This is a genomic window from Streptomyces silvisoli (assembly GCF_029269905.1).
Classification (GTDB): Bacteria; Actinomycetota; Actinomycetes; order Streptomycetales; family Streptomycetaceae; genus Streptantibioticus_A; species Streptantibioticus_A silvisoli_A.
On sequence record NZ_JARJBC010000034.1, the window covers coordinates 1 to 53,677 of the forward strand.

The window sequence follows — 53,677 nt, forward strand, 5'->3', positions numbered from 1 at the left end:
GAACCGATCACCGAACCCCACCGGCTCACCCACCTCGACGTCCACCGACGCGACCGCCTCGGCGGCATCCTGCACGAGTACCAACATACGGCGTGACCAGCGCGGACGCGGTTCTTGGCACCTACAAGGTTCTCGCCGACGCCGGCATTCAAGTCGTCCTCAGCGGCATCCGAATGCCGAGAATGAACTCGATTATGGAGAGGTGGGTGCAGACACTCCGCCACGAACTCCTCGAGCGGACTCTCATCTGGAACGAGCACCATCTCCGCCACGCACTCCACGAGTTCGAGCAGCACCACAATGCCCACCGGCCCCACCAGGCCATGAACCAGGCAGCACCGCTACGCGCTGTCCCCGAACCCATCACCGACCCTGGACGAATCACCCGCCTCGACATACGCCGACACGATCGCCTGGGAGGAGTCATCCACGAGTATCAACACGCTGCTTGAGCTGCGTGGATGAGGTTTCCGGCAGGCGCAGTATCCGAATCCTGGGCGCCACCGCACACCCAACGGCGGAGTGGATCGTGCAGCTCGGGCGCAACCTCCTCATGGACCTGGAGGACGCGGGCAGCAGGGCCAGGTTCCTGATCCGGGACCGCGACTCCAAGTTCACCGCCGCCTTCGACGCCCTACTCACCGACGCCGGACTCGAGGTCATCACCACTGGCATCCAGATACCCCGGATGAACTCCATCATGGAGCGTTGGATACAGACTTGCCGGCACGAGCTCCTCGACCGCACCTTGATCTGGAACCAGAGCCACCTACTCCACGCGCTCCGTGAGTTCGAGACCTTCTACAACGAGCACCGACCGCACCGAACGCTGAAGCAGGCCGCGCCCCTTCGCCCACTACCCGAACCGGTCAACCTGCCAGCGCACATCACACAGCTGGAAGTCCGCCGACGAGACCGACTCAGCGGAATCCTCCGTGAGTACCAACATGCCGCTTGACCAGGCCGGATGATTATTCGGCACCCGCACAGTTCGAGCTGCACCACAACGCTCACCGACCCCAGCAAGCGATGAACCAGGCAGCACCACTGCGCGCGGTCCCCGACCGATCACCGATGTCGGGCGAATCATCCGTCTCGGCATACGCCGCCGAGACCAGCTCGGTCGAGTGATCCACGAGTACCAACATGCCGCTTGAACTGCGTGGATGAGGTTTTCGGCAGGCGCAGGGTCACTCGCCTTCGCTGACCCGGAACACGGTGTTGCTTTCGCCTACGCGATGAACCGCGTCATCGGCGGCGACGATGTGCGTGCGGCCTCGCTGGCCGAGGCAGTGCGCCGATCTCTGGCGTAATGATCTGGGGCCGCGCGCGTTGTGATCATTCGGGAAGCCATGAACCGCTTCACTTATAAGCGGCGACAAAACGTACGGGTTCGGCAAGTACTTCTGTAGCGGCTGTCAGGTCCGCCAGTCGGGCCGACAGCGTCGCCTCCGCCAGGCGCGGCGGCAGCGCGTCCCCGAACTTGAGCCCCCGCACCGCCCGTTCGTCGACAGCGGGAAGGCAGAGCCGGTCCGGAGCCTCGCTCAGGGCGTTCTTCCAGGTCGGCGGCGTAAGGTCTTCGCGCAGGCGGATCCAATGGTCGTTGATGCGCTGAGCCGGTACGGCGATCCCCTCCAGCGTGGCGGCCAGCGTCGCGTTCGCCCGGTGGCCTGCCCAGGTCCACCAGCGGAGTTGTCCCGATTCGTCGCGCACGATCAACGTACCGCCCGGGTGGACCTTCTCCAGGAAGACCTCACGCGCCTCCTTGAGCGCCGTAGTGGCACGTTGGGTCAGGGCGACGGGCGGATCCGTGCCGAGCAACACCTCGCGCACGGCGCGGGTGACCTCGAAGGAGGTGCCCTGCCCGAAGCCCGTGCCGCTCCACTTGGCCTTTCCTCCGCCGTCGGCCGGCTCGACGAAACAGCGTTTGCGGCGCCAGTCGATGTAGGTGACCTGCCAGCTGCGGCCGGCGAGGAGGAGTCTGCGGGCGCCGGCAACCCTCTCGGTGAGCAGCGCGGGGTCGGTGCGGCCGATCTCGGTGCGGCCGTGGAGGACGGTGAACTGCGGGGGTGCGGTGAAGACGGCGGTGAGGCTCATGAAGTGGCGGTGGCCGAAGCGCCGTTCAGCTTCGGGCCCGATGAACAGCATGCCGCCTTCCTGATCGAGGTATCCCTCCTCGACCAGGTGGCGGACGATCGGCTCGGCCGGTCCTCCGAACGGTCCGAGGCCATTCCACCACTCCTGCCAGAGCCGGTCTCCTACGCGGTGTTCCTGTAGGCAGAGGGCGAGCAGCTGCTGGGCGACGATGTGCCGGGGTTCGGGCGGCGCGGTGACCGGTTCGACCCAGCCTCGTGACCACTGGAGCAACAGTCCTGCGGCGGCAAGGAGTCCGCCCTGGTCGAGGGTGAGGAAGAGGCAGTTGCGGGTCGTGCCGGGGCGGCGTCCGGTGCGGCCCAGGCGCTGCAGGAAGGAGGCCACCGAGATGGGCGCGTCGATCTGGATGACCCGGTCTAGGTCGCCGACGTCGATGCCCAGTTCCAGCGTGCTGGTGGCGATGATGACGCAGTCGCGGGCCTCGGCGAACGCGGTCTCCGCGCGCCTGCGTTCGTCGAGGGAGAGGGAGGCATGCGAGAGGAACGCGGTCACGCCCTTCGCCCGCAGCTTGGCGCCCAACTCCTCGACCAAGCGCCGCGATTCGCAGAAGACGAGCCGCTTCTCGCCCCGGTGGAGGGCGCTGATGACGGTGGCCGCATTGTCGAGCGAGCCGACGTAGTCGACCTGGATGTCACCGGGTGGTACGGAAGCCGGTGTCGGCTGTGCCCCGGCCAGGTGGGGCGCGATCACGCGTCCGGGGCGCCGACCTGCCCCGGATCCCTGGAGCCAGGTGAGCAGGGCTTCGGGGTTGCCGACGGTCGCGGAGAGGCCGACGCGCTGCAGGGAGCGGCCCACGACGCGCTGCAGGCGCTCCAGTACGGCGAGCAGGTGCCAGCCGCGGTCGTCTCCGGCGAAGGCGTGGACCTCGTCGACGACCACGGCCCGCAGGCCGGAGAAGAAGGACGCGTGGTCGACGTTGACGCTGACCAGCATGGCTTCCAGCGATTCTGGAGTGGTGAGCAGCACGTCGGGCCGGGACGCGAGGATGCGCCGCCGAGCGCCGGCCGGTGTGTCGCCGTGCCACAGGGCCGCGGTCCGGCCGAGCCAGGCGGTGTAGGTCTCCACGCGCGGCAGCAGGTTGTTCAGCAGCGCCTTGAGCGGACACACGTACAGCACCGATGTGCCGGACCAGCCCTGAGCGTGCATCCGGGACAGCAGCGGGAAGCAGGCGGCTTCGGTCTTGCCGCCGGCCGTCGGGGCCAGCAGCAGCGCGTCGTCTCCCCCCGTGAGCGGGGCGACGGCGGCCTTCTGGAGCGGACGCAGGTCCTTCCAGCCCAGGGTGTTGACGATGTGGTGGATCAGCGCCGGTTCCAGGCCGTCGGGGGTGGTCACGGCAGGTCCAGCTCGACGTCATCCGCCCGGTCGGCGGCTGCGTTGCGTTCGGTGTCCGTCAACTCGCCCGCCGAAACGGTGAGCTGGTAGTGCTTGCGCGGGTCGAAGTCCTCGAAATCGTCGACGCGGTCGAGGACGTCGGCGACGAGCTTGCGGAGGAAGACGCGGGGGGCGATGCCGACGTTGCCGCCCAGACCTCCTGTGACGGCGGTGGCGAGTTCGCCGACGTAGGCGTCGTCGACCCGGGCGGTGACCCGCTCGGGGTGGCGGGCCGCACCCCGGTAGAGATCCCGCACCCTCCGGCCGAGTTCCCCCAGGCGCGGCAGATCGAAGCCGGGCAGCCGGAGCTGGACGGCGCGGGGCGAGTCGAAGCGGGCGTCTGTGGTGAAGTCGGTGGCGAGCCGCTGGGCCAGGGGCGGGAGCCGCTGGACGCCCTGCTGGCCGTCGTAGAACGCCGGGGTCCCGGTAATGACGAGGAAGAGGCCGGGGAAGCGTCCGGCGTCGATCTCGTCGAGGAGCTGGCGCAGTGCGTTGAGGCCCTTCTCCCGGACGTCGCCGCGGACGCGTTGCAGGGTCTCCGTCTCGTCGAGGACGAGGAGCAGCCCCGGGTGGCCGCAGTCGCGCAACACAGTCAGCAGACCTTGGAGGAAGCCGAGCGCGGCGAAGTGATCCAGGTCTCCGCGTACTCCGGCGGCCCGGCGGGCGGAGGCCGCCACGGACTTCTGGCCGCCGAGCCAGGCGATCAGGGCTTCCGCGGTGGCGCCGTCCCCGTCGGTGACGGCACTGCGGTAGCCGCGCAGGGCGGCGGCGAACGCGGGGGTGGTGCGGGCGACGTCGGCGAGCCGGCGTTCCATCAGCGTGTCCACGGCCGCTGCGAGGGCCACGTCGTCGTCCTCGTCGATCTCCGAGCCGTCGAGGACCTCCTCCTCCAGGGTGTAGAACCACGAGTCGACGACGGCCCTCAGTGCGCTGGGCTGGTGGGTGGCGGTGGCCAGGCGTTCAGTGAGCCGGCGGTAGACGGTCTCCAGTCGGTGCAGCGGTGTCTCGGTCTCGGAGATCTGCACCTCTGCCGTGGCGAGTCCGGCGCGTTTGGCCCGCTCGGCCAGCCAGCGGGCGAAGAAGGTCTTGCCGGAGCCGTAGTCGCCGCGGACGGCGTGGAAGGAAGCACCGCCGCGGGTGACGGTGGCCAGGTCGTCGTCCAGAGCGGCTTCGAACCGGTCCAGTCCAACCGCGAACAGGTCGAGCCCGGACTGCGGGACGGTGCCGCGCCGCAGGGCGTCGATGACCTCGCGGCGCCGGACCGCGCTCACGGAGGCGAGGTCGGTCATGCCTTCTCCTCCCCCGGCTGTCCGTCTTCCTCCGTCTCCAGGGCGTTCTGCTTCGGCAGAAACTGCTCGCGCAGGAGCGGCACGTCGAGCTTGACCGCGTGCCCGCCGTCGATGAACCCGAGGACGGGGTACCCCTCGACGTTCAGCAGCCGCTGCACCGTGGCGACGAAGCCCTCGATGTTGCGGCGGACCCGCCCGGTCGCGGAGATCGCCGCGGCGAGAGCGGCCGGGGACATCGTCCCACCCGCCGAGACGAGCGCGTCGACGACTGCGGCCACCACCTTCGCCTCGGGCGCCTTGCGGACGTACTCCTTCTGGGCCGCGTATACCTCGCTGCTCACCACCGTGGAGCCGAGCGACTCCGTCACCGGCGGTGCGGCCTCCGCCCGGGCGGACGGTCGCGCGTCGACGGTCGGCGCGCTTCCGGCGCTTCCGGCGGGTTCGGCGGGTTCGGCAGGTCGTGCGGGGGAGGGCGTCACCGGATGACCGGCGGGCACGGCGGCGGGCTGCGGGACCTCCCGGGTGACGTGCGTCCGCCACCAGCCCGGCGTGGACAGCTCGCGCGGCAGCGGCACCCAGTCCTTCGGGGCCTCCTCCCCGGGGGGCAGCAGGACGAGCACCGGGACGGTGACTTCGGCCAGGGAGGCTCCGCCGTGGTATCCGGCCCGCCGCCCGGTGTAGCGGATGTCCTCGCGCCACGGCAGGATCACTGCGCCCCCGCCCTCTCTCACTCTCGGGCCGTCGACGGCGATCTCACCCTTCCCCGCCGCGTCACCAGTGCGCCAGCGGGCGGACTCCGCTCCGTCGGCCGCTGCCGTCGGGGCGTCGGCGCGGCTGCGGCGCTCCAGGACGTGGCCGTGGTCGGAGACCAGGACGACTGGGCGGCCGTAGCTGCGGGCGGCGGCGAGAAGTTCGCGCAGGTGTGTGACGTCGGCGAGGGACCAGGTGGTGCCGCGGCCCTGCCGACCGTTGTCCAGTGCCTCGTCGATGGTGTTGAGGACCACGCCGACCACAGCGTCGGAGGCGAGAGCGGTCATGAGGTCGTGGGAGAGCGCGTGGCCCGCCTCGCCGCCGATGGCGGCCTTGTGGAAGAGGACCGCGGTCCTGCGCCGCCGTTTCCAGAAGGCGGTGAAGCCGCTCGTCTCGGTCGACTGGCCGCCGTCGGCCGCCTCGCCCGCCAGCAGGGAGGCACGGCTGACGCGGGTGACGGAGGGCAGCATGGAGACGGCGGCGAGCCGCGCCGGGACCTGTCCGGGCTCCGGGCGAGGCACGATCTCGCGCCAGCCGTCGCGTTCGGCCTCCTCACCGAGTTGGGCGGCGACCGCGCTGCTCATGCCGTCGAGGACGAGGACGAGCGGGGCGGCCTGGCCGGTCAGCGGGCGTACGACGGTGTCCAGCACGTTCTCGACGACGAGGCAGCCGTCGGGGTGCTGGGCGGTGGCGTGCGCGGCCCAAACGGCGAGCCGCCGGGCGAACTCCTGGTCGAGGCGCTGCCTGCGCTCACGTGCCTGCTCGTAGAGGGCGCGCAGGTCCCGGCCGGTCTCCAGATCGCCGCCGGGGTCGCCGGCCCACAGCACGGTGAGCGCCCGGTCCACCCAGCCCCAGTCGGAGACGTGCGCCCTTACGGCCGCGGCCACGCTGGTGACGGCGGGCTCGGGGCCGCTGAGCCAGCGCGCCACCCGTACGGCCGTCTCGGCGGCCTGGACTTGGTCGGCGCGGAGGCCGGCCAGGGTGTGACCGAGCAGGTCGGCCAGCGCGGCCTCCCCGGCGGCCGGGGAACGGCGTGCCTCCGCGACGGTGCGGCGCAGTTGCGCGGTGAAGCTGGAGGGAAGGAAGCGGCTGGCGGTGAGTCCGGGGGTCAGGCCCGCCTTGTCGGCCAGTTCGTCGGCCCTCTCCAGTACGGCGTCGACGCGCAGGCGGGCGTCCTGGCTGGTGCGGGCGTCGGCGATCCAGCGGGTGAGGGTTCCCTCCACGGCATCGGTGAACACGGCGAGTTCCGACCGTCGGGGCATGACCTGCCCGAACAGTCCGCCGAGGGCGAGCACGGTGTCGGGCTGGGCGGCGGGGTCCCGCAGTGCGGCGCCGAGCAGTCCGAGCGGCAGGGCGTCGTGGCCGAGTCCGGCCTCGGCGAGGGACAGCAGGACGGGTACGGCCGGTCCGGCAACCTCCGCGAGCCACTTCTTCAGTTCCGCGCGCTCGGTGGCGCCCAGTTCGGCGAACCGCGTGGGTCCGGCGGGCGTGCGCGACCAGGCGAGCAGCGTGTCGGCGTCAAGGGTGACCTGCCCGTCCTGGCCGGAGGAGCCGTGAAATGCGCGTAGGCCGAGCCGTTCGGCTGTCAGGGCGCGCAGGGCCGCGTCCCGGGTCAGCACTCCGCCGACGCGCGGCCAGCCGCCTTCGGCGGGCTCCGCCTCGACCAGGGCTTCCAGCAGCCAGGGTTCGCGGTACATGCGGGGGTCCAGGGTGGTGGCGGCGAAGCGCTGGAGGACGACCTCAGCATTCTCGACGGTGAGGGTCTTGCGACGTACGGCTCTGCCGCGCACGTCCCAGCCGAGCTGCTCGTCGTCGACGCCCGTGGTCACCACGAGCACGTCGGAGGGAGCGGCCGCGCTCCTGTGCTCGTGCAGGGCGGCGACGACACCGAGGACGGAGGCTTCGTCCCGCACGTGGACGCGCCGCGCCTCGCCGTCCAGGGTGACGGTGAACCGGGGCGGGGCGCCGGGCGCGTACCGGCCGTGGACGAGCACGAGGCTGCGCTCGCGCAGGTCCTCGGCGTTCGCGGCGAGCAGGGCCTCGACGGTACGGCGGCCCACCCGGGGCTGGGCCGGGGCCATCAGCCGGCGGTCCCTTCGGCGCCCGGTTCCGCCGCGGTGCCGGCGGAACCGTCGGACCCGGACCCGGTGTCGGTGACCGGCTGCCAGGAGAGCTGGATGCGGGTGCCGGGGTGGTCGGCGAGGTAGGCGCGGATCTCGGCGTCGATCTCGGCGACCGTGGTGGCCAGCGACACCTCCAGCCGGGTGGGTTCGATGAGGTGGACGGCGCGCCGGCGACCGGACTGCGTCGGGACGGCAACCTCGGCACCGCCCCCGCCGCGGGAGGCGTCGTCCGGCGTGGAGGGCCGGCCCGGTGCGGGCGTCGAGGGGACGGAAGGCGTGCCGTGGTTGGTGAGGCTGACGTCCTCGGCGGTCGGCCCCGGCGCGTCGGGCGTGACCGGGGCTGCGGGCGGAGTGGCCGGCTGGGCGGGCTGCGCGAGGCGGGTAGCCTCGCGCATCAGGGCCATGACGGTGTCCGGGAGCCGGTCGAGGACGGGCACCAGCGAGACGGTCTGCTCGTGCTCGCGGGCGGTGCGCCGCACCTCGTCCAGGAACCGGGTCGCCCGCTCGCCGAGGCCATCCTGGCGTACGGCGAGGGTGCGGCGCACGTCCTCCAGCAGGGACCACTGGGTGCCGCGCAGCGCGGCGGCGACCTCGGGAGCGTGCCGCAGGGCGCCCGCGATCTCCTCGTCGGTCACGTCGTACGCGGCGGCGGCCAACTCCCGCACGCAGGCGGCCGGTTCGGTGGTGCGCAGCAGGCGGGCGACGAGGTCGGCGGCGGCCTTGGTGGACTTCAGGCGGGGCGCGTCGGCGCCGGTCAGCCCGAGGTGGTGGGCGTGCTCCGTGAGCAGGGTGCGCACCTCGCCGAGGGCCACGCGGTGCTCCTCCGCGACCGCGCGCACGCCTTCGGCGAGCCGGGCGACGTTGCGGGCGAACAGGACCCGGGAGACGGCCCTGCCGAAGATCGTCCCGGCGCGGCCGAGCGCGGTGTGGAACTCGTCCTCGGTGGGCAGTTCCACGGCCATCAGCCCGTATCCGGGGCCGATCCGCTCCAGCTCCGGTGCCTTGGGCAGCGGCGAGGTCTGGTAGACCCAGGTGCGGTCGTCCAGCAGGGCGTACGTGGCGATGATCAGGTTGCTGACGTGGCGGTCGAGGCCGGTGTAGCCGAGCTCATCGATCCAGTCGCGGATTTCCTCCACGGACAGGTCCGGGCCGGCGTCGGGGGTCTCGGCTGCCTTCTTGTTGATGCGCAGGCGCCAGTCGGTCGTGACGTTCAGCGGCCCGTCGTGGACCTCGCCGAGCTGGAGGGCGTGCACGATCCGGCGGACGACGGGCAGGTGCTGGCTGTCGACCACGACGCGCCGGGAGCCGTCCTCCATCGCCCTCGTGATCCATTCGAGGGCGATCTTCAGCTCGCGGGTGGTGATGGCCTTGCGGGTGAGGCGCGGGTCGAAGTCGGGGTGCTTGGGGTGGCGGGCACTCAGGAGCCCGTCGGCGAGCAGGAAGAGGTTCTCCTCGAAGCCGACCGCCGGTTCGGGCCGGGTGCGGGTGAAGCCCGGCTGGAGCGAGATCAGGTGTTCGCCGTCGCGGACCTCGGCGCCCGCGGTGCCCGGGTCGGCCTTGTTGATGCCGTACAGCTGCAGCAGCGCGTCGGTGAGCTGGGTGGTCAGGCTGTCGCGGGACGCCTTGAGCTGGTTGCGGATCTGGACGCGCTCCTCGGCGGGGCGGGTCGCCGTGTGGTCGTCGAGCCGGTCGCGCTCCAGCAGGTAGTTGATCTTCAGCAGGCGGCCGAGGTTACGGGCCTTCTGCTCGGACAGGAAGTGCGGCAGCCAGACGATCGTCGGCGCCGTCTTCCCGGCGCGCTTCAGCCGCTCCACCCGCTGCGCGTCGTCCATCGGCGAGTGGTCATGGCTGTCGAAGGGGTAGTCGAAGACGAAGCGGATGTTGCCCTCGGTCTGCGGCTCGAACTCGGCGTCGGGCAGATGGGGGTCGCGGACGTTGCCGAACACGAACTCGACGGTGCGCTTGGTGCCGCGCCAGACGACGGGCCGCTCGCACACGAACGACTGCGTGTCGGGGATGCCCAGCGCGGCCCACAACTGGTCCTTGATCCACTGGCGGCGGTAGCCGTCCTGGTCGGCGACGCCCTGTACCTCCTCCAGCAGCGGCTCCACGTCCAGGTCGGACAGGTGCAGGTGGAAGACGGGGTCGGCGGGGTCACCCTCGCTGCGCAGCTCGCCGTCGAACCCCTCGGCCTGGAGCGCCTGGAGACGCTGGACGGCGACGGCACCCGCGTCACCCACCCGGGTCCTGATCGTGCCGTGGTTCAGCGCGGCGAGCCGGCCGCCGGTGAGCCGGGTCAGGGCGGGCACGTTGGGGGCGAGGGAGGCCAGCAGCAGCGTCTTGACGAGCCGGTCGTCGGTCCGGAAGCGCTTGTCGTCCTCGGAGCCGTACTTGTTCAGCAGGTGCTCGCGGACGCGGGCGTGGAAGCGGTGGGCGATCTCCGACTCCTTGCGGAGCTTCGCGGTGAACGCCTCACCGGTCCGCGCGGCGATCACGTCCCACAGGTCGCCTATCGGGATGAGCTGGCCGAGCCGCAGGTCGTCGCGGTGCCGCCGCAGCAGCTCCTGCACCAGCTTCAGACCGGTCCGCTCGCGCTGGAGCGCGCCGGAGAGGTCCACCAGCACGTTCAGCAGCGCCGGGGACAGCGGGTACAGGGTGCGGAAGTCGTCCCAGCTCGCCTCCGTGCGCCCCTGCGCGTCGAGCAGCACCTGCCGCACCTCGTCTCGCGACGACTCCACGAGCTTGAACGCGTCGTCGCGCGCCTGCTCCATACCCGGGCGCGGGGCGAGCACCCGGTGCTTGATGATCTCGACTAGGTTGCTGTCCTCCAGCTCCACGACGTCGATCCGGCCGGCGAGGTAGTCGACCTGCTGTTCCAGGTTCTGCACGTCGGCGCCGGCCACGTCGGAGCCGATCAGCTGGGACAGGTCGCGCTGGCGAGAGATGAACGACACGATCGGCACGGGCCGGCCACTGTCGCCGGACTCGATCAGCTTGACCAGCCGCTGCACCTGGTCGCGGACGAAGTCCTGGTCGCCCATGTGCGCCTGGAGCCACAGGATCAGCTCGTCGAGGAAGAGGACGACACCGTCGTAGTTCAGCGACTGGGCATGGCGGGAGATGACCGTCAGGCCGTTCTCCAGCGGGATGAAGGACTGCGCGTCGCCGCGGGCGGCCTGCGTGTAGCCAGCCATGGGCCCGGTCAGCAGCGCCGACACCAGCCGCTCCCGTTCCTCGCTGCCGGGCGGGGCGGCGAAGGCGCGATCCAGCTCGGCGGTGCTCCAGTCGCCGGTACCGGGCAGGTCGGTTCCGGCGTCGATGCCTGGCAGATCGTCCTCGTCATCCGCGCCGGACGCCGCGTCCCCGCCGGGAGCGGTGGCCGCCGCCCCGGCGCCGAGCCACTGGCGGAACTTGTCGTCGTCGGCGAGGAACTTCCGCTGCCGGTCCGCGTCGGCGAGCAGCGCGTCCGATCGGTAGACGGCGGGGGTCGGCGCGTCCTTGTGCAACTCCCGCACGGTGTGGACGTACCCGCCGAGCAGCGCCGAGTCGAGGTCGGTCGATCCGACCAGGTGGTACGGGATCATCAGGAACCGGCTGCCGCCCAGCCAGTCCCGGTGCTCGGCGACGACCTCCGTCAGCCCCGGTTTGTTCAGCGCACCCTCGTGGCCGTTCAGTACGGCGTGCAGCACGGTCAGGAAGTGGCTCTTACCGGCACCGAACGAGCCGTGCAGGTACGCGGCGTGCGAGTCGCCCGTGCGGACGGCCTTCGCGACGATACCGAGCGACGTGCGGAACGCCCTCTGCAGCTGCTCGGTGACGACGTACTCTGCCACCCGCTCGTCGGCCTCGTGAAAGCCCTGGGAGAGGTCGACCTTGAAATCGCCCGCGTGGACGTCCTCCTTGATGTCGATGACATCGCGGAGGAACAGCTCTGTGGTCGACATCAGGCGATCATTCCCTCACTGTGCTGGCGGCCGGCCCGGACAGCGCCCCCCTCTAGTTGGCGCGACGTCCATCTTGCCAGGTGGATAGGACAGCGGGGGGAGAGATCGTGACGCCTCCGGAAGGTGGTGTCACGGTGGGTGCCCGCCTGAAGGCGGATCGCCGGGGGCGCTCACGCGGGGTGTCCGCCGCGGGCCCCTCCACCGAGGTCCACCTCCGCCCACACCGTCTTCCTCGGCCAGGTGCGCTCGCTCACTCCCCAGCGGGAGGCCAGCGCCTCGACCAGGAACAGGCCCCGGCCCCCGTCGGCGTCGGCGGCCGCCGGGGCCAGGCACACGGGCAGGGCGGGATGCGTGTCGGACACCTCGACGCGTACGAGCGCGGCGACGGGCCGGTGGACCAGGGAGGAGAGCAGGGCGGCTCTCCCCTCGCCCCGCTCTACGCGTCGCCCAACTCCGGCTGTTCGGTCGTCTCCCGACGCTGTACGGCCTTCCGCCCTCGCGTCTTCCGTACCGGACGCCATTCCTTCATCTGCGCCTCGCTCACGCTGTGCATGCGCAGGTAGCGCTGGAACTCCGCCTCCAGGTCCTCGGCCGGCGAGCCCTCCCACTCGTCGTCGTAGGCGCTGTACCACTGGCGTACCCACGGCATGACCTCATGCAGTCCGGCGAGTAGTGGTACGAGCCGCTCGGCGCCCCATGCGTCGCTCTTCACCCGTGTGTCGATGAGCTGCGTGAGGGCCAGCGCCTGGTCCTTGTGGTCCCAGCCGGCCCAGCCGAGCATCAGCGTGGAGTCGCTGTCGGGGCCCGCCTCCGGGTAGGAGATGAACCGTTCCTTGGGCACGTCGAGCTTGCCCCGGTGGGTCCAGTAGGACTGCTTGAGGAAGTCGGAGGACTTGTACCGGGTCGGCGGGTCGATATCGAGCCGCGTGCCCGTACGGTCCTCCTCGCGCTGCTTCTCCCAGACCTTCTCCCACTCGCGGCGGGTGCGCAGGCCGGAGTCCTTGTAACGCATCGCGGCGAGGTAGGGCACGTGCTCGTCGGCGATGATCTCGTTGAGGACCTGTGGGAGGGGCAGGTCCGGCTTCTTCAGGTGGTCGGCCGCGTAGAGCGCGGCGACGGACGTGAAGTCGGGGTCCGAACCGAGCTGGTCGGCAAGGTTGTTGACGGTCAGCGTCCGGGGACGGCGCAGCCCGTCACTCACCTCGAACCACAACTCCTCGTCCTCGCAGCGGCCCAGCAGCCAGTTCCGCAGCGCGGCGCGTTCCTTCTTCTCCCACTGGTCGGTCGCCCAGCGGCGCTTGCACTCCGGGCGCTCGATGAGGGCGATGTCCTTGCGGCTGGTGATCAGGTCGATACGGGCCTGGACGATCTCGCGGTACCAGTCCGGCCAGTGGGCGGGGATCTCGGTGACGGGGGTCGAGCCGTGGCGCCGGAACCACTCTCTCACCGCCTCGTCACCCTCGGCTTGGGGCGCGATGACGAACTCGAACGCCCGCTCGCCGAGTCTAACGTCGGGGAGGTCGGCAAATCGGTCGGGAGGCGTCACAGTTCGAGCGACCTCGCGGTCGGTGAGCAGTCCGTAGAGACCGTAGACCTGCCAGTCCAGCTCCTCTTGCAGGGCGATCATGCGGCGACGGACCTTGCCGTGTTCGGCCGCTGCGTCATTCAGCACTTGTCGCGTGGGTACGACAGTCGCGGCCACGGCCGAAGGCTCGAACTCGGCAAGCTTCTGAGCCTGGGCGTCGAGGGCGCGGCCGAGGTGGAGCGGGAGCTTGGCCGGGAGCGGGAACTCTTGCAGCTTGGTGCCGGTGAACTCGTAGAAACGCTCCCATCCGGAGCTGGTGATACCACCGCCTTCACCCCGATTTCCCTTGTCGTGACTAACCTGCTTCAGCCAGAAACAAGCCGCCGAAGAATTGAGCACCCCCAACAACTCCAGATGCTCGTCCTCCCCGGCCCCCTCGGGTAGCTTGATCACGGGAGCGGACTGCTTGAACACCTTCCCGCCCCGGTCCAGCACGAAGTGGTTGTGCGTCGCCACGAACGCGAACGCAATGGACAGCGGGCTCCGGAAGCGGCGCGGGAAGAACATGCTGTGGTCGTACCAACGCAGCCCTCTCTGCTCCGGCGTCTCACCGAAGTCGACGCGTTGCCACAGCACAGTTCTGTTGGGCCACAGGAACTCGTGCTCACACTGATCCAGCTCGCGCGGCTCCCCGTCCGACGAGTAGGGGAAGAACGTCCGAGTCGGCGCTGTCAGGGCATAGTCCCGCAGCCCATCGCCCAGCACGACTGGGACACACCCGTTCGCCAGACCTCGGGTATGCGCAGCGGTGTACGGCAGATAGAAGGCGTCGTCCAGGCCCGTATGCGTGGTCCGGCCGCTCTCCAGCAGCACGTCCGACAACCTGCGGCGAATACGGTCGAAGTGCGCGAACAGCTCCGCCGCCCCACCGCCACTCACCGACCACGGATGCGCGGAGAAGGCAGCCGCTGCCGCGTCCTCCACCGAAACCCACTCCGACTCGCTCCCCGGCTTGCCCACCTGCTCGACGATCGCCCGCCACACGGCCCCCTGCGACGCGTCCTCCGGCTGCGCAGGCTCGCCCCGCACACCCAGCACCGCCCGCACCCTCCGCTCAGGACTGGGCACCCGGTTCCGCCCGACCAGAATCACCGTCGGCGTGCCGTGCCCCGGAATGAAGGCCCCCGAGGTGTCGATCACATGAGACAGCTCGACCCGGTTCCGGAAGACGACCTCGATCAGCTTCTTGCCGAACTCCCGCTTCATGAAGGAGTTCGCGGTGATCTGCCCCACGAACCCACCGCCGCCCAGCCGCCCGCCGGGCCCCTTCACCGCGAGCTCGAACATCCGCTGAGCGAACGGCACCGACAACGCGTACGTCCCCGCGCACGCGTCGTATGCCGCCCGGTAGTTCTCGTTCTCCTGCTTGTCTTTCACCGTGATGTACGGCGGGTTCCCCACCACCACGTGATACGACCCGCGCCCCAGAAGGTCCACCCGCTTCGCGTACTCCCACACGTCCTCCGTGGCGTACGCGTAGGTCTCCCCTTTCTCGCGCCCCACGACCGCCTCCGCGAACAGCGTGTCCAGGTCGGTCTGGATGCCCACCGCATCACGGCCGTGCAGCAGGGAGTCGCCCACGGCCACGTTGATGGGGAAAGGCGGCGCTTCCGCCAACCGCCGCGTGCCCGCAGCGCGCATCGCGGCAACCAGAAGGCGGAAGCGGGCGATGCTCGCGGCGAAGGGGTTTTTGTCGCAGCCGTGGACGGACTCCAGGACCCGGCGGACCAGCGTCCAGTCGTCCGTGCCGGGTTCCGCCTGGCGCCACTTGCCCAGCAGGCGGTGGAAGATGCCCAGCAGGAAGTGGCCGGAGCCGCACGCCGGGTCGATGGTGCGCAGGCCGCGGCGTTCGCGGCCGTCGGGGCCGGTCCAGACCGGGTTGAGGCCGAAGCCCTGGCCGTCGTCCACAACCGCCGGTTCCAGGGTCAGGTCGAGGATGAACTCCTCGACGAACTCCGGGGTTTGCAGCAGCGCGTACGTCTTGCGGGCATGCTCGCTGAGGTCCTGGTAGAGGTCGCCGAGGAAGCGGGTGTCCCACTCGGGGTCGGTGAAGTCGTAGCGGATCTCACCGTCCGCGCCCCAGCGGCGCCAGAACATCAGCAGTTCCGTCGCCGTCTCGTAGCCGGGGGTCAGACCCCACAGCGGGTTGTGCCGCTCGTCGAAGAGGCCGGCGGCGGTCTCGTTGGTGCTCGCCAGGTGGCGGAACGCCTCGATGAGCCAGTCGCGGTTGTTGTGCTGCGGGTAGGAGCGGAAGTGCGCCTCGTGCCGGGCCTCCGCCTCGGCGAGGCGTTCACCGGGGCCAGCGAGGTACGGCTCGTCGATGAGGCCGTTATCCTCGCAGAAGCGGACGAAGACGCAGCCCAGCACCCACGCCACCGCGGCCTGCGTGACGCGCTCGTCGCGCCAGGCCGGGTAGGACAGGGCGGTGCGCCGGGCCTCCTTGGCCTCGCGCCACTCGCGGTCCAGGCGGGTGCGGAACTCCTCCTCGGACTCGCTGCGGTCCCGCAGGTCGTCCTCCAGGTCGACGACCAGCTTCTTCAGGTCCTTGAGCAGGGCCGCCCGGTCCGTGCCCGTAGTCGTCACCGTCACTCTTCGCTTCCTTCTCCCTGCACCGCGTCAGCGCCCCACCGCGTCAGCCGCGGACCGGACCTCCCATCCTGCCGCACCCGTGCCCCCGTGCGGCGGCCCAGGGTCGTCGCGATCTGGGAAAAGCCGCCGCGGACCTCTTGATCGGCTCGTTAAAGTGATCGTCGTGACGGCCTCGACACCCTCCGCGACACAGCCGGCGCCTGCATTCGCGACGGCGAGCAGGAACCACTATCGCGCGGCCACGCTGGCCGCCGCCAAGGACCTGCGGATATCCGCCGACCATCTGGCCGGGTTGGCGGCGGAATGCGGCATCAAGGCCATCCTGGCCGACTTCCTGGGTTCCCGGCTCAACACGCGGAACCGGCTGGAGAACGCCGAAGTGGCCACCGTGAAGGGCACCCCGGGCAACCGGACGCGGAAGCCGCAGGAACACGGACACCTCCCCGAGCTGTGGGAACACCTCACCGCTGTCGCCCACCGCCGCCGGGGAGGCGGATCGGGCGCGCTGTTCACACAGCTCATCTGGAAGAACCCGTTCGCCGGCTGGGACATCGGTGACCGCTACTGCGACGGCACCACGATTACAGACGCCGCTCTCGACCGTCATCTGAAAGCCGCGTACGACCTCATCGCCGCGCACGAGCAGGCGAGCATCCTGGGGACGAGGTCCCACGCATGAGCCGTTCCCCCGTGCGGTTCGACACCGCCTGGCAGGCCGCCCTCGACCACGCCCAGCAGGCAGCGGCACAGTTCGGCATGGACGTCGTCGTCACCCGGGACGTGTTGGGCCGGGCCTGCCTCCTCATCGACGACCGGCGAAGCCCTCTCGCTCCCGATGACCCCGCCGTGGTGGCGCTCGCGGCCGCGTTCACCTCTGCCACGCGCCCTTTCACCGGGCTGGAACCCCTCCTCTTCGGCGACAAGCTCTTCGCGCCCGAGCTGTACTTCGACGCCGACGACCGCGTGGAGGTCACCCCCCGGCGGGCCACCGGAACCGGATCCGGCAGTGTGCATGTCCTGGAGCGGACCGTCATCGGCACCGACTGGGCACGGAGCACCCCCGCGCCCTCTGCCGGGGCCTCCCGCCGCCGGGACCGTAGGGTGGCGCTGTACGGCTTCAAGGGCGGGGTCGGGCGCACCACCGCCACTGCCGTCCTCGCCCGGTACCTGGCCGGAACGGGCCGCTGCGTGCTCGTGGTGGACCTCGACCTGGAGTCCCCGGGCGTGTCCAACCTGCTAGAGGACCCCGCCGGCATCCCCCTCCACGGCATCGTCGACCACCTGATAGAGGGCGGTGTCGGCAACGCCGACGACCTGGAGCTGGTGGCGCGCAGCTCCGCGCTGCCGTTCAGGGGCAACGGGGAGGTGTGGCTGGCGCCCGCGGGCGGCTCACCGCTGGAAGGGGAGCCGTACGACTACCTCGCCAAACTGAACCGCATCTACAGCGACCTCGCCGGGCTCAACCCCGGTGACGGCGACCGGCGTTTCGCCGCGCGACTTGAAGAGGCCATCGCCGCCTGCGAGGACCAGGTGACCGAGCTGTCGCGGCCACCGGACGTCGTCCTGCTGGACAGCAGGGCCGGCATGCACGACATCGCGGCGGTCACCCTGACCCATCTCAGCGGGCTCGCCCTGCTGTTCGCGGTGGACAACCCGTCCACCTGGGAGGGCTACAAGATGCTGTTCACGCAGTGGCAGCGGCGTCCGGCCCTGGCCCGGGAGCTGAGGGAGCGGCTGCGGATCGTGGCGGCCATGTTCCACTCCGCCGGGGACGCGAAACGGCTGCCCGCCCTGCGCGACCGCGCCCAGGAGCTGTTCGCCACGACGCTCTACGACCAGCTCGACACGGACGAGGACGGCACGGACGACGAGAGGGACGAGCTGTACCACCCTCCGCTGGAGGACGACGACGCGCCGCACGCGCCCATCCCCATCCTGTTCGGCAACGATCTGGTGGGGCTGGACCCCCTGCGCAGCCGGGACTGGCCCGAGCTGCCGTTCGTCGAGGCCGCGTACCGGACGTTCACGACTACGGTGGAGCGTCTGCTGCCGCCACCGCACCCCGCCCCGGAGCGTTCATGACCGCCGCACCGACCACGGACGAGTACCGCACCCTGATCACCAGGGCCCTCGGTGTCGCGCTCGACGCGGACACGGACAGCCCCGACCTGCGACGGCTGTTCACGCCGTCCAGCCACCGCCTCGCCCTCGATCCGGACGTGACCGTGGTCAGGGGAGCCCGTGGCACTGGCAAGACCTACTGGGCGAAGGCACTGACCGACCCCGAGCTGCGGGAGGTGGCCGCAAGGTCGTACATGATGCCGCGGCTGCGGCGGGTCAGGGTCACCACAGGGTTCACCACAGGAGGTGGCAGCGACACTCCGTACCCGAGCAAGCGCAAGATCGCCAGACTGCTGCGCGAGGTGGCCAGTCCTGAGGTCTTCGAGTTCTTCTGGTACTCGGTCGTCATGATGGCGCTCGGTGTACCGGAGATCGCGAGCATCCCCGACTGGGCCGACCGCATCCGATGGGCCGCGGAGAACGAGGACGCCTACGAGGACGCCCTGCGCAAGGCCGACCGGGAAGCCAGGGACAGCGGGGAGACGCGCGTGCTGCTCTTCGACGCCCTGGATCATCTCCACGCGGACCGGTCGACGGCCGACCGGCTGGTGTCGGCGCTGTTCCAGGTGGCACTGGAGCTGCGGCTGACCACGGGGGCGCTGCGCGCCAAGATCTTCGTACGCCCGGACATGTATGACAGCGCGCCCAAGAGGTTCCCGGACGCCTCCAAGCTCGGGGCGAACGCGGCCGACCTGGAATGGAGCCGGGAGAACCTCTACGGGCTTCTCTTCCACCGGCTGGGCAACGATCCAAGCGCCGAGGCGGAGAAGTTCCGGGCCCAGTACGGCGAGTGGCGGGTGGAGGGCGAGGGGCGGTTCATCGCGCCGGTCGACGTGATCGCCGACGAGAAGTGCCAGGAAAAGGTCTTCGTCTCGCTGGCCGGGCCGTACATGGGCACCGACCGGCGCAAGGGCCACACCTTCACCTGGGTTCCGAACCACCTCCAGGACGGCAAAGGACGGGTGAGCCCGAGGACCTGGCTGCTCGCCCTACGCTCGGCCGCGGCCCTGACGACGGAACGGTATGCCGGACACCCGTACCCGCTGCACTACGAGGCGATCCGGGAAAGTCTGCACGAGGCATCGCGGGTCCGAGTGGAAGAGCTGACTGAGGACATCGCCTGGGCCGCTGCCGCCATCGAGCAACTCGAGGGCGGGCAGGTGCCGATGGAGCCGTCACACGTCCGTCAGTGCTGGGAGCGGGGCGGGCTCGCCGAAACGCTGCGCCGGATGCGGGAGGACGACGGCGAGAGCAGCGGTCCCCGTGACGCCGGTGACCCACTCGCACTGATAGAGGAACTGGTGGATCTCGGCGTCCTTACCGAACGCACCAGCGGCGCCCTCGACCTCCCCGACGTGTACCGGCTGGCGTTCAACATCGGTCGCAAGGGCGGGGTGCCCCGCAAGTCCTGAGGCGTCGGCCGGCGCTGGCCGGCCGCCGCTCAGCCCGTGTCGGCCAACACTCGCAGCGAGTCCAGGAACTCCTTGTCCAGGTGCGCCCGTTCGCCGTCGCCGCCGATCACCTCCACCGTCCGGCCGTCCAGCTTCGGCTCCTGCGCACGTGTCTCGACCGTGCTCAGCAGCCACAGGCCGTGCGGGGCGTCGGCGGGGCGGCGGGCCGCGCTCTGGAGCCGGACCAGGAAGGCGTGACCGCCCTCGTCCCAATACCGGGCGACCAGGCCAGAGTCGTGGAGGAACAGCACGGTGCGCGGCGCGTCGGCGCGGGCCAGTACCGCCTCCTCCACGCGCTGCCAGACCACCCGGACGAAGGACGCCAACCCCGGCTTGATGTTGCCGGGAGTGGAAAGGCTGTCGGCGCGCAGGACCTTCTGCCAGTCCTGTCCCTTCTCTGCGGCCAGGGCGCGGAAGGCGGTGAGGAACACGGCCGACAGGTCCACGGCCTCGACTGGGAAAGCGGCCGCGACGGTCTCCGCCGCTCCAGCGAACGCGTTCGCCTTCACTGTGAGGGCGAGGAAACCGCCCCGCTCCGCAACGGCGGCAAGCCGCTCCCGAAGCGGGCCGTGCGGGTCCTCCCTGTCGGCCCGGGTGACGGGGGTGGGCGGCTGGTAACTGGTGAGGGCGCCGGTGGAGCTCCACGGGCCCCGCGACTCCGGTGCCCTGGGGACGAACTTCTCCGCCTCGTCGTCGTAGACGAGGTCGAAGCGCGCCCCTTCCAGGGCGTCCAGCAGTTCCACATGGGTGGGTTCCCGGGAACCCGACACCAGGTCCAGGCCCGGAAAACGTGCGCGCAGCCGCGCCACCAGCTCGGCGACGGTGATCCCCCGGTCCCGGCGGACGCCCGCGCCCGCCTGGGAGATGCGCAGCGCCCGCTCGAGGCTCAGGTCACGCGGATATAGCTCCAGCCGGGGCGTGGCCGCGACACCGGGGGCCGTCGCCGCGGCGAGGGACACCAGACGGGTGTCGGCGAGCGGGGCCAGACCGTCGGGCGCGGCCACGGAGCGCAGGACGCGCAGGACCTCACCGCGGCCGGGCAGCGGGTCCTGCCGTGCCAGTCGTTCGGCGGCCTGGCCGAGGAGCGCCGCGTAGTCCGCCAGCTCTCGCGGGCTTGGGTCGTCTGAGCCCGGCAGGGACTCAGCGGCGAGCAGGACGGTCTCACCGCGCCGGTGCACGTCGAACCGGGGTTCGTGCTGCCCGTCGGGATCCTCATCCGGTCGTTCGGTGGTCTCCGCGTCGGCCGCGGCCCGGACGCTCGCCAGGGCCCGGGCGAGCGTCCGCTCGGGCGTGTCCGACCCCGCGCCGTGGCGGGCGCGGAGTTCGGCCGCGGCCTCGGTGGCGGTCATCACCCGGCCGACGGACTGGATGATCTCGGTCAGCTCGGCGCGGACCGGCTCCAGCCAGTCCGTCTCCGCCCACCTCCTGATCTCGTTGCGGTGGTGCCGGGAGACGGAGGTCTGCTTGATGCCCAGGTGGTCGGCGATCCGGGCCTGCACGGGCCAGGCGCCGAGCGGGGAGAGTCCGCCGTCGTCCGGGGGCAGGCCCAGGGTGAGGCGTACGACGTCGGCGCGGTGGGAGCCTTTGCGGCCCGGCTCGGGGGCGAGGAGCGCCGCCATGTCGTCTATCGACAGGATGCGGGCCTCGCCGTCGCCGACGGCGGACTGCTTCGGGGCGGCGGCGTCCGGCGTCTGCCTGCGGGGTGCGTACGGCGCAGCCGGGCGCAGCGCGGTGGCCCACTGCCTGCGGCGCCGGTTGAGTTCCTTGCGGACGAGGTTTCCCGAGCCGCGCGCCTTGGAGATGGTGTACGGCTGGATGTCCAGCAGCTGGCCGACCGTTGTAGCGCCCAGTTGGCCAGCCACCGACACGGCACGCGGGGAGAGGCCGGCGGCGTCCAGCGGCGTCGTCAGGTCAGCCGCCGCGGCGGCGCGGTCGCGGGCCTTCTCCGGATCGTCGGACGAGGTGCCCACGGTGGAGGGGGTAGTGGCGGGGGCGGTCGCGTCGGCCGCGCGGAACACCTCCCGCCAGGCGTCCCACATCTGCCGCAGCGTGTCGAAGCGCTGCTCGGTGTCCCGGTGCAGCGCACGTTGGAAGAAGTCCGTGAGTCCCTCGCGCAGCGCGGGCTCGAACAGCTCAGTGGCAACGCGGAGTTCGGCGGACTCGTTCGTCAGCGGGTCGAGCTGCCCCTCACCCCACAGCGGGCGCTCCCCGCTCGCCATCTCGTGGAGGGTGACCGCGGCCGCGTACCGCTCGGCGTGGTCGTCGTAGTGAGCGCGGCGCATCGAGCCGAGGAACGGGTCGAGGTAGCCGCGCGTGCCGGCCTTCACGTCCCGGTCGGAGGCGTCCGTCAGGGAGAAGTCGAACAGCTTGAGCTGCCGGGTGCGGTCCTTGCGGCGCTGGATGCCGAAGTTATCCGGCTTGATGTCACGGTGGCGCACGCCCTGCGCGGCGAGCTGGTCCAGGGCGCGGAACAAGTCGTCCGCGAAGCGCTCCAGGTCGTGGTAGCTGAGCTTCCCCTTGCCGCGCAGCCGCTCGCCAAGCGACTGCTCACCGGCGTACTCCAGCTCCAGGACGGTCCGCCTACCGAGCTCCCGCAGCCCCTCGCCGCGCAGCTGGACGACGGAGCCGCCGCCGACCTTGCGCAGCGCCCGTTCCTCGGCGCGCAGCCGTCCCGCCTTCTCCTCGTCGAGGGCGACCTTGAAGACGTGCTCGTCGATCTGGGTGCGGCCGTCCTCGTCCTCGGTGGCCCGCTCCACGAGCAGGGCGCGGGCGGTGGCGCCGGTGCCGAGGACCCGGCGTACCGTCCACTCGGCGTCCAGCGCCTGCCCCGGCACCGCTTCGAGCGGGTCGACGCAGGCCGCCGCCGGTGAGTCGGGCAGGACACTGGCGCGTTCGGCTTCGTCCAGCAGGTCCAGGAACGCCTCGGCCGAGCCCAGGCGCTCGTCGACGTCGGCACGGGACGCCCGGAAGACCAGGTCGTCGAGGGCGTCGGGCAGACCGTCGGCCACCGCGAACAGGCGCAGGCCCCCGTCGCTGCGGAGCCGTTCGGCGAGGTCGCTGCGCTGGGTTGCCGGCGGGCGGCCGGTGAGGATCAGGTAGGCGAGCGCGCCGAGCCCGAAGATGTCCAGGTCGGCGGGGTCGGCGTACGGCTGGTCCGACTCGGGGGCGAGGTAGACGCGGGCCGCGTCCTCGATCAGGGCGACGTCGAGGGCGGAGCCGCCGATGGAGCGGAAGAACGTGGCGTTGCTGTCGAAGTCCCGCGCCGCGGTCTGCCAGTCGGTGATCCGCAACTCGGGAGCCGTACCGTCGGCGCGGAACGACACATAGACGGAGCGGGCCGCTAGCGCCCGGTGGTAGAGGGAGCGGTTGTGCGCGTAGCGGACCGCCTCGGCGAGCTGCCGGACCAGGTCCAGGCGGATCTCGGGCGTGAGTCTGCCGCCGTAGGTGTCCAGGTACTGGTCGAGGCGCAGATCGCCGTGCCGGTGGCGGAAGAGGATCGCCGGTCCGCCCTGGTGCTCGCGGAAGTCGAGCGCGTCGACGATCCCACGGTGGGTGATGCCCTGCAGCACCTGGTACTCGCGGCGCGCGGCGCGCTCGGTGGCCCTGCGGGCCGCCTCCGTCGCCATCTGGCTTACCAGATAGATGCGGACCCGGCCCTCCTCGTGGACAAGGCCGTCGTCCCGGGTGGCCAGGCGATCCTCCCAGGACGGCCCGGCGTCCAGCGGGTGCGGCTCCATCTTCCAGGCGTCGCCGAAGCGGAGGTGGGCCGCGGACTGGCGGATCCCGATCGCCTTGAGCAGCTGCGGCAGGGTGTGCCGGGAGAACTCCGGCGTGATGCGCCGGTCGGGACGGTCCGGGGGCAGGCCGAGGAAGTCCTGCCAGATCCGCTTCAGGCCGCTGCCGCCGTCGTCACGGCCGTAGACCTTGATCTGCTGGACCTCGTCCAGATGGCTTTCCAGGTCGGGCGACGACAGGAACACAGCGGGCTCGACGCGCGGGACCACCCGCTCGGACAGGCCCAGCTTGCGGGCCGCCCACTGGAGCTGGCTCTTCAGCTCCTTGGACTTCAGGTCGGTCAGGTGCAGCGGGTTGTTGATGGTCCGCATGCGGTCGGGTCCCTGGAAGTTCCAGGTCGACCCGGTGTTGCGGAGCTGCCCCGGATGCCCCTTGATCTCGATCAGGAAAAGGCCGGCGGGAACGGCGACCAGCAGATCGCACTCGTTGACGCGGCCGGACATCGCGGTGAAGGAGAAGGTGGCCCAGGCGCGGAACGGCTCGGCCTGCGGCATGAGCCCCCGCACATGGTCCAGCGCGTCCTGCTCCCACGGGTACGGCGAGGGACGCTCCTGGAACCACTGCCGGGCGGGGCGCGGCGGGCCCGGCTTGGGTACGCCGGGCCTCGGTGCCGACGCGCCTGACTGAGCTGTCACCGTCCGCCCTCCCCAGGCTTGCCTCACGGACCACGATGCAAAAGTGCCTGGTCGAGACTATCGTGCGCGGAACCGGCCGGAAGCAGACTGAGCGGGAGCGGGACTGGACCGGCTGCCGCCCGGCGCAAAAGAGTCGCCATCCGGAAGGTCCGATGCGGCTGGGTATCATCGACCCGGATACGCTATCTCCCCAAGAACCAGCCTCGATGCCCCGCTCGGGCTGCTGTGTGCCGCGGGTGGCCGACCAACGGCACAATCGAACGAAGCGGGACAGTTCCGTTGTTCCTTCAGGTCGGTTACATGTTGTGACCGATGACCACACCAGGGCCTTTCAGCGAACTCCCAGCGGGCGATCCGCAACTCCCTTGCAACAGAGGAGCTGGGAGAAGTAAATGTGCCGGTGGTGCAGTTCGCGAAGCCCCTGTCCGTGCGGGTGACCTTAGCAGCGTCACGCAGGCGTGCTTCTAGGCGCCGAGACTGGACAACGATGTCCTCGTCGTACATGTCGGTGAGCAGCGCGGTGGTGACGAGGACGCGGTCTTTCCCGTAACCGCACAGGGAAGCTAGTCGGGCTCGACAGCCCCCTTGTCGACAGCACGGGCGAGGAACGCTGTGCCGTCACCGTCACGCATTGCGCGGCCCAACTGGGCCGTTGGTGCGCTCCGTTCCTTAGAATCAAAACTGCCCCCAGCATGAGGCCGATGATGCCCCCGGCGGTGGCCCAGTGTTGTCGCGCAATTGGAAAACAGCTGCGATCAGGCTGCCGAGTACTGCCCCGACGAGACCGTAGCCGAGCCACCGGAACAAGCCACGCATCAGTATCTCCTCCTACTCCCAGTGGACGGTGTCGGCGTCCAGGGCTCCGTACCCGCCCTCCAGGTCCTGTTGACCCAGCGCCTGGGCTGGGGGCCCGGCCCTCGCTCTGCTTCGGCTGTCGTGGAAGCCGCCTGGCCAATCGCCACGTGGCTTCAGCCGAGGGCTGGTCGTGGCATTGAGGTGGGAGGTCAATGACGCACTGGCCTGGGGCCCTCAGGTGATGGGAGACGCGAGCGAGTCGGATAAGCCGCGTCTCCCGACAAGGTCAGTGGTCAGCCTTCCTTCTGTGGTTGGCGACGCTCCCCGGCGCACCTCGATACTCGCACTCGGGACACACTTCCCATATCCCCTGGGCCTCTGCCTCGTCGACGACGGAGATGCTCGAGTTGAAGCCGTGGTGCACTAGGAGCCGGACGACGGAGTTCCCGTAGCGCGTAGCCAGCACGGCTGCTTCTGCGATCTTGTCGTGGCCTTGCCGGAAGTAGGCGCCTTGGCCTGTTGACAGCCCACACCCGCACCAGCATCTGCCAGTTGCCGCCGGTTGGTTCTGCCCATTAGTGAAAGTCATAGCCCAAAGTTAGGCAGTCTCCTCGCAGGGTGATGCAAAGTTCATGGAACTGGGCTGGACTTCGGTTCTGTTGACGACCGGCGGCCCGTTCGGCCGGGGTACCGAAGCGGCTGGGCGACGTCGGGTCCGCCTGAACAACACCAGTTCTGCCGGTCCGACCGGCAGGCTAGGGTTCGTACGAGATGCGGGAGCTGAATCGCGCGATCTGAGAATCTGCCGTGGATGCCCCAGCTGGGCCGTCCGAGGCGGCCGGCAGCAGCCGCGAATGACTAACAACGACCAGGAGGGCGCGACAGTCGGACACCCTCCTGGAGAAGCCCCACGCGCCGGACGGCGGAGCCAAAACTGGCCTGCGACCGTGGACCAACTGTGGACTCCGTCCAGCCCCCTTGCATGACGCAAGACTTTGACCAGCAACGATGCTGGATCCCCAAACGCCCTCCGGAGCCGTGTGCACAGGTTCGAATCCTGCCGGGGACTCGAACCTACGGCCAACCACCAACTGGGCCATTCCTGCGACTTGACGGCCAATCACCTCTGATCAGCAACCAGGGCGGAGCTCGCGGCCACTGGCGGCCATGGCCTGCTCCGCCCAGCCGCCGTCTTCGTAGGCCTCGAAGTCCACCCCGCTCATGAGCAGGGCGGCCCGCTGACGATGTTCCTGCGGACGTGTCCTATTGGGCGTCCCATGGCAACACGAAGGACTCCGTATCGCGCTCATCGGCGCCCTACTGCGCTCCCGTTTGGGGAGTGCCCCCTCTGCGGAGCGGCGCCAAGGGGCATTGCCCAGGCTTTACCGGACGGCGAGCACACCAACGCACGCATGCACGGCACGCCGACCTCGGGCGTATAGGTCCTCGACCATCCCGGCCGCCCCGCCACCCCCGTCCCATGGGGAGCACTCCACCTCGCTCCCTTGGCCAAAGGTCGGCCAGAACCCGCCAAGGGGCATTTAGACCTCTCGATGGCCGCTACATCAACATCATCCCGGGTGACCTCGCCGCCCACCGGTTGACGACAACGCGCAACCTCCCCATACCGCGCCCCACATCCACCCAACCGGGCGACGGACAAATCGCCCCCGATTGACACCACTTGAGGCTGGGAGCAAGAGCGCTCCCAGAGGGCTCCCCGTTCGCTCCCACCGCAAAAACGACAAAGGCCGCTTCCGTTACTCACGGAAACGGCCTTCGACCTGCGGATTCGCAAGTCGGGACGACAGGATTTGAACCTGCGACCCCTTGACCCCCAGTCAAGTGCGCTACCAAGCTGCGCCACGTCCCGGTGCTTGATCGGCTGGGGGTTTCCCCGGCTGACCGCGCACGAGAACAATACCGCACTTCGGGTGGTGGCTGCTCACGCCCCGGGGTTCGACAGGGCCGGTAGTCAAGCGAGCACACGCTGTCACGACTGCTCGGGGGGTGCCTCCTCCAGGAGGTAGCGGGCGCCCGGGCCGGACTGGGCGGCGGTGTCGGCGGGGTTGTACAGGCGGCACCTGGTCAGTGACAGGCAGCCGCAGCCGATGCAGCCGGTGAGGCGGGTGCGTAGCCGCTCCAGGTCGGCGATCTGGGCGTCGATGCGGCGTTGCCAGGCGCGGGCGACCTGGGCCCATTCGGTGGCGTTGGGGGTGCGCTCGGCGGGCAGCTCCGCCAGGGCCGCGCGGGCTTCGTCCAGGGTGAGGCCGACCTGCTGCGCGGCGCGAATGAAGGCGACGCGGCGCAGAGTGGCGCGCTTGTAGCGGCGCTGGCCGCCCGCGGTGCGCTCGGAGTGGATCAGGTCCAGCTCCTCGTAGTAGCGCAGAGCCGAGGCGGCCAGGCCGCTGCGGGCGGCGAGTTCGCCGATGGTCAGCCGGTCGTGGGCGTTGGGCGACATGAGGCCGACGATAGCCGGTGAGCGCCGCTTGACTTCAAGCGAGCTTGAAGTTGCACGCTCATCGCATGACTTCCACCAGCAGTGTTCATGACTTCGCGGATCTTTCCGGGCTGATGTCGCTGATGACCGGCGACGAGAAGCACGGCCCGGCCGCCACCTCCACGCTCGACGTGCTGTGGGTGCTCTACGACCGGGTGCTGCGGGTCACCCCGCAGACCGCCGACGCCCCCGACCGGGACCGTTTCCTGCTCTCCAAGGGGCACGGCCCGATGGCCTACTACGCCGTGCTCGCCGCCAAGGGGTACATCCCGCAGGAATGGCTGCCGGGCTTCGGGGCGTACGAGTCGCGGCTCGGGTACCACCCGGACCGGACGCTCGTCCCCGGCGTCGAGATCGGGTCCGGTTCGCTCGGGCACGGGCTGCCGCTCGCGGTCGGCACCGCGCTCGGGCTGAAGGCGCGGGGGCTGTACCACCCCCGCACCTGGGTGCTGGTCGGTGACGCCGAGATGGACGAGGGCAGCAACCACGAGGCGGTCGCCTTCGCGGGCGCGGTGGGCCTGGAGGGGCTGCATGTGGTGGCCGTCGACAACTCCTCGGCCACCTACGGCTGGCGCGGCGGGCTCGCTTCGCGCTTCGCGGCGGAAGGCTGGTCGACGCTCACCGTCGACGGGCGCGACCACGAGGCGCTGTACGAGGCGTTCACCACCCCGCACCCCGGCCGACCGCACGCCGTCGTGGCCCGCGTTGAGCCCAAGGACGCCTGACCGCGTCCGTTGCCAGCAAACCCCGTTGCCAGCAAACACACTGCCCGCAAAGCCTGTTGATCGGACATCAGTTATGGACACCATGCGTGAACGATTCGCCGCCGTCGCCACCCGCCTTCTCGACGAGGACCCCCGGCTGGCACTGGCCCTCGCGGTCATCTCCGCCGACCGGTTCAAGGACGCGGCCCGCGCCCACCCCGACCGGGTGATCGACGTGGGTATCCGCGAGCAGTTGCTGGTGGGGGTGACCGGTGGGCTGGCACTCGCCGGGATGCGGCCCATCGCGCACACCTTCGCCAGCTTCCTGGTCGAGCGACCCTTCGAGCAGGTCAAGCTTGACCTCGGCCACCAGGGCGTCGGGGCGGTGCTGGTGAGCTCGGGCGGCTCGTACGACATCGCGTCCGGCGGGCGTACCCACCAGGCGCCCGGCGATGTGGCGCTGCTCGACACGCTGGACGGCTGGACGGTGCATGTACCGGGTCATCCGGACGAGGCCGAGGCACTGCTACGGCATGCCGCCGCGGACGGTGACAACCGCGTCTACCTGCGGCTGAGCGACCAGTCCAACCGTGAACCGCTGCCGGTCTCCCCCGGCCGTCTCCGGTTGCTGCGTGCGGGGCGGTCAGGCGTGGTGCTGGCGGTCGGGCCCATGCTGGACGCCGTGCTGGAGGCGGTCGAGGGGCTGGATGTGACCGTGTTGTACGCCTCCACGGTGCGGCCGTTCGACGCGCACACGCTGCGCGCGGAGGTGCGGAGCGCCGAGGCGGCGGACGTGGTGCTGGTGGAGCCGTATCTGGCCGGCTCGTCCGTGTCGTACGTCGCCGAGGCGCTGGCCGATGTGCCGCACCGCGTCCTGGGCCTGGGCACCGCTCGCGAGGAGCTCCGCCGCTATGGCACCTGGCAGGAGCACGTCGCCGCGCACGGGCTGGACGCGGGAGGGCTGCGTAAGAGGATCACTGGGTTCTTGCGGTGAGGCCGGGCGGCCGCGGTCTCGCCGGCGGCGCGCGTCCCGCGGCGGCGGGACTGCGGTCGTCAGCTGCGGCCCCGAAAGCCGCTGCGGTGGGACGGCGGTCACAGCCGCGGCCCCGAAAGCCACGGCGGCGGACGGCGGCGGGGCGCGGCCCCATCAGTGGCAGCCCCACCCACCAGGGAGCACGCAGCCCTCGTACCGGCGCGCCGCCACACACAGCGGGGGCCGCGCCTCTCAGCGGCTCCGTCCCCGTGGCTTGAGCGGCACGGATGGGAGTGTGGGGGCGGGGATCGGCGGCCCGGCGTAGCCGTGAACCGTGCCGTAGTCCCGCTCCGGCGCCGTCATCCAGGCCTCGCGGGCGGCGGCGATCTCGTCCCCGGTGCGCCCGACGAAGTTCCACCACATGACGATCTTCTCCTCGAACGGCTCGCCGCCCAGCAGTACGAGGTCGGTCGCGGTGTCGGCGCGTAGTGGCAGCCCCGTTCGGCCGCAGCCAAGGTAGAGCAGGGAGCCGGGCACGAGCGGTACGTCGTCCACGATCGCGCCTCCCGACATCGTGAGCGCCGCGTACTCGAAGGACGGATCGAGCGGCAGCGTCACATCGGCGCCCGCGTCCAGCAGCAGGTCAGCGCCGACCAGCGGGGAGAACGTACGGCCGGGTGAGACGGCGCCGGCCAGCTCGCCCATGATGACGGTGGCCCTAAGGCCCGGCGCGGTGACCACGGGGAGTGCGGTGTGGTGGTCGAAGGCGGGCTCGGTGGCGCGGTGGGCGTCGGGGAGCGCGACCCACAGTTGCGCGCCGTGCAGGAAGCGGGCGTGTTCGCGCGGGGACTCCTCGGAGTGCGCTATGCCCCGCCCCGCGGTCATCAGGCCCAGCTCGCCGGGGCGTACGGTTTGCAGGCTGCCGAGGCTGTCGCGGTGCAGCACCTCGCCTGCGCGCAGCCAACTGACCGTCTGGAGGCCGATGTGCGGATGCGGCGGAACCTGCATACCCGGTTCCTTGGCGATGTCGTCGGGGCCGTAGTGGTCGACGAAACACCAAGCGCCGATCATGCGCCTGCCCAAGTTGGGCAGCAGTCGCCGCACTTCGGTGCTCTCGCCCAGCGACACCTGCCGCCCAGTGAGGAGTTCGCGTACCGGCTCGGCCGCGACGGCGGCGCGCCCACCGCACACCGACATCTGGGGCCTGAGGTCCAGATTGCTCATGCTGCCCTCCGCGGAGTGGTTCACGGCCGGACTACGGGACGACGGTGACCGGCCAGCGGGCGGCCTTGACCAGCCGGACCGCCAGCGAGCCGATGATGCGGTGGCCGGCCTGTTCCGAGGCGCCGACGACCACGGCGTCGGCGCGCAGTTCGTCGGCGGCCTGGGACAGGCCGGTGAACGGGTCCCCGGCGAAGGTGTGGAACTCCCAGCGCAGCGTGGCCGTCTCGCCCATCCGCTCGATCGCCTCCCGCACCTGCGCGACGATCTCCTCCGCGACCTGCGAGGTGGCCTCGGCCATCGGCACGCCGAGACCGGCCGAGCTGGCCATGACCATGGGCTGTACGTACACCATGGCGAGCAGGGACCGCTGCCGCCTGGCGAGGCCCGCGGCGTAGGCCGCCGCGCGCCAGGAGGACTCCGAGCCGTCGACTCCGACCACTATCACCTTCGGACCGTCCGTACCCAGCTCGAACGCCGACCCGGTGTTGTTCTCCGTCACACCTTGAGCGTAGTCGGGCCGGAACGTTCCGCCGGGCCGGGGCCGGTACGGCGTCGGCCCGGCCCTCCGGCGTGCGGCCTCACTACGCCGCGCGGCCCCGCCCGACACCAGCACACACCCCAGCGCTTTGTGAACCCTTGGCCAACGCGCCGCTTGCCGAACCGTTGCTGTTCGCCCCACCGTACTCACCAGTCGCTAGCGTGCGCCTGCCTTTCCGCGGCCCCGCGGATCTGGCGGGGCACACCACCGTCTCCGGGTCCGCGCCAACGGTTGGGCAACCACCCCATCTAGCAGGAGGCACTTGTGATCGCTCGTCGATCGACCGCCGCGGCCATGGTCGCGGCAACGGCTCTGTTCCTCGGTGGCCTCGCACAGCCCGCGGTGGCGCAGCCGGCACGGAGCGCGGCCAGCGGAACCGGCGGTTCGCTCTCCGTCTTCGCCTGGAACGTCGACCTCGCCACGGCCGTGGTCGACTCGGTGGAGAGCGAGAAGGCCGCCGAGCGCACCCCGGTGGTCGAGTCGGTGATCCGCCAGCACAACGCCGATGTCGTGGTGCTGGACGAGCTGTTCAACCACGCCTCGACCGACGACATCACCGCCAGGCTCGCCGACCTCTACCCGTACCGGACACCGGTGGTCGGCCAGGTCTGCTCCGGCGGCGGCTGGAACGGCATCAGTGGCAACTGCTCCAACTCCCCCTTCGTCATCAACGGCGGGACGATGATCCTGTCCAAGTACCCGATCACGGCTCAGTACGCCCATGTGTTCACCAACTCCACTTCGGGCACCTGGGACTACAACGCCAACAAGGGCGCGGCGCTGGCCCAGATCGACAAGGACGGCAGCAAGACCTGGGTGGTGGGCACACATCTGCAGGCCGACCAGTCGAACACCTCGACCGACACCACGCAGGCCACCCGGCTCGCCCAACTCGGCGAGATCCGCGACTGGGCCGACGGCATCGTGGGCTCCAACGGACCGGTGCTCATCGGCGGCGACCTGAACGTCGAGTACTACCACGGCCAGGCACGCGGCGACTACGCCAACGCCCAGGCCGCGGTGGGCGGTGTGCTCGGTACCCCGGCCGGCGATCCGTCACAGACGCTGACCACCATCGACTGCAAGGTGTCGGCGTGGTGCCAGTACATGGCGGGCGTCGAGAGCTTCCCCACCGACTACACCGATGATGTGGACTACCTCGGCTACCTCAACGCACCGGGACGGCCCACCCCGGCGGCGCTGCCCGACGTCGCCGTCGGCTTCGACCCGCAGAGCGGCTGGACGCAGGGGCAGACCGACACCAACGCGCCCAGCGACCACTACCCCGTCGAGGCCACGTTCCAGCTGAACTGACGCCCGACAGCCGGTGGTACCGCCGGCCGACGGTCAACTGGTCGCCCACTTACGCGGGTTACGCGTCCTCGTATGAGGCGGCCAGTTGGCCTGGCGCCGCCTGCCGCCAGGAGTCCAGCAGGATGGCACGCAGTTCCTCGACGTCGTCCACGGCGGCGAGCCGGACCCGCACCCAGGCGAAGTTGTCGTCATGGCCGCGGCGTATGAAGAACTTCTCCGGCTCCGCGGCGATCAGCTCGGCCCGTTCATGCATCGGGCACTTGACGCTGATGGAGGCGTCGTCCTCGGCGAGCCACGCGAAGGACCTCCCGCGCACCCGGAAGGACGGCATGCCCCAGGCCAGCTTCTCCACCGCCTCCGGCAGGGAGAGCGCGATTCTCCGTACATCGTCGGCGTCGGCCATCTCGGTCCTCCGTTCCCACCGTTCACCACCGACCGTAGTGCCCACCACTGACAATGGCCGCCGACGGCGCTCCCGTGCGCCGCCCAAGCGCCCGCAGCCACTTTCCGCACTACCGGCGCGGTACGGCGCGACCCCGCGCGCTCCCCGCGGCTGGCGCCCCCGGCAGCCATGAGCGGGCACACTGGACCACATCGTTCTTCGCACCTCCGAGGACGGCCCTCGTGTCCGCACCGCCGAAGCTCCCGCCCCCCGACCCGTACCGCTCGCCGCTGACCGGGTGGACGCGGGCGCACTGGGAGGCGGTGGCCGACCGGTTGCTGGACGCGCTCGTGCCGTACGCGACGCCGGGCTGGGCGCGGTACTGCCTGCCGGGGCGGGCGAGTTGCTCCGGGCACGCCTCGGACGGTCTGGAAGGGTACGCACGGTCATTTCTGCTGGCCTCCTTCCGCATCGCGGGCGCCGACGGCCAAGTGGACCAGCGCCTGACAGAACGCTACGCGCGGGGTCTGACAACGGGCACCGACCGCCGCAGCGGCGAGGCCTGGCCGCCGATCGGCGATCGCGCGCAGCCCATGGTGGAGGCGGCCTCGATCGCCGTCGCGCTGCACGAGACGCGCCGTTGGATCTGGGACCGGTTGGACTCGCCGGTCCAGCAGCGGGTGGTCGACTGGCTCTCCGGAATCATCGGAAAGCGCACGCACGACAACAACTGGCGGCTGTTCCAGGTGGTTTGCGAGGAGTTCCTGGCGTCGGTGGGCGCCGGGTACCGCCAGTCGGACATCGACGGCGGCCTGGCACGGATCGAGGACTGGTACGTCGGCGACGGCTGGTACACCGACGGCGACGGCCGCAACTTCGACTACTACAACGGCTGGGCGCTGCACCTGTATCCGCTGCTGTGGGCCCGCATCGCCGGTGACCGGGCCGAAGCCGCGCGGGTAGCCGCCTACCGGGCCCGGCTGCGCCGGTTCCTGCTGGGCTACCAGCACTTCTTCGGTGCCGACGGCGCTCCCGTGCACCAGGGCCGGTCCCTCACCTACCGCTTCGCGACCGTGGCGCCGGTGTGGCTGGGCGCGCTCGCCGACGCCACGCCGCTGCCCCCGGGCCGCACCCGCCGCCTCGCCTCCGGCGTGCTGCGGCACTTCACCGAGCGCGAAGTTCCCGACGAACGCGGCCTGTTGAGTCTCGGCTGGTACGAACCGTTCCTTCCGGTCACCCAGGACTACTCCGGCCCGGCGTCACCGTACTGGGCGGCCAAGGGCTTCCTCGGGCTGCTGCTTCCCCCGGACCACCCGGTGTGGACCGCGCGCGAACTGCCGCTGCCCATCGAGGAGTCGGACCAGTGCGTGGCGCTGCCCGCGCCCGGCTGGCTGCTGCACGGCACCCGTGGCGACGGCATCGTGCGGCTGCTCAACCACGGCAGCGACCACGCGACGCCAGGTCTGGCCGACGATCCGCACTATGTGAGGTTCGGCTACTCCTCGCGTACCGCGCCGCAGACCGCGTCGCACGCCCGGGCGGCGCGGCTCGACGGCCATCTGGCGCTGGTGGCCGCCGACGGCACCGCCTCCCGTCGCACCGTCATCCATCCGCTGGGCGTTTCACGCTCCCGCGCCGCCTCCTGGTACGCGGCGCGGCTGCCGGGTGACGGGACCGAGTACCGCGTCGAGACCACCGCCCTGCCGCACCAGGGCCTGGAGGTGCGCGTGCACCGGGTCGAGGCGCCCGCGGGGGTCACCGTCCGCGAGGGCGGTCACGCGATCGCCGGGACCCGGCCGCCGACGGCCGAGACGGGGGACGGCTGGGCGCTGGTACGCCGCGCCGACGGTCTGGTCAGCGCCGTCGTGGGACTGTACGGCTGGTGTGGCGGGCATGTCGCCCACCACACCGACGCCAACGCGTTCGGCCCGTGTTCGGCTGTCCCGTACCTCACCTCGGCACCGCACCCCGGCGGTCGCAGCATTCATGTCACGCTGGTCGCGCTGTCCGGCAACCCGGTGCGGGCGGCCGAGCTGTGCGGGGTCGCGGCCGCCGAGGTGGTGGACGGCGCGGTCGCCATCCGATTCACCGACGGTACCGAGCTGTACGCATGACGTACCGTCAACCAGCCTCGTTCGGAGCCAGTTCGACAGGCGCGGACGCCGGTGCGGCAAGGGCGGCGGGCGACGGTACGGCGACCGGGCGCCACCAGGGCTCCAGGGGCAGTTCGCCGCTCGGCTCGAAGGGCCTTCCGGGTGGCGGCAGGGCCACCGAGGCACCGGCCGCGAGCGCGGCGGCGAGGGTGCGTTCCGCGGGCTCCTCCCAGGGGTGCGGGGCGAGGTTGAACGTGCCCCAGTGAATGGGTAGCAGGGCACCGCGCAACGTCCCGGCGGACAGGTCGGCGTGTGCCCGCAACCCCTCCTCCGGGGTCATGTGGATGTCCGGCCAGAAGTCGCTGTACGCACCGATCTGGATCATCGCCGCATCGAAGGGGCCGTACTCGGCGCCTATATCGGCGAAGCCGGGGAAATATCCGGTGTCGCCGCTGTGGTAGATCCGGTGCTCGGGTCCGCGTACCACCCAGGAGGCCCACAGCGTGTGCTGGGTGTTGCGTATGGCGCGTCCGCAGAAGTGCCGGGCGGGGGTGGCGGTGAAGGTGAGTCCGGCGACGACCGCGGACTCCCGCCAGTCCAGTTCCACCATCTGCCGGGCGGGCACGCCCCACCGCTCCAGATGCGCGCCGACGCCCAGCGGAACGGCGAACGTCGTTCCGGTGCCCACCAGTTGGCGGATCGTGGGCAGGTCCAGGTGGTCGTAGTGGTCGTGCGAGATGACCACGGCGTCCAACCGCCCCAGCTCGGCGAGCGGTACCGGCGCCGGATGCACCCGGCGCGGTCCGACGAAGCCGAACGGGGAACAGCGCTCGCCCCACACGGGGTCGAACAGCACCCGCCGCCCGTCGATCTCGGCGAGCACGCTGGAGTGCCCCATCCAGGTCAGGCGCAGCCCGGACGCGGGCGGGGTAGCCAACTCGGCGACGGTGTACGGATATACGGGAACGGGGGCCGCGGGACGTCTGCGGATCCGATCGGCCTTGCGCAACTGGGACTTGAGCATGCCCCAGCCCGGACCGCCCGGTGGCCGCGAGGGTCCTGCCGGGTTGACGAACACACCGTCCCTGAAGTTCGGGGAGCGGCGGATGCGGGCCATCCGCTCCCCCGTCGGGTCGGCGCCGAAGGACAGCGGACGCCAGCCGGTCATGCGCGCCGCCCCGGCTGCCCGTAGGCGCGCTCCACCCGCAGCCGCATGACCAGCCGCCGGTCGGCGACCATCGCCGCGCGGTACTCGTCCCAGTCGGGGTGCTCGCCGCGCACCGCGCGGTAGAGGTCGATGAGCTCCTCCACCGCCGGGTCGTGCGGGTCGGTGGCGACCTCGGACAGTTCGGCGGTGCCTTCCGCCACGGTCCAGGTCCACCGGTCGGGGCTGGTCACGTGGTAACTGGCGCGTGGGTCGCGGCGTAGATTGCGGGTCTTGGCGCGGTCGTCGGTGATGGAGACCCGGACGATCCGCTCCTCGGGGTCGTAGTGGTGGTTGACGTTGGACAACTGCGGTCGTCCGTCACGCTTGAGGGTGACCAGGACCCCACCGTCCACCTCTGTGAGCAGCCGCAGCAGTGGTGCTTCGCGCTCCAGGGCGTCCGAATCTCTTGCCGTCATGACGACCTCAACGTGTGGCCGGTCTCCGGTGTTCCGCCTCGTCACTCCTGTTGGGTCGCGGCCGTTCGGCACCGCCGGGCGGTTGCGGGCGCGCCCTTGTTCACGCCCGTACCGCGCGGACCGGGCGGCGGGCCTCGCAGGCGTGAGTGGAGGTGACGGGGGCGTGGTCGCGTAGCGGGCCGACCTGAAGGCCGCGGCGCTCGCAGGTGTCCAGCAGCATCGGCAGCGCGCCGAGCGCCGAACGCCAGGCGCCCGGGGCGGAGGTGCAGTCGGAGTCGTGCAGCAGGATCGTGCCGCCGCCGCGCAGGTCGGCGGTGACGGTCTGGTGCACCGAGCGAGGGGTGGCCCGACGGGTCCAGTCCTCGCCCCAGCAGGTCCACAGCACGGGGGTCAGGCCGAGCCGCCGTACCGCCAGATGCGCGGAGGTGGACATCACGCCGTACGGCGGGCGGAACAGCCGCGGCATCTGGCCGGTGATCTCGGCCACCCGGTCCCGGGCGCGCGCGAAGTCCTGATAGGTGGCGCGCGGTCCGCGCAGCAGCAGCGGACGGTGCTGCCAGCCGTGGATGCCGATCTCGTGTCCGGCCGCGGCCATTTCCCTGAGCAGTTCCGGGGCGCGGTTGGCCATCGAGCCGAGTACGAAGAAGGTGGCGCGGATACGGTACTCGTCGAGCACCCGCAGGAAGAACGGGGTGGACAGCGGATCGGGGCCGTCGTCGAAGGTGAGCGCCACGTGGTCGGCCCGGCCCTGGCCGGAAAGCCCCGGCATCAGCCGGTTGCGCAGCGGCCCGAGGGTGGAGATGACGGGAGCGGCGTGGACGGCGGCGAGCGCGGGCAGCGCCACGCATCCGGACTTGAGGACCGTACGGGCCAGGCCGGGCTTCCGGTTGGCGGGCATCGGCACTCCTTCTTACGGGCTTACGTGGTTACGAGTTGGGTCAGCGGCCGAATTCGTGCAGCAGGTGGAAGCCACCGCGCGCCACCGCGGCTTCGGTGGTCTCCGGACCGGCGAGCATCGTGGTGGCCAGTGCGGCGGCGAGCACGATGGCGGTTCTGCGTGCGGCGGGCCGGCGCATGGATGCCGGGTCGGTGACCGCCTCGGGCACTGGATCGGCGGCGGCGGCGAGGATCTCGGCGACCGGTCCGGCCACCGGGTCGTCGTGGAACAGCGCCTGCCCGGCGGCCCGTTGGGCCCTGCCCAACGGGCCTTCGAGCAGTTCGCCGAGCACCGGCTTGAGGTCTTCGCGGGAGCGGATCCACACCGCGAGGCCCGCTTCGTCCAGGGCGGCGGCGTTGGTGCGGCCATGGCCCGGTATGCAGCCGTAGGAGGCGACCGGCAGTCCGCTGGCGAACGCCTCCAGCGAGGTCAGCCCTCCGGCGTTCTGCACCAGGACGTCGGAGGCGTGCATCAGTCCCGGCATGTCCTCGACCCAGCCGAAGGCGTGCTCGATGCCCAGGGCGCGCAGCCGCTCCACGAGCGCCTGGTTGCGGCCGCAGACCACGACGGGCACGGCGGCGCCGCTGTCGCGGATCTCGGTGGCCACCTGCTCGACCGGGCCGACGCCCCAGGATCCGGCGACCAGCAGCGCCAGCGGTGCGCGCGGCGGGAGGCCGAAGCGGGTCCGGGCGGCTTCCTGTTCGGCTGCGGACGCGGGGCCGAAGCGCGGATTGACCACCGGGCCGGTCGCGGTGACCCGCTCGGCGCCCGCCGCCCTGGCCTGATCGGCGGGTATGGGGTGGGCGGCGAGATGCAGGTCCACCCCGTCGGCCACCCACATCGGGTGGACGGAGAAGTCGGTGAGGTAGGTGAGCACGGGCACCGTCAGCCGGCCGGCCAGGCGCAGCGCGCCCAGCACCTGGCTGGCCAGCGGATAGGTGGAGACGACCACGCGGGTGTCCGGCGGCAGCACGCGCAGCGTGCGGTGCTCGGAGCGGCGCAGTACCGCGCGGGTGAGCCGCCCGGTCTCGCCGCCGTGCTCGGTGGCGGCGTAGATGCGCTGGTAGGCCCAGGGGGCGTAGGTCAGCAGTTGGTGGTAGCTGCCGCAGATCAGCGGGCCGAGCCGGGCGGGCAGCAGGTCGAGGAAGTCATGCCGGTCGACGGTGGCACCGGCGGCGGTGAGCCGTCGGGTGAGTTCGTCGGCGGCGCCGTCGTGCCCCGCGCCGACGCTCGCGGAGATGACCACGATCCGCCCCGGGACCGCTTGGCTTTGGGGGTAAGACACGACCGACCTTGCCTCCGTACGTCGGGGAACGCTCCGCACGGACGACCTGGGGCGCCCCGTAGCCGAAAGCCGGGGTGGCGCGGCGCGATGGGGTGCGGGCATGCGGAACTCTACAACGTGTAGTAGTTAACTTCCGACCCACCTGACCCCCGGAAAACCCGCACCCGCGAGCGGGTTACGAACAACCCCCCGGCCCGACACCGAGCTTTTACGAGAAGTAGTAGATTGCGGGGTTGTATCGCGGGAGTGGATGTCATATGCGAGGAGGCCGGTCACGTGGCAGGGGGTAAGGCGCGCTCGGTGAGCGGCAACAACCGAAGGGCCGCCGGGGAGCTGGAAGCCAGTGTGCTGGCCGCACTCTGGGCCGCGGGGGAACCACTGACCGCAGCCCAGGTCAACGAGCAGTTGCCCGGCGACCTCGCGTACACCACCGTGCTCACGATCCTGTCCCGGCTGCACGACAAGGGGATGCTCACCCGGCGCCGCGAGGGGCGCGGCTACGCCTACGCGCCCGTGGAGGACGAGGCCACGCACACCGCGGAGCGGATGCGTTCGCTGCTCGACCGCGGTCCTGACCGGGCCGCGGTGCTCTCCCGATTCGTCTCCGAGCTGTCCGCCCAGGACGAGCTACTGCTCCACCGGCTCCTCGCCGAGCAGGGCCACTCGACTCCGGGTGGCCCCAAACCGCGGGCGTAGCACGGCGGTTGGGCGAGCCGCCCGCTCTCTCACGGCCCGGTTCGCGAGGTGAACGGCCGTGCAGCGGCGGATGAACAACTCTCCCTGGTCGACGGCGCTTTTACCGCTTGTAGTACGTTCTCCCCTGCCCGGGGTCTGTCCGGGTTCTGCTCCCTCCACCGAAGGTCGTCGATGTCCTCCGTCCTGACCTACCCCGAAGCGATCGGCGTCGGCCTGCTGCAAGGCGTCACCGAGCTGTTTCCGGTGTCCAGCCTCGGCCACAGCATCCTGCTGCCCGCGCTGCTCGGCGGGCAGTGGAAGCATGACCTCAATGTGGCGGCCGACGGCTCGCCGTACCTGAACGTGCTGATCGGGCTGCACCTGGCCACCGCGTTGGCGCTCGTCGTCTACTTCCGGCGGGACTGGGCCAAGGTGGTGCGCGGGCTGTTCAGCTCCATCCGCCGGCGGCAGATCCAGACCGTCGAGCAGCGGCTGGCCTGGCTGCTGATCATAGGCACGATTCCGGTGGGCATCGCCGGACTCGCGCTCGACAAGGTCTTCCGCTCCACCCTCGGCAAGCCGGTGCCCACAGCGGTGTTCCTCGCGCTCAACGGGATCGTGCTGTACGTCACCGAGCAGTTGCGGCGCGGTGGCACCGGACGTCGCCGGGCGGGCTCGTCGGTCGCGCCTGGCGAGGAGCATCTGGACCCCGACGACCTGTCGGACCGGCGGATCACCAAGCTCACCTTCGGCCAGGCGGCCTGGATCGGCGCCGCGCAGATCCTCGCGCTGTGCCCCGGGATCAGCCGCTCCGGGTCGACCATCAGCGCCGGGATCTTCCGGGGCATGAGCCACGAGGACTCCGCGCGGTTCGCCTTCCTGCTGGCCACGCCGGTGATCGGCGCGGCGGCGCTGCTGAAGGTGCCCTCGCTGCTCGGCCCGGCCGGTGACGGCATCCGCGGTCAGCTGCTGGCGGGCAGCGTGGCGGCCTTCGTCGCGGGATACGTGGCGGTGCGCTTCCTCACCAAGTACTTCGAGACACGCACGCTCACCCCGTTCGCCGTCTACTGCACGCTGGCCGGCCTGGGCAGCCTCGCCTACTTCACGCTGGCCTGAGTACCGGGCCGCCGGGTCAGCGGCCTATCTCCTTGCGGGTGACCCGCTTCAACCTGGCCCGCTGTGACGGATCGAGCAGCAGGTAACCGCCCACCGGCACGCCGATGATGATCAGCAGCGCCGCCCAGAGCGGCAGCACATACAGCAGCACAAGTCCGACCGCCACGCCCCCGACGGCGTACGTAGCGCGCTTCGACATCGCTTCCTCGCCCTCCGTCCGCGGTACGGGCCGCGCCACCACGGCTCCGCTCTCCGCCCCGTATGGACAACGCCACCGGCGGCGGCGCGGTTCCCGCCCCTCCTTCATACACTCGTTCGGGCGTGTGGGGCGGTCAGTCGAGGGTCGCGGTGAGGGTGATGGTGGTACCGGTGAGGGCCTGGCTGACCGGGCAGTTGTTCTTGGCGTCCTCGGCCGCCGCGGTGAAGGCCGCCGCGTCCACCCCGGAGACCTCGCCGCGCACGGTCAGATGGATCCCGGTGATGCCCTCGCCCGGCTGGAAGGTCGCCTCGGCCTGGGTGTGCAGTGTGGTGGGCGGCGTTCCCGCCTTGGCCAGGATGTTCGACAGCGCCATGGAGTAGCAGCTCGAATGGGCCGCGGCGATCAGCTCCTCGGGACCGGTCCTGCCGTCGGGCTCCTGCGCGCGGGACGCCCAGGTGACCTCCGCCTCCCCGATGCCGGAGGAGTCGAAGGTGACGGTGCCCCTGCCGTCGAGCAGATCGCCTTCCCAGACGGTGTGCGCGATGCGCTTGGTCGCCACGGCGGATACCTCCTGCGGGTGGTGGGCGTACGGCGGTGCCCACGGGATGCGAGTGGTTCGCGATGCGGGTGTTATGGAACTCGTGCGGGTACTACGGGTGAGCGGTACGCGACGCGGAACGGGTCCTCCCGATCATCCGCCACCATGGCCTTCGCACGGTGGTACACCTCGCGGATTCAGGACGGCTCCCCCCTTCCGGACCTATTCGGGCCCCGCCCGGGTCTCCCCCGGGAGATTCACCTGCCGCCCGGACACTTCACGGGAATCACTCGTCTCTGAGAGCCTTCACATCCGTTTCTCATAGTTGTCGTCGATGATCTTCTCCGGAGGGCAGCAACGCCCTCTCCGGCCTTTGGCAGAAGGGTCACCGCATGTTCAGGCAGCAGCGGTTCCGGCGCGGCGGATCAGGCCGTGCCCTCTCCCGCCGCGTGTGCCGCGATGTGGCACTGGTCCTGGGCTGGCTGGTCGTGGTCTCGATCGGAAGCACCGCGAGCGCCGCGGCGCTGTCCGCCTCGGCCACGGCCCTGGGCACCTCGCACTCCGTGCACGACACCAAGGCCATCGCCACGGTCGGCGCCATCTTCCACGGCAACGTCTCGTCCGACGGCGACCACTTCTGCTCGGCCAGCGTCGTCAGGAGCGCGGGCAAGGACCTGATCGTCACCGCCGCGCACTGCGTCAGCAACGGCACCGACGACCTGTACTTCGTCCCCGGCTACCACGACGGCCGGGCCCCCTACGGCGTCTGGAAGCTCGACAAGGCGACGCTGGACCCGCGCTGGACCGACAGCCAGGACGAGGACCTCGACGTCGCCTTCGTCAGTGTCCAGCCGCTCGGCGGCCGACACGTGCAGGACGTGGTGGGCAGCTACACGCTGGGCGTCAACAAGAACCAGACCAGCACCGTGCGGCTCACCGGCTACCCGTCCGACGAGGACGCCCCGATCACCTGCGTGAACCGGGTTTCGGCCTACTCCGCCACCCAGCTGCGCATCGCCTGCACCGCCTACAGCGGCGGCACCAGCGGCAGCCCCTGGATCACCGAGGGCCACACCGTGATGGGCGTCATCGGCGGCTTCCAGCAGGGCGGCAACACCGACGACGTCTCCTACAGCGCGTACTTCGACAACGACATCGCCGCCCTGTACCAACAGGCCGCCGCCACGCAGGTCTGATCCCTTTTGCCTACGAGGCAAAAAATTTGCCTGTCGGGCACGACGGGTGTGCACTGGAGGCATGACCGACAGCGTGTCCGAGGTCGAGACCGGACCTGTGCCGACACCCGAGATCAGCGGACTCGGGGTGCGACTGCGTGAGTGGCGGCGGCGCGGGGGGCTGACGCTGGAAGCGGCGGCCGCCAGGGTCGGGCTCTCGCCCGCGTACCTCTCGCGGCTGGAGACCGAAAGCCGCCAGCCCTCGCTTCCGGTGCTGCTGGGCCTTTCCCGAGTGTACGGGACCACGGTGGCCGAACTGCTGGGCGAGCAGGCGGTGGCGCACGATCCGGTCATCCGCGCCGGACGGCTGGAGCCCGGACGCGCCGGAGGGTGGAGCTACCGCCGCGCCGGCGGGCCGGACCGGGCCATGCAGGCGCTGAAGGTGCACATCCCGCCCGCGGTACAGGACACCGTGGTCCGAGTGCACCCCGGCGAGGAGTGGCTGTACGTGACCTCCGGGCGGCTACGGCTGACGCTCGGCGAGACGGTCCACGTCCTCGACCCCGGGGACTCGGCGCACTTCGACTCGCTCACCCCGCACCGGCTGGCCGCCGCGTCGGCCGAGGGAGTCGACCTGCTCTTCGTCCACACCCTGTTGCAGAGCCCGGTGGGCGGGCTGTGCGTCGATCCCCTCAGCCGCGTCCACTGAACCGTCCGCGAACCGGCCACCCCTTTCAAGGAAGGTGTCTTCGCCATGCCCGAAACCGCCCCCGCCTCGGCGGACAACCGGATCAAGTCGCTCACCCCGAAGTGGCTCAGCCGCGGCCTGGCCATCCGGGTCTTCATCTACCTCATCGGGGCGCACATGTTCGCGGCCTTCCTCTACCTGCTGTTCTGGCTCGGTGCCCACGCCTCCCACTGAGTGCGGCACGATCAGCGGCATGAACCTGTGGAGCATCACCCCGGAACCGGTGGACGGACCGGTCGGCACGGCACTGCTGCGGGAGTACTACACGGACATCGTGCACCGCTACTACCAGACGCACCACGGCCGGGACGCCGCCCCGGCCGAGATCGACCAGGCGCTCGCCGAGGAGCCGAGCGGCCATCTCGCCCCGCCGGGCGGCGAGTTCCTGGTCGCCCGGCGCGACGGCATGGTGGCCGGATGCGCCGGAGTGCATCTGCTCGCGCCGGGCACCGCCGAGTTGACCCGGGTGTTCATACGGCCGCCAGCACGTCGGCACGGTGGCGGAACCCGGTTGATCAGCGCCGCCGAGCGGGCGGCCCGGAGGACCCTGCGCGCCGGGCTGCTACGCCTGGACACCCGGCACGACCTCGTCGAGGCCCGCGCGTTGTACGCGAGGATGGGCTACGCCGAGATCCCCGCGTACAACGACTCGCCCTACGCCGGGCACTGGTTCGAGAAGTCGCTCACTCCCTGACGCCCACGCCGCCGTAGAACGCGATGCGTCGCAGGTCCTCGGCGTTCGGCAGGGCGCCCTCCGGACGCCACAGCGGCACCTGGACGACGCCGGGGTCGAGCAGTTCGAAGCCGTCGAAGAGCGGCAGGAACTCGTCGTAGCCGCGCAGCGTCAACTGCGCCGTCGCCTTCTTGTAGACCTCCCTGGCATCGCCCTCCGCGTCCTGGTGGAAGTCGGTGGTGCCATGGGTGAGGACGAGATGGCTGCCTCGCGGCAGTTCGCCGGTGAGCGTGGCCAGGATTCCGGCCGGGTCCTCCTCGTCCTTGACGAAGTGCAGTACGGCGACGAGCAGTACGGCGACCGGCTGGTCGAAGTCGATCAGTTCCCGGACCACCGGATGCCCGAGGATCGCCTTGGGGTCGCGTACGTCGGCGAGCACGAACCCGGTGCCGCTCGTGTTGGTGAGCCTTGCTCCGGCGTGCGCCGCGACGATGGGGTCGTTGTCGACGTAGGCGACGCGCACGTCCGGCGCGATCTCCCGTGCCACCTCATGGGTGTTGGGCGAGGTGGGGATGCCGGTGCCGATGTCGATGATCTGGCGGACGCCGGCGCGTACTACGGTGCGCACGGCCCGGCGCATGAAAGCGCGGTTGGCACGGGCGCTGGCGGGCGCCTCCGGGGCCATGGCGATGACGCGTTCCGCGGCCTCGCGGTCCACCTCGTAGTTGTCCCGGCCGCCCAGGTAGTAGTCGTACATCCGGGCCGGATGGGGCTTGCTGGTGTCTATCTGTTCGGCGGAGAAGCCTGGCTCGATCACGCCGTCCTCCTGGTGTGGGCTGGCTGGGTCGGTCAGGCGAGCAGGAAGTCGGCTTCGCCGGACTTCGCGCCCTTGATGAAGGTCTCGATCTCGTGCAGCGTGTAGATCAGCGCCGGTCCGTCCGGATCGGTGGACTGGCGGAGCGCGACCCGTCCGTCGCGCAGCTTCATCGCCTCGACACAGCTCCCGCCGTTGCCCCCGCTCCACGGCTTGCGCCAGCCGTCGGTGCCAAGGTCCTTCGCCGGCATACCGTTGTATATGCGTTTCCCGCTTGCACGGTCCCCGTAATGCGTGCGATGCATGTGGTCAGATCTCCTTGCGAATGGCATCGAGGAAGGCCTCGGTGCGCTGTGCTGGCGCGGCTTGCGCGCACAACCGGTCCAGCGCCTCCTGGAAGCCCGACACGTCATCGCGCTGGTCGAAGTAGACAGCCCCTATCAGGCTCTCCGCGCAGACGATGTCGGGCAGTTCGGCGACCTGGAACCGGAAGATGTGGAACGGCCCGTACATCGCGGGATGCGGGCCCGCGGCGAACGGGATGACCTGCAGCCGGACCTGGGGCAGCGCACATGCCTCGATCAGCCGGTCAAGCTGTCCGCGCATGACGCTCCGGCCGCCGATCGGGCGGCGCAGTACCGTTTCATCAAGCACAACCCACAACAGTGGCGGGTCATCCCGGTCGAGCACGGCCTGGCGCTCCAGCCGCAGCGCGAGCAGACGGTCGATCTCCTCGGTGGCGGCCTGCGGCATTCCGGACCGGAACACCGCGTGTGCGTACTGCTCGGTCTGGAGCAGTCCGGGGGCGTAGTGCGGTTCGTACGCGCGGATCAGGCCCGCCTCGCCCTCCAGGCTGACGAAGGCGCTGAACCACTCGGGCAGCACGTCGCGGTAACGGTGCCACCAGCCGGGACGGTTGGCCTCCCGGGCCAGGGCCAGGAAGCCCTCGACCTCGACCGGGTCGGTCACACCGTAGGTGCGCAGCAGCTTCTCGACGTACGGGATCTTCAGGCCGACTTCGGCCTTCTCCATCCTGCGGACGGTGGCGTGTGTGACGTCAAGCGCCGCGGCGGCCTGCTCGTAGCTGAGTGCCGCCTTCTCCCGAAGATCCGCGAGCCGCTTGCCGAGGACCACTCGCAGGACCGTCGGCGCGCCCGAGGCGCGAGCATCCGTCACCGCCCACCCCTTCCAACTCCCCATCAGGGGAAGCAGTGTGTCATGCCGTCAGAGACGCGGAACAGACTGTCGTGATTGATTCTGCAAATTGCAGAACGCATCTTGCCATCTGTTGCACGCTACGCGCATAGTGGCCTGGTGGCTTCCTCCCATGACGCTCTTGGACTGGAGCGCCCGGCCGGCTTCGATGCCCCGCGGCACCTGAGCGCGTCCCGCATGGACGTGTTCCATCTGCCGGCGCTCGGCGCCTGTGTCGCCGAGGCGAGGAGGCGCCTTCGAGCGCTGCTGGCCGAGCGCGGTGTCGATGACGATGTACGGGACGACGCCGGGCTGGTGCTTTCCGAGTTGTTCACCAACGCCATCCGGTACAGCGACAGTGAGCGGATAGCCTGCGCGCTGCGGGTCACTTCCAGCCTGCTTCGGCTCGAAGTCGCCGACCAGGGGCGGGGATTGACGCAGCCTCAGCCGCGTGAGGCGGGGGTCGACGAGGAGAGCGGGCGCGGCCTCCTTCTGGTCAACGCCCTGGCGGCGGCATGGGGCGTGCACCCCTGCGGGGACGGGCAGGGGCGCGTCGTCTGGGCGGTCCTCCGCCGCGACTAGGACTGCGCCCGGTTGCCGTTCGGCGTTCGTCTGGCGGAGCGCGCCGCCACGCGGGCTGGCCCCGCGCCACCCTGTCCCCCGCGGCGGCCCCGCCGAGCGCCCGGCGGCCGACGCGCGGGCGGAGCGGGGAGACGCCCCATCACGCCCCAGCCCGAAGACGACAGAGCTCAACGCCAGGCGACGGCCGACGGCAATCGGATGGATACGACCCCGAACCGCCAGTGCTAGGGCAGTGGCAGCAGCTCAGGCCGCTTCGCGGAGACGCGATCCCCGCTGGACTCCCCCCGCAACCGCCGCCCGATCCACGGGACAAGGTGCTCCCGCGCCCATTGGATGTTCTCCCGCCGGACATCGGCCGCGGTACGGAACACCTCCGGCGGCCACGGCTCCTCGGCGTCGCCGGACACCTGAACCCCCAGCACCTCGGCCGCCCGCAGGGCGACCCTGCGGTGACCCGCGGGAGACAGGTGCAACCGGTCCTCGCTCCAGGCCCGCCTGTCCTGCACCGAGCGCAGCGACCACAGGTCGAGCACCGGGCACCCGTGCCGGTCGGCGATCGCCCGCAGATGCGCGTTGTACGTGGCGATCTTCCCCCGCAGATGCCGCAGCACCGGCACGCCACGGGTGTCGAAACCCGTGGCGACCAGTACCGTCCCACTGGTGCGGACGAGTTCGGCCACCGCCGCCTCGAAGCGCTCGGCGACCACGTCGGGGTCGGTCCCCGGCCGCAGGATGTCGTTGCCGCCCGCGCAGAACGTCACGAGGTCGGCGCCGAGTTCCACGGCCCGCGGGACCTGCTCGGCGACGATCTGGTCGAGCAGCCGCCCCCGCACCGCGAGGTTCGCGTAACGCAGTTCGCGCCCAGGGCCCTGCTCGGCGAGCATGACCGCGAGCCGGTCCGCCCAGCCGATGTACCCACCGTCGGGGCCCGGGTCGCCCACGCCCTCGGTGAAGCTGTCGCCGATCGCCGCGTATGACGCGATGGCAGCCCCCGGCGTGGACAAGGTGTCAGGATTCTTCACTTCAGCCACTCGCGACATCCTCCTCTCGGCCACGTGACCTACGCCACCGTAACCAGGGGTTGACGGGGCGTGATTCATCCCACTCAACTTTTCTGGGTGATGCGGAATAGGGCCGCGTGCCACGGGGCGCGTGGTGAGCCGCGGGCGCGAGAAGAATCGTTGAGCCCCCACATACCACCTGGTACGCCCTGGGTCAGACTGTCGTATGGTCAGCTATGGCAGTCACGGCGGTGATCCGCACCGCCGACCCGTCGCGAAGGAGGCACGGTGACCCAGCAGACGCCGCAGGCCCCGACACAGACGCAGACCGAGCCCGAGCTGACCGGAGTGCGCAACTTTCGGGACGTCGGTGGCGTGGTCACCGGCGACGGACGCCGGGTCCGGTTCGGACGGCTCTACCGCAGCGGTCACCTGGCCCATGCCACCGAGGAGGACGCCGCCTACCTCGCCTCCCTCGGCCTGCACACGATCTTCGACTTCCGCAACGCCTCCGACATCAGGCTGGAGGGACCGGACGTCACCCTGCCCGGAGTGCGGAACGTGAACATGCCGCTGAGCGATCCGGCCGACGGGGCGGAGTTCTGGGGCACCGTGCGGGACGGAAACCTCGACGCACTGCGCGCCGCGCTGGGCGACGGCAAGGGCGCGGCGCGGATGCAGCAGGCGTACCGCTCGCTGATCCTGGAGCGCACCCGGGACCACGCCCGGCTGCTGGACTTCCTGATCGAGGAGCGGTCGGTACCGGCGCTGCTGCACTGCGCGGCGGGCAAGGACCGGGCCGGCACCTCCATCGCGGTGGTGCTGCTGGCGCTCGGCGTCAAGCACTCCGAGATCGAGGCGGACTACATGCTGAGCAACGACGCGCACCGTCGCTACCGCATCCAGCGTGGCCGCAACGCCGCGGGCGTCGCCGCCCCTGAGGTGGTGGAGCTGCTCAATCCGCTGTTCGAGGCCCGTCCCGAGTATCTGGCGACCGCCTTCGAGGCCATCGACGAGCGCTGGGGTTCCACCGACCGCTATCTGTCGGAGGGCCTTGGACTGTCCGACGAGCGCAGGGAGTTGCTGTGCACCCTGCTGCTGGAGGACGACGCCCGTTAGGGTCGGCCGGGTGAGTGAGAATCCGTTCTTCTCCCGGAGCACCCTCCCGTACGAGCTGCCGCCGTTCGCCGAGGTGCGGGTGGCGCACTATGCCCCGGCCCTTGACCGGGGCATGGCCGAGCAACTCGCCGAGATCGCGGCGATCACCGGCGGCGACCAGCCGCCCGGCTTCGAGAACACGGTGGTCGCGCTGGAGCGCAGCGGCGCTCTGCTGCACCGGGTGGAGAGCGTGTTCCACAACCAGGTGGCGGCCGACACCTCACCCGAACTCGACGCGCTCAACGCGGAATACAGCCCGAAGCTCGCGGCGCACCGCGACGCGATCCAGCTGGATTCGGCGCTGTTCGCCCGGATCGACGCGTTGTACGCCGGGCGCGACCAACTCGGCCTCGACCCGGAGTCGCTGCGGCTGCTGGAGCGGTACCACACGGACTTCGTACGGTCCGGGGCCCTGCTCGGCCCGGCCGAGCAGGAGCGACTGCGGGCCTTGAACGCCGAGTTGGCCCGGTTGGGCGCCGTCTTCCAGCAGAACCTGGCAGCGGACACCCGAGCCGCCGCCCTCGTGCTGGACGACCCCGAGGAACTCGCCGGGCTCTCCCCCGACGCCATCGCCGCGGCGGCGGCCAACGGCACGGCCCGCGGCCACGACGGCCGCTACGTGCTGAGCCTCAAACTGTTCTCCAACCAGAGCGAGCTGGCCTGGCTGGACAACCGCGCGGTACGCGAGCGGCTGCTGACCGCCTCGCTCGGCCGGGGCCTGGAGTCCAACCGGCGACTCGTCGCCCGTATCGCCGGGTTGCGCGCCGAGCGCGCCGCGCTGCTCGGGCACCGCAGCCATGCCGCCCACGTGGTCGGCGGCATGACCGCGGGCAGCACCGAGGCTGTGGAGGATCTGCTGGCCCGGCTGATCCCACCGGCCGTCGCCAACGCGCGTGCGGAGGCCGAGGCGCTGCGTGCGGAGCTTGGCGGCGGCGTCCGGCTGGAGCCGTGGGACTGGGCGTACTACGCGGAGCGGGTCCGCAAGAGCCGGTACGGCATCGACGCGGCGGCGCTGCGCCCGTACTTCGAGCTGGAACGGGTGCTGGGCGACGGGGTGTTCTTCGCGGCCGGGCTGGTGTACGGGCTGCGCTTCGGCGAGCGGCACGATCTTGTGGGCTACCACCCGGACGTCCGGGTCTTCGAGGTGTTCGACGCGGACCGGCCGCTCGGTCTCTACCTGCTGGACGTCCACGCCCGGGCCGGCAAGCGCGGCGGTGCCTGGATGGCCCAACTCGTCGACCAGTGCGACCTGCTGGGCCAGCGGCCGGTGGTGGTGAACAACCTCAACGTGGCCAAGCCGCCGGCGGGCGAGCCGACGCTGCTCACCTTCGACGAGGTCCGCACGCTGTTCCATGAGTTCGGGCACGCGCTGCACGGGCTGCTGTCCGAGGTGCGCTATCCGGCGTTCTCCGGCACCAAGGTGCCGCGCGATGTGGTCGAGTACCCCTCGCAGGTCAACGAGATGTGGATGGTGTGGCCACAGGTACTGGCCAACTACGCGCGCCACCACCGGACCGGTGAGCCGCTGCCGGTGGACCGGTTGGACCGGTTGGCCGCGGCGGGTCGGTTCGGCGAGGGTTTCCGCACGGTGGAGTACCTGGCCGCGGCGGTGCTCGACTGGAAGTGGCACACCCTGGGCGCCCAGGACGACCCTGGGGACACCGAGGCCTTCGAGGCCGCGGCGCTGGAGGGCGCCGGGATCGCGGTGCCGGAGATTCCGCCGCGTTACCGCAGTACGTACTTCGCGCATGTCTTCGCCCACGACGTCAACGAGTACAGCGCGGGCTACTACTCGTACATCTGGAGCGAGGTGCTGGACGCCGACACCGTCGAGTGGTTCCGGGAGAACGGCAGGACGGTGCGGGAGAGCGGTGAGCTGTTCCGGCGCGGGCTGCTGGCGAAGGGCGGCGGTGCCGACATGATGGAGTCGTTCCGGGCGGTGTGCGGCCGGGAACCGCGGATCGAGCCGCTGCTGGCCCGCCGCGGGCTCACTCGCGGCGGTTGTTGACCAGAGCCGTCCCGCCGAGGTGGTCGCATGACCGCCGGTCCGCCTTCTCGTGGTGCCCGGCAGTCGCGGCGGATGGTTCCTCTCGCCGCGACGGCCAGCGCGTCACTCGAGTGTCAGCCCGCCATAGCCTGCTTGATGAGGGTGCGGCCGAAGTCCCACATCAGGCCGCTGCCCTTGTGTGCGTCGTCCATGACGTCGGTGAAGGCGTCGACGAAGCGGTCGACCTCCTTCTCGCCGATGGTCAACGGCGGGATCAGCTTGATGACCTCCAGGTGGTCGCCGGAGACCTGGGTGAGGATCCGGTGCCGCTGTAGCAGCGGCACCACGACCATCTGCGCGAACAGGCCCTTGCGGGCCGCCTGGAGCATCGTCCAACCGCCGCGCAGCTTCAGCGACTTGGGACGGCCGAACTCGATGCCGATCATCAGGCCCCGGCCGCGCACCTCGTGCAGCAGCTCGTATCGGTCGACCAGTGCGGCCAGCCGGGAGCGCAGCAACTCGCCGGTGGTGCGGGCGTTCTCCACCACCTTCTCGTCGTCCATCACCGCCAGGGTGGCCAGTCCGGCCGCCATCGCCTGGGCGTTGGAGCCGAAGCTGGCCGAGTGGACCAGCACCCGGTCCATGGACGAGTAGACCTTCTTGAAGATCCACTCCTTGCCGAGGGTGGCCCCGACCGGCACGTAGCCGCCGGACAGCGCCTTCGCCACGCACACCAGGTCCGGTTCGACACCCTCCTCGTGCTGGTAGGCGAAGAAGTCACCGGTGCGGCCGATGCCGGTCTGCACCTCGTCGGCGATCAGCAGCGCCCTGTGCCGGTGCAGCAACTCCTGTGCGGCACGCAGGAATCCGGGCGGTGTCTCGTGGACGCCCTTGCCCTGGATCGGCTCGACCACGAACGCCGCGACGTCGCCGCGCCGCAACTCCCGTTCCAGCGCGGCCAGATCGCCCATCTCGATCGCGGTGTCGGGCAGCAGGGGGGCGAAGCCGTCCCGGAACCCGCCCTCTCCGTTGACCGACAGGGATCCGGTGGTCAGGCCGTGGAAGGCGTGCGTGCAGTACAGCACGCGCGGCCTGCCGGTGGCGTAACGGGCGAACTTCAGTGCCGTCTCGACGGCTTCGGTACCGCTGTTGCCGAAGAACACCCGGTCCAGATGGGGCGCGTAGGACAGTAGTTTCTCGGCGAGCAGGCCGGGCAGCGGCGGGCAGTCGAACCGGGTGAGGTCGGCGAGCCCGGCGTCCAGCACGTCGTGCAGTGCCTTGCGGACCACGGGATGGTGCCGCCCCAGGCCCATCACCCCGAATCCCGCGAGCATGTCGAGGTAGTCCTGGCCGTTCGCGTCCCAGAAGTACGCGCCCTCGGCCCGCTCGTACACCTTGTCGAAGCCGATGGTGTGCAGCATGCGGGGCAGTTGGTGGTTCAGATGCCTGGCGTGCAGCTCGTAGCGTTCCGCGCCCCGCTCGGCCAACAGCCTGCCCAGGTCAAAGCCCTTGTGCTCGGCGGCGTCAGGCTCGGCCATCGGCTTCCTCCTTCTCGATCACACCTTGTCCGGCGGCCCGGGCGTCGATCCGGGCCAGGGCCGCGCCTATGCGTCCGGCGATCTCGGCCGGAGTGAGGCCCAGGTCGGCCAGTACCTCGCTGCGTTTGGCGTGCGCCAGGAACTGCGCCGGGATCCCGAAGTCCCTTACCGGGACGTCCACATCGGCGTCCCGCAGTGCCTGGGCGACCGCCGAACCGACACCCCCGACGCGCCCGTTGTCCTCCACCACCGCGACCAGTCGGTGGTCGGCGGCGAGCGGCGGCAGTGCGGGGTCCACGGGTTTGACCCAGCGCGGGTCGACCACGGTGACGCCGATGCCCCGGTCCCGTAGCAGCGCGGCGGCGGACAGGCAGGTGTCGGCCAGTGCGCCGACCGAGACCAGCAGCACATCGGAGCGGTCGCCGCGGTGCAGTACGTCCATGCCGCCGATCCGGTCGATGGCGGGCATGGGCTCGCCGACCGACGCCTTGGGGAAGCGGATGACGGTGGGAGCGTCGTCGACGTCCACCGCCTCCCACAACTGGGCGCGCAGTTGGTCGGCGTCGCGCGGGGCGGCGATCCGCAGGCCCGGTACCACCTGGAGGATCGACATGTCCCACATGCCGTTGTGCGAGGCACCGTCCGGGCCGGTCACACCGGCGCGGTCCAGTACGAAGGTGACCCCGCACCTGTGCAGCGCGACGTCCATCAGCACCTGGTCGAAGGCCCGGTTGAGGAAGGTGGAATAGACGGCGACGACCGGATGCAGGCCTCCGGTGGCCAGGCCCGCGGCCGAGGTCGCCGCGTGCTGCTCGGCGATGCCCACGTCGTAGACCCGGCCGGGGAACCGCGCGGCGAACTCCGCCAGGCCGACCGGCTGGAGCATGGCGGCGGTGATGGCGACGACGTCCTCACGCTCCCGGCCGAGTTCGACCATCGTCGAGCCGAACACCGAGGTCCACGACTGCCCGGCGGACGGGGTCAGCGGTGCGCAGGTCAGCGGGTCCATGGCGGCGACGGAGTGGAAGCGGTCGGCCTCGTCCCGCTCGGCGGCGGCGTAGCCGCGGCCCTTCTCCGTCAGGCAGTGGACCAGTACCGGGCCGCGGAAGCGTTTGGCCCGGCGCAGCGCCGACTCCACGGCCGCGATGTCATGGCCGTCGATGGGGCCGAGGTACTTCAGCCCCAGGTCCTCGAACATGCCCTGCGGGGCGAAGGCGTCCTTGAAGCCCTTCTTCGCGCCGTGCAGCGACTCGTACAGCGGACGGCCGATCACCGGGGTGGCCTGGAGGAGTTGCTTGCCCAGGTCGAGTGCCCACTCGTACTCGTTGGTGGTGCGCAGGGTGGCGAGGTGGTTGGCGAGTCCGCCGATGGTGGGGGCGTAGGAGCGTTCGTTGTCGTTGACGACGATGATCAGGGGGCGGTCCCTGGCGGCGGCGATGTTGTTGAGCGCCTCCCAGGCCATGCCGCCCGTGAGCGCTCCGTCGCCGATGACGGCCACCACGTGGTCACTGCAGTGCCGCACCTCGTGGGCCTTGGCCAGGCCGTCGGCCCAGCCGAGCACGGTGGAGGCGTGCGAGTTCTCGATGACGTCGTGCTCGGACTCGGCGCGCGACGGGTAGCCGGACAGGCCGCCCTTGCCACGTAGCTTGGAGAAGTCCTGACGGCCCGTCAGGATCTTGTGGACGTAGGACTGGTGCCCGGTGTCCCACAGGATGCGGTCGGCGGGCGAGCTGAAGACTCGGTGCAGCGCGATGGTCAGTTCCACCACGCCGAGGTTCGGCCCGAGGTGGCCCCCGGTCCTGGCCACCGCCTGCACCAGGAACTGCCTGATCTCCCGGGCGAGTTCATCCAACTGGTCGGCCTCAAGAGCCTTGAGGTCACGTGGCCCTCGGATGCTCTCCAACAGCGTCACGATGGGGGCCTCCTTCCCTGGTTCTCCCCTGACCGGGCTGGTGTGCGGACGTAAGAGGGTCACGCGACGGTGACGGCGGGTTCGCCGGAGGGCACGCCCTCGGCCTCCATCAGCGCGGCGAGCTTCATCGCCTCCTCGATCAGGGTCTCCACGATCTTCGACTCCGGAACCGTCTTGATCACCTCACCCTTC

40 protein-coding genes, 1 tRNA gene and 2 pseudogenes are annotated in these 53,677 nt (G+C 70.7%); 18 read left to right on the forward strand and 25 right to left on the reverse strand.

All coding sequences use genetic code 11. The features are described 5' to 3' along the window. Positions 1-92: 92 nt before the first annotated feature. Positions 93-452, forward strand: a complete 360-nt coding sequence (locus P3G67_RS33380) for an integrase core domain-containing protein (protein WP_391858404.1) — start codon at positions 93-95, stop codon at positions 450-452. Positions 453-478: 26 nt separating this feature from the next. After that, positions 479-958, forward strand: a pseudogene (locus P3G67_RS33385) (integrase core domain-containing protein); the annotation flags it as partial. A gap of 404 nt (positions 959-1,362) precedes the next feature. Here P3G67_RS33385 and P3G67_RS33395 read toward each other — a convergent pair. The 6 genes from P3G67_RS33395 to pglX all read right to left on the reverse strand — a co-directional run bounded on the left by P3G67_RS33395 (position 1,363) and on the right by pglX (position 15,805). Further along, the gene (locus P3G67_RS33395) at positions 1,363-3,486 is read right to left on the reverse strand and encodes a DEAD/DEAH box helicase (protein ID WP_276096849.1); all 2,124 of its coding nucleotides are present in this window, start codon (positions 3,484-3,486) and stop codon (positions 1,363-1,365) included. Continuing rightward, the gene (gene brxD / locus P3G67_RS33400) at positions 3,483-4,814 is read right to left on the reverse strand and encodes a BREX system ATP-binding protein BrxD (protein WP_276096850.1); all 1,332 of its coding nucleotides are present in this window, start codon (positions 4,812-4,814) and stop codon (positions 3,483-3,485) included. Before brxD ends, P3G67_RS33395 begins: the two co-directional genes overlap by 4 nt. After that, entirely contained in the window at positions 4,811-7,645 is a 2,835-nt protein-coding gene (pglZ, locus tag P3G67_RS33405; RefSeq protein WP_276096851.1) for a BREX-2 system phosphatase PglZ, read from the reverse strand. The genes brxD and pglZ overlap by 4 nt, the downstream gene beginning before the upstream one ends. Then, positions 7,645-11,631, reverse strand: a complete 3,987-nt coding sequence (locus P3G67_RS33410) for a PglY protein (RefSeq protein WP_276096852.1) — start codon at positions 11,629-11,631, stop codon at positions 7,645-7,647. Before P3G67_RS33410 ends, pglZ begins: the two co-directional genes overlap by 1 nt. A 170-nt stretch (positions 11,632-11,801) precedes the next feature. After that, complete coding sequence (locus P3G67_RS33415) at positions 11,802-11,993, reverse strand: hypothetical protein (protein WP_313881806.1); 192 nt, start codon at positions 11,991-11,993, stop codon at positions 11,802-11,804. A 74-nt stretch (positions 11,994-12,067) separates the two neighbouring features. Next, complete coding sequence (gene pglX / locus P3G67_RS33420) at positions 12,068-15,805, reverse strand: BREX-2 system adenine-specific DNA-methyltransferase PglX (protein WP_276096853.1); 3,738 nt, start codon at positions 15,803-15,805, stop codon at positions 12,068-12,070. Between the two features lie 163 nt (positions 15,806-15,968). Between pglX and P3G67_RS33425 the strand changes: the two genes are divergently transcribed. The 3 genes from P3G67_RS33425 to P3G67_RS33435 are packed head-to-tail and all read left to right on the forward strand — an operon-like array spanning position 15,969 to position 19,338. Beyond that, a complete protein-coding gene (locus P3G67_RS33425) occupies positions 15,969-16,484 on the forward strand; it encodes a hypothetical protein (RefSeq protein WP_276096854.1) in 516 nt (171 codons plus the stop codon). Then, positions 16,481-17,887: a KGGVGR-motif variant AAA ATPase gene (locus P3G67_RS33430; protein ID WP_276096855.1), complete on the forward strand. Its 1,407-nt coding sequence runs from the start codon at positions 16,481-16,483 to the stop codon at positions 17,885-17,887. The genes P3G67_RS33425 and P3G67_RS33430 overlap by 4 nt, the downstream gene beginning before the upstream one ends. Then, positions 17,884-19,338, forward strand: a complete 1,455-nt coding sequence (locus tag P3G67_RS33435) for a hypothetical protein (RefSeq protein ID WP_276096856.1) — start codon at positions 17,884-17,886, stop codon at positions 19,336-19,338. Before P3G67_RS33430 ends, P3G67_RS33435 begins: the two co-directional genes overlap by 4 nt. Before the next feature lie 29 nt (positions 19,339-19,367). On the opposite strand, the gene pglW is transcribed toward P3G67_RS33435, so the two are convergent. The 3 genes from pglW to soxR all read right to left on the reverse strand — a co-directional run bounded on the left by pglW (position 19,368) and on the right by soxR (position 27,063). Continuing rightward, on the reverse strand, positions 19,368-23,807 hold the full coding sequence (pglW, locus tag P3G67_RS33440; protein ID WP_276096857.1) for a BREX system serine/threonine kinase PglW: 4,440 nt from the start codon (positions 23,805-23,807) through the stop codon (positions 19,368-19,370). Between the two features lie 2,594 nt (positions 23,808-26,401). Continuing rightward, positions 26,402-26,475, reverse strand: a tRNA-Pro gene (locus P3G67_RS33445). Positions 26,476-26,595: 120 nt separating this feature from the next. After that, positions 26,596-27,063, reverse strand: a complete 468-nt coding sequence (gene soxR, locus P3G67_RS33450; protein WP_276096858.1) for a redox-sensitive transcriptional activator SoxR — start codon at positions 27,061-27,063, stop codon at positions 26,596-26,598. A 65-nt stretch (positions 27,064-27,128) separates the two neighbouring features. Here soxR and P3G67_RS33455 point away from each other — a divergent pair, with 65 nt between their 5' ends. Further along, entirely contained in the window at positions 27,129-27,827 is a 699-nt protein-coding gene (locus P3G67_RS33455) for a transketolase (RefSeq protein ID WP_276096859.1), read from the forward strand. 73 nt (positions 27,828-27,900) lie between these two features. After that, entirely contained in the window at positions 27,901-28,800 is a 900-nt protein-coding gene (locus P3G67_RS33460) for a transketolase family protein (protein WP_276096860.1), read from the forward strand. Between the two features lie 231 nt (positions 28,801-29,031). Here the strand turns inward: P3G67_RS33460 and P3G67_RS33465 are convergent, their stop codons facing one another. Beyond that, entirely contained in the window at positions 29,032-30,003 is a 972-nt protein-coding gene (locus P3G67_RS33465) for a pirin family protein (RefSeq protein WP_276096861.1), read from the reverse strand. 31 nt (positions 30,004-30,034) lie between these two features. Next, positions 30,035-30,502, reverse strand: a complete 468-nt coding sequence (locus P3G67_RS33470; protein WP_276096862.1) for a universal stress protein — start codon at positions 30,500-30,502, stop codon at positions 30,035-30,037. 303 nt (positions 30,503-30,805) lie between these two features. Between P3G67_RS33470 and P3G67_RS33475 the strand changes: the two genes are divergently transcribed. Next, the gene (locus P3G67_RS33475; RefSeq protein ID WP_276096863.1) at positions 30,806-31,855 is read left to right on the forward strand and encodes a sphingomyelin phosphodiesterase; all 1,050 of its coding nucleotides are present in this window, start codon (positions 30,806-30,808) and stop codon (positions 31,853-31,855) included. A 58-nt stretch (positions 31,856-31,913) separates the two neighbouring features. Here P3G67_RS33475 and P3G67_RS33480 read toward each other — a convergent pair whose 3' ends face one another. Then, the gene (locus tag P3G67_RS33480; RefSeq protein ID WP_276096864.1) at positions 31,914-32,258 is read right to left on the reverse strand and encodes an MmcQ/YjbR family DNA-binding protein; all 345 of its coding nucleotides are present in this window, start codon (positions 32,256-32,258) and stop codon (positions 31,914-31,916) included. A 221-nt stretch (positions 32,259-32,479) separates the two neighbouring features. Here P3G67_RS33480 and P3G67_RS33485 point away from each other — a divergent pair, with 221 nt between their 5' ends. Beyond that, the gene (locus P3G67_RS33485) at positions 32,480-34,351 is read left to right on the forward strand and encodes a DUF2264 domain-containing protein (protein ID WP_276096865.1); all 1,872 of its coding nucleotides are present in this window, start codon (positions 32,480-32,482) and stop codon (positions 34,349-34,351) included. 7 nt (positions 34,352-34,358) lie between these two features. Here P3G67_RS33485 and P3G67_RS33490 read toward each other — a convergent pair whose 3' ends face one another. From P3G67_RS33490 to P3G67_RS33505, 4 genes are all read right to left on the reverse strand, one after another. Further along, positions 34,359-35,498, reverse strand: a complete 1,140-nt coding sequence (locus P3G67_RS33490) for an MBL fold metallo-hydrolase (protein ID WP_276096866.1) — start codon at positions 35,496-35,498, stop codon at positions 34,359-34,361. Continuing rightward, on the reverse strand, positions 35,495-35,953 hold the full coding sequence (locus P3G67_RS33495) for a PPOX class F420-dependent oxidoreductase (protein WP_276096867.1): 459 nt from the start codon (positions 35,951-35,953) through the stop codon (positions 35,495-35,497). The genes P3G67_RS33490 and P3G67_RS33495 overlap by 4 nt, the downstream gene beginning before the upstream one ends. Before the next feature lie 100 nt (positions 35,954-36,053). After that, the gene (locus P3G67_RS33500; RefSeq protein ID WP_276096868.1) at positions 36,054-36,851 is read right to left on the reverse strand and encodes a polysaccharide deacetylase family protein; all 798 of its coding nucleotides are present in this window, start codon (positions 36,849-36,851) and stop codon (positions 36,054-36,056) included. Between the two features lie 40 nt (positions 36,852-36,891). Next, positions 36,892-38,175, reverse strand: a complete 1,284-nt coding sequence (locus P3G67_RS33505) for an MGDG synthase family glycosyltransferase (RefSeq protein ID WP_276096869.1) — start codon at positions 38,173-38,175, stop codon at positions 36,892-36,894. A gap of 276 nt (positions 38,176-38,451) precedes the next feature. On the opposite strand from P3G67_RS33505, the gene P3G67_RS33510 reads away from it, so the two are divergent. Together P3G67_RS33510 and P3G67_RS33515 are read left to right on the forward strand one after the other, a co-directional pair. Further along, positions 38,452-38,871, forward strand: coding sequence for a BlaI/MecI/CopY family transcriptional regulator (locus P3G67_RS33510; protein WP_276096870.1), 420 nt, complete (start codon positions 38,452-38,454; stop codon positions 38,869-38,871). A gap of 171 nt (positions 38,872-39,042) precedes the next feature. Next, on the forward strand, positions 39,043-39,966 hold the full coding sequence (locus tag P3G67_RS33515; RefSeq protein ID WP_269858048.1) for an undecaprenyl-diphosphate phosphatase: 924 nt from the start codon (positions 39,043-39,045) through the stop codon (positions 39,964-39,966). 16 nt (positions 39,967-39,982) lie between these two features. Here the strand turns inward: P3G67_RS33515 and P3G67_RS33520 are convergent, their stop codons facing one another. Together P3G67_RS33520 and P3G67_RS33525 are read right to left on the reverse strand one after the other, a co-directional pair. Further along, positions 39,983-40,165 carry a hypothetical protein gene (locus P3G67_RS33520; RefSeq protein WP_276096871.1) on the reverse strand — a complete coding sequence of 61 codons (183 nt, stop codon included), beginning with the start codon at positions 40,163-40,165 and terminating at the stop codon, positions 39,983-39,985. Between the two features lie 133 nt (positions 40,166-40,298). Continuing rightward, entirely contained in the window at positions 40,299-40,724 is a 426-nt protein-coding gene (locus P3G67_RS33525; RefSeq protein ID WP_276096872.1) for an OsmC family peroxiredoxin, read from the reverse strand. A 371-nt stretch (positions 40,725-41,095) separates the two neighbouring features. On the opposite strand from P3G67_RS33525, the gene P3G67_RS33530 reads away from it, so the two are divergent. From P3G67_RS33530 to P3G67_RS33545, 4 genes are all read left to right on the forward strand, one after another. Then, positions 41,096-41,899, forward strand: coding sequence for a trypsin-like serine peptidase (locus P3G67_RS33530; RefSeq protein ID WP_276096873.1), 804 nt, complete (start codon positions 41,096-41,098; stop codon positions 41,897-41,899). A 61-nt stretch (positions 41,900-41,960) separates the two neighbouring features. Then, positions 41,961-42,587, forward strand: coding sequence for a helix-turn-helix domain-containing protein (locus tag P3G67_RS33535; protein ID WP_276096874.1), 627 nt, complete (start codon positions 41,961-41,963; stop codon positions 42,585-42,587). A 45-nt stretch (positions 42,588-42,632) separates the two neighbouring features. Then, complete coding sequence (locus P3G67_RS33540; protein ID WP_269858053.1) at positions 42,633-42,800, forward strand: DUF6126 family protein; 168 nt, start codon at positions 42,633-42,635, stop codon at positions 42,798-42,800. A gap of 19 nt (positions 42,801-42,819) precedes the next feature. Next, a complete protein-coding gene (locus P3G67_RS33545; protein ID WP_276096875.1) occupies positions 42,820-43,320 on the forward strand; it encodes a GNAT family N-acetyltransferase in 501 nt (166 codons plus the stop codon). Here the strand turns inward: P3G67_RS33545 and P3G67_RS33550 are convergent. The 3 genes from P3G67_RS33550 to P3G67_RS33560 are packed head-to-tail and all read right to left on the reverse strand — an operon-like array spanning position 43,310 to position 45,289. Further along, positions 43,310-44,116, reverse strand: a complete 807-nt coding sequence (locus tag P3G67_RS33550; RefSeq protein ID WP_391858405.1) for an SAM-dependent methyltransferase — start codon at positions 44,114-44,116, stop codon at positions 43,310-43,312. The two genes, P3G67_RS33545 and P3G67_RS33550, sit on opposite strands and share 11 nt — an antisense overlap. Before the next feature lie 32 nt (positions 44,117-44,148). Further along, on the reverse strand, positions 44,149-44,418 hold the full coding sequence (locus P3G67_RS33555) for a DUF397 domain-containing protein (protein ID WP_269858056.1): 270 nt from the start codon (positions 44,416-44,418) through the stop codon (positions 44,149-44,151). Positions 44,419-44,422: 4 nt separating this feature from the next. Continuing rightward, the gene (locus P3G67_RS33560) at positions 44,423-45,289 is read right to left on the reverse strand and encodes a helix-turn-helix domain-containing protein (RefSeq protein WP_276096876.1); all 867 of its coding nucleotides are present in this window, start codon (positions 45,287-45,289) and stop codon (positions 44,423-44,425) included. Between the two features lie 138 nt (positions 45,290-45,427). On the opposite strand from P3G67_RS33560, the gene P3G67_RS33565 reads away from it, so the two are divergent. Next, positions 45,428-45,889: an ATP-binding protein gene (locus P3G67_RS33565; protein WP_276096877.1), complete on the forward strand. Its 462-nt coding sequence runs from the start codon at positions 45,428-45,430 to the stop codon at positions 45,887-45,889. 224 nt (positions 45,890-46,113) lie between these two features. Here the strand turns inward: P3G67_RS33565 and P3G67_RS33570 are convergent, their stop codons facing one another. Then, on the reverse strand, positions 46,114-46,920 hold the full coding sequence (locus tag P3G67_RS33570) for an SGNH/GDSL hydrolase family protein (protein WP_391858406.1): 807 nt from the start codon (positions 46,918-46,920) through the stop codon (positions 46,114-46,116). Between the two features lie 258 nt (positions 46,921-47,178). On the opposite strand from P3G67_RS33570, the gene P3G67_RS33575 reads away from it, so the two are divergent. Both P3G67_RS33575 and P3G67_RS33580 read left to right on the forward strand, forming a co-directional pair. Continuing rightward, on the forward strand, positions 47,179-48,009 hold the full coding sequence (locus tag P3G67_RS33575; RefSeq protein ID WP_276096878.1) for a tyrosine-protein phosphatase: 831 nt from the start codon (positions 47,179-47,181) through the stop codon (positions 48,007-48,009). A 10-nt stretch (positions 48,010-48,019) separates the two neighbouring features. Then, positions 48,020-50,056, forward strand: a complete 2,037-nt coding sequence (locus P3G67_RS33580) for a M3 family metallopeptidase (protein ID WP_276096879.1) — start codon at positions 48,020-48,022, stop codon at positions 50,054-50,056. Positions 50,057-50,169: 113 nt separating this feature from the next. Here the strand turns inward: P3G67_RS33580 and P3G67_RS33585 are convergent, their stop codons facing one another. From P3G67_RS33585 to P3G67_RS33595, 3 genes and pseudogenes are all read right to left on the reverse strand, one after another. After that, a complete protein-coding gene (locus P3G67_RS33585; RefSeq protein WP_276096880.1) occupies positions 50,170-51,573 on the reverse strand; it encodes an aspartate aminotransferase family protein in 1,404 nt (467 codons plus the stop codon). Next, entirely contained in the window at positions 51,560-53,485 is a 1,926-nt protein-coding gene (gene dxs / locus P3G67_RS33590) for a 1-deoxy-D-xylulose-5-phosphate synthase (protein ID WP_276096881.1), read from the reverse strand. Before dxs ends, P3G67_RS33585 begins: the two co-directional genes overlap by 14 nt. 59 nt (positions 53,486-53,544) lie before the next feature. Further along, positions 53,545-53,677, reverse strand: a pseudogene (locus P3G67_RS33595) (flavodoxin-dependent (E)-4-hydroxy-3-methylbut-2-enyl-diphosphate synthase); the annotation flags it as partial.

What these genes read in the sequence shown, in the direction of transcription:
- P3G67_RS33500 (WP_276096868.1), bottom strand. Translation starts at nt 36,851, where the DNA reads ATGCCCGCCAACCGGAAGCCCGGCCTGGCCCGTACGGTCCTCAAGTCC.
- P3G67_RS33410 (WP_276096852.1), bottom strand. Translation starts at nt 11,631, where the DNA reads ATGTCGACCACAGAGCTGTTCCTCCGCGATGTCATCGACATCAAGGAG.
- P3G67_RS33520 (WP_276096871.1), bottom strand. Translation starts at nt 40,165, where the DNA reads ATGTCGAAGCGCGCTACGTACGCCGTCGGGGGCGTGGCGGTCGGACTT.
- P3G67_RS33540 (WP_269858053.1), top strand. Translation starts at nt 42,633, where the DNA reads ATGCCCGAAACCGCCCCCGCCTCGGCGGACAACCGGATCAAGTCGCTC.
- P3G67_RS33465 (WP_276096861.1), bottom strand. Translation starts at nt 30,003, where the DNA reads ATGAGCAATCTGGACCTCAGGCCCCAGATGTCGGTGTGCGGTGGGCGC.
- P3G67_RS33490 (WP_276096866.1), bottom strand. Translation starts at nt 35,498, where the DNA reads ATGACCGGCTGGCGTCCGCTGTCCTTCGGCGCCGACCCGACGGGGGAG.
- P3G67_RS33535 (WP_276096874.1), top strand. Translation starts at nt 41,961, where the DNA reads ATGACCGACAGCGTGTCCGAGGTCGAGACCGGACCTGTGCCGACACCC.
- soxR (WP_276096858.1), bottom strand. Translation starts at nt 27,063, where the DNA reads ATGTCGCCCAACGCCCACGACCGGCTGACCATCGGCGAACTCGCCGCC.
- brxD (WP_276096850.1), bottom strand. Translation starts at nt 4,814, where the DNA reads ATGACCGACCTCGCCTCCGTGAGCGCGGTCCGGCGCCGCGAGGTCATC.
- P3G67_RS33495 (WP_276096867.1), bottom strand. Translation starts at nt 35,953, where the DNA reads ATGACGGCAAGAGATTCGGACGCCCTGGAGCGCGAAGCACCACTGCTG.
- P3G67_RS33530 (WP_276096873.1), top strand. Translation starts at nt 41,096, where the DNA reads ATGTTCAGGCAGCAGCGGTTCCGGCGCGGCGGATCAGGCCGTGCCCTC.
- P3G67_RS33555 (WP_269858056.1), bottom strand. Translation starts at nt 44,418, where the DNA reads ATGCATCGCACGCATTACGGGGACCGTGCAAGCGGGAAACGCATATAC.
- P3G67_RS33435 (WP_276096856.1), top strand. Translation starts at nt 17,884, where the DNA reads ATGACCGCCGCACCGACCACGGACGAGTACCGCACCCTGATCACCAGG.
- P3G67_RS33545 (WP_276096875.1), top strand. Translation starts at nt 42,820, where the DNA reads ATGAACCTGTGGAGCATCACCCCGGAACCGGTGGACGGACCGGTCGGC.
- P3G67_RS33455 (WP_276096859.1), top strand. Translation starts at nt 27,129, where the DNA reads ATGACTTCCACCAGCAGTGTTCATGACTTCGCGGATCTTTCCGGGCTG.
- P3G67_RS33585 (WP_276096880.1), bottom strand. Translation starts at nt 51,573, where the DNA reads ATGGCCGAGCCTGACGCCGCCGAGCACAAGGGCTTTGACCTGGGCAGG.
- P3G67_RS33460 (WP_276096860.1), top strand. Translation starts at nt 27,901, where the DNA reads ATGGACACCATGCGTGAACGATTCGCCGCCGTCGCCACCCGCCTTCTC.
- pglZ (WP_276096851.1), bottom strand. Translation starts at nt 7,645, where the DNA reads ATGGCCCCGGCCCAGCCCCGGGTGGGCCGCCGTACCGTCGAGGCCCTG.
- P3G67_RS33515 (WP_269858048.1), top strand. Translation starts at nt 39,043, where the DNA reads ATGTCCTCCGTCCTGACCTACCCCGAAGCGATCGGCGTCGGCCTGCTG.
- P3G67_RS33480 (WP_276096864.1), bottom strand. Translation starts at nt 32,258, where the DNA reads ATGGCCGACGCCGACGATGTACGGAGAATCGCGCTCTCCCTGCCGGAG.
- P3G67_RS33430 (WP_276096855.1), top strand. Translation starts at nt 16,481, where the DNA reads ATGAGCCGTTCCCCCGTGCGGTTCGACACCGCCTGGCAGGCCGCCCTC.